The organism is Sphingobium cyanobacteriorum, assembly GCF_030580935.1.
GTDB classification, from domain to species: Bacteria; Pseudomonadota; Alphaproteobacteria; order Sphingomonadales; family Sphingomonadaceae; genus Sphingobium; species Sphingobium cyanobacteriorum.
This window is the reverse complement of the sequence record NZ_JAUQOM010000001.1, coordinates 1-57,671: the sequence shown is the minus strand read 5'-3', so window position 1 is coordinate 57,671 and position 57,671 is coordinate 1. Positions and strand designations below refer to the sequence as shown.

The window sequence follows — 57,671 nt, the reverse complement described above, 5'->3', positions numbered from 1 at the left end:
TGGCCTGATCGACGAGCGCCGGGCCAATCCGGGTGATGACCTTGTCAGCCTGCTGGCCAATACGGAGGCGGATGGCGAATATTTGCCCGAACTGGTCCTGATATCCTTTCTTCGCCAGTTGATGAATGCGGCCGGTGACACGACCTATCGCGGCACCAGCATCCTGCTGGCGGCTCTGCTCCAGAATCCCGACCAGCTCGAAGCGATCCGCAAGGACCGGAGCCTGATTCCCGCCGCGATCGAAGAAGCGCTGCGCTGGGACGGCCCTGTCCTGACGCAGCTTCGCGTCGCTATTCACGATACGACGCTGGGCGGCGTGCATATTCCGGCCGGTGCCTATGTCGACGTGGCGGCAGGCGCGGCGAACCGTGATCCGGCTTTTTACCCCGATCCCGACGCATTCAACATCTTCCGTGACCGTCGGGCTCATTTCTCGTTCGCGCGCGGGCCGCACATCTGTGTCGGGCAGCATCTGGCCCGTGTCGAAATGACCCGCGCCCTTGATGCGGTGCTGGACAATCTCCACAATCTGCGGCTCGACCCCGACAAGCCGGCACCGGAAATTCGCGGCATCATGATGCGCGTCCCCGCCCATATCCATGTGCGGTTCGACCAGTAAGCGTTTTTAGGGCCACCAGGCGGCGGATATCCAATGCCCGTCGTGCTTCATTCCGGGTGAAGCACGACGGGCAGGGCGATCGACTGTATCTACAGATCGGCTATGGCGATCCGGCGTCCGGTGTCACTGGACATTTCCAGTGCGGTGACGACCTTGTGCGCATGCAAGGCCTCCTCGAAGCTGGGGGAGGCAGGCGCCTTGCCCTTGATCGCTTCCAGCATGTTGTGGAACATCCAGCTCATAGCGACCATATAGGGCGGGGCGTTTTCCTTGCTCCATGGCAATCCGGGAATGGCGTAATGATGCGGGGCAATGTCAACCATGCCTCCGGTCAGTTCGCCATAGTCCTTCTGCCTGGCCAAGCCTGCATATAGCTTGGCGCTGGCGCCGTCGCCAAAGGTGGGATCGGTATAGAGCAGCCGGCCCCGGTCCCCCCAGATTTCGATCCGCATCACTTCTGAATCCGGCACGCACCAGCCGGTCTGGAGATTGCCGATCGCGCCATTTTCCATCTGGAGCGTCGCGCAACCAAGATCTGCGGTGTCGGGCTTGAGCACCGTCCCGTCGGGCAGCGGCCATTCCCGCACACCTGTGGTCTGCAAGCCCGATACGCTCGCGACAGGACCGATCAGGTGCGAAAGGAACAGGGTGCTGTGCGTCCCGAAATTGCGCCACCCGCTACCGCCGCTCGCCTTGTCGGCCAGCCAGAGATAGGGGGACATGCCCCCTTCAGGATAAGCGCAGGCCGGGTAATAGTTGCCGTCCCGTTCCCACAACGGCATCAGCAATTGCATGTTGAAGCCGAGGATGTTGCCGAGAAACCCCTCGTCGATCATTTGCTTCATCTGGAGCGCGGCCGGTCCCCATCGGAACTGGGCGTCGACCACGCCGGTCAGGCCCTTGTCCTTCGCCAGGGCGGTCTGGGCTTTGGCCTGATCCAGCGTGACGGCGAAGGGCAGCGCATTATAGACATGCTTGCCCGCATTGAGGGCCGCCATCACCATGTCCGGGCGATAGGCCGGGCGACTCCCGACATCGATGATGTCGATGTCGGGGTCGGCCACCAGGTCGGCGACGTTCCAGTACGCCTTGGGGATGTTGAACGCCGCTGCTGCTGCTTCGGCGGTGTCCTGATGGGCGGTGCATACCGCTGCGACTTCCACATCCGGCAGTTGCTGCCAGATCATCCCGTGAACCTTCAGGCTCCAGTTGGCGCCGATAATGCCGATTTTCGTGGCCATGGCCTTATTCTCCTGTGTCGCTACGCAGTCGTATCAGGGATAGACACCCTGCTTGCGGGCGGCATTTGCGGAAGCGGTGAATTCGTCATAGCCCGTCATCGGTTCGCTATAGTTGCCAAGTTCGCTGATCTTGTCGAAATGCGCCCCGATATCGCCAATGCTCGGCGGGACATTCCCCTTCGGCGCGACCCAGCCTTCCGCTACGCATATGCGAACCCTGGCATATCGACCGCTGTTCGATGAATAAACGCCATGGGTGGCGGTCGATTCTTCGCTGACGAGATAGAGCGCAAGCGGCGTGTTGAATTCCGGCCCCATGCGTCCTTCGGTGATCGAAAAATCGGCCGATTCAAACGATTTCGCGAACTGGGGAATTTCCATATAGCCGGACGTCATTTCGCCTTCCAGCCGCGAAGAGGCTGTCGGCATCATCACATTGGACTGAATGCCATAGGCTGAACCTTCCAGCGCGATGACGTTCGACAACCCCAGCATGGCGGCCTTGCCGGCCGCGTAATTGGCCTGCCATGCGTGGCCGAACATGGCCGAAGCCGATCCGGTGAAGAGCATCCGTCCATAGCCGGCCGCACGCATCGCGCGATAGGCGGGCTGGCCGACATAGAAGGCAGCTTTCAGGTGCACGTCGATGATCGGATCGATCTGTTCGTCGGTCAGGTCCTCGAAGCGGTTATTGCGCAGGAAGCCGGCGTTGCTGATCAGGATGTCCAGCTTGCCCCAGGTGTCGAGCGCGGCCTGAACGATCGCCGCGCCACCGGCGCGGGTCGCGACGGTATCGGCATTGGCGATGGCTTCGCCGCCATTGTCGCGAATTTCCTGAACCACACGTTCGGCGGCGCTGGTGGAAGCGCCGACACCGGCGCCGCTGCCGCCCAGATCGTTGACCACGACTTTGGCGCCGGCCTTTGCCAGTTCCAGTGCATAAGAGCGTCCAAGGCCGTTGCCCGCCCCGGTCACAACCGCGACGCGACCGTCAAAACGGATATCCGTCATTTCAATACCTCTCCAAGAAAATCCGCGCCAGACTATAGCTGGCCACTGCGCCGTAAAGGGCGGGCGGAAGAATGATCACAATTGAAATTTCACGCTGTCAGGACATCGTGAAAATGCTGCCCTCCACATTGGCGAACATCGCCCGTCCGCCTTCGTCCAGGCGGACATATTCAAGGTAATGGCCAAGCTGGGTGGAGGTGTCCACATAGAGAAAGTCGAGCGCGCCGGGCAGCGACCCTTCGGTGGCGACGGCGGTGCCCGCGCTGACATGCGCCGCTCGAATCGCTGCCAGTTCTTCCTTGCTGTCCACCAGCAGGCCAAGATGATGATGCCGTACCGCAAAGTCCGTGCCCGCCGGGATCCAATGTGCATAAAGGCCGGCGGGGTCGGTGAAAGGCTGGATCAGTTCGATCATGGTCCGTCCTGCAAAGGCCAGGCCGATCCGCATCACGCCTTCAAAATCAATGATCGTGAACGCTCCGGTGGCGAAGCGGTCCTTGAACAGCGCCGCAGCCTGTTCGACATCATTGGTCACATAGGCGTTCTGGAAAATAGTGTTGAGTTGCGGAACCATCATCGTCTCCGGTTGCGCCTGACTTCAATATCTGCCGGTCGGGCTTTGACGTCGGGCTTTGACGGAGCATAGTCGGCCTTGTGCCGGTTCGTCGTGCGAGAAGGTCCGGCGTCCCTTCACTTATCTATATAGTGATAGCTTCGACTGATGCCCCCGCCAGCACTGTCATACAGGTTGTGAGACAGCGCATCGCGGCCCATGGCGGATGCTGTATGAGATTTCGCACAGGGAATGCGAAAAAGGAGCACAGATGGACGACTTACTGGCTGAGGTGCGGGAAAGCATCACGACGGTCCTCGACGAACAGTGTTCGAGCCTTGCTGTACACAGCTTCATCGATGGCCGGGATGCGCTGGATACTCGCCTGCTGCAACTGGCGACCGAGTTGGGCTGGCTGGCGGTGGCGTTGCCGGAAGAGCAGGGCGGGATCGGCCTGGGTGCCGCTGGCCTTGCTATCCTGCATTTTGAACTGGGTCGCGCCGCTGCCCCTGGACCATTTCTCGCCACGAGCGTCGTGCTGGAAGTCCTGGCGCGCAGCGGCATGGCGGGCGAGGCGGCGGTTGCCGCCCTGATCGCGGACGTGCTGGGTGGCGCGGCGACATTGGCCGTCGCGGCAAAGGTCGAGCCGCCCCGCGGCGACGCGCCAGCCTGGCTGCTGGGTGAGGTGAATGCGCGCGCGGCCCTGGTCGCTGGCGAAGGGGACGATCTGGTGCTGATCGACCTGGCCGATGCCGCGCCAGAGCCTGTCACTATCTGGGATGAAACCCGCGCGATGGTGTCACTTTCGTTGTCACAATATAAGCCGCTGGTCACGCTGCCCGGTGCAAGGCCGATGTTCGAGGCGCTGTTCGCGATCGCGATCGCGGCCGACAGTGCCGGGGCCGCGCGCGGCACGCTCGACCGCACGATCAGCTATATGAAGGAACGTGAGCAGTTCGGCCGCCCGATCGGTTCCTTTCAGGCGCTCAAGCATCGTGCGGCCGATCATCAGGTGAATGCGATCGGCGCCGACCAGCTTGTCCGGCAGGCTGTCGATCATATCGATGCGGGCGGACCGGGGGCGGTCCTCTGGTCGGCGATGGCAAAGGCGAATGCGACGGAAGCGGCCGCGAAGATCGCCGGCGACTGCGTGCAACTCCATGGTGGGGTTGGCTACACCCGCGAATATGACCCCCATCTCTATCTCAAACGTGTGCGCCTGAATGAAATGTTGCTCGCGCCCAATGCGGTGTTGCGCGATCAGGCCGAACGCGCCTTTGGTGCAGCGCTGCGCGCCGGCCATGATGTCCTGGAGATCGCATGATGATTATTGATCTGAGGAATGATGTCCCCGCTTTCCGGTCCGCCATTCGCGACTGGATCGCCCAGACGCTGCCTCGCGATTGGGCGCTCGTCGCCGATCGCGGCACGGAGGATGAGAATGTCGCCTATCAGCGCTGGTGGTTCGGCGAACTGGCCAAGCAGGGCCTGTCCGTGCCGCACTGGCCAAGCGCCTATGGCGGCGTGGACCTTGACATCAGCGGGCAGATGATCGTCGCAGACGAAATGGCGCGGGCCGGATCGCCGATGCTGAACGTCTATATCGTCACGCTCAATCATCTGCCCGGCACGCTCATCCCGTGCGGGACCGATGAACAGCGCGCGCGCTATCTGCCCCCTGCTTCGCGCGGGGCGGTCTGGTGCCAGGGCTTTTCCGAACCTGGCGCGGGGTCCGATCTTGCGTCGCTGCGCTGCCGCGCGGTGCGGGACGGGGATCATTATGTCATCAACGGCCAGAAGATATGGTCGTCCATGTCGCGCTTTGCGGAACATTGCATCCTGCTGGTCCGCACGGATCCCGACTCCGTCAAACATGCAGGCATTTCCTTCCTGATCATGGACATGGATACACCCGGCCTGGAGGTGCGGCCGATTGAACAGATTGACGGCCAGGCCGACTTTTCCGAGCTGTTCCTGACCGATGTGCGCGTGCCCGTGGCCAATCTCGTCGGCGCTGAAAATGACGGCTGGAGAGTGGCGCAGGCGACGCTGGCGTCCGAACGCGGTGTTCTCGCTTTCGAGGCGGGCGAACGCCGGCGGCACCTGATGGAGGACTATTATCGCGAGGCATCCGCCAGCAAGGCGGCCTGGCTGGAGGATGACGAGTTGCGGCGTCAGTTCATGACGGTGCTGGCCGATATGCAGGCCAGCCGCCGTTTGATCCGCGATCTGTTGCATGATCACGAAAATGGCGAGCCGCACGCGACGACGGCGATGGCGTCCGCACGGATCAAGCTTTTCCAGACCACGCTGATCCAGAAACTGGGCGATCTTGTCGCCCGGATCGAAGGGCTGGAGGGGCATATTCGTCAGCCCTTCCATTCCCAGCGCCGCCTGGTCGGCATGTTCGATTACATCAACTCATTCTCCTGGACGATATCGGGCGGGACGAACGAGATCATGCGCAATCTGATTGCCGAGCGGGGCCTGGGTTTGCCCCGCGGCTGACGGCGGCGATAGGGGACATTGGCCTTGCATGACCAATGCTCCATGACCGGCTTCTGCATGATCGGCGGTCCCATGCAGATGACCGCTGGCATCATGGATAAGCCATGCTGCCGGTTGCAAAGCCATGCGGCCAGTGTCAGCATCGACTGGCGGGAAAGGATATTGTATGACAGCGTCAACCGGGAAACAGGGCCGATCGATCGATTTTTCCAAATATCCCGATACTCTGAAGCTGGATCTGCATGACAATGTCCTGACGATCACGCTGAACAATCCGACCATGGCCAACGCCTTTCTTCCAGAGATGGATGAAGCGATGACGCGCATCTTCTGGGATGCCGATGCCGACCCGGACGTGCGCGTGATCATATTGACCGGCGCAGGCAAAGCCTTTTGCGCGGGCGGCGATATCGACGCGATGCACGCGGGCATCGACGACATCAACCTGTTCATGCATGGTGTGAAGAACGGCAAGCGCTTCATGCAGGCGATGATCGATTGCGACAAGCCGATCGTCGCGCGTGTCCAGGGCGATGCGGTGGGCCTGGGCGCCACGCTCGCTTTATATGCGGACATCGTCGTCGCATCCGAAAATGCCCGTTTTGCTGATCCCCATGTCCGGGTCGGCCTGGTCGCGGGCGATGGCGGCGCGATTATCTGGCCCAAAAATGTGGGCTATGCCCATGCCAAATATTTCCTGATGACAGGCGACATGGTATCCGCCCGCGAAGCGCAGGCCATGGGCCTGATCGCCAAGGTCACGACCGAAGCGGACCTCGACGCGGAAGTCGCGCGCATCGTCGGCAAGCTCAACAACGGCGCGTTGCAGGCGATCACCTATACCAAACATGTGCTGAACATCGGTATCCGCCAGCTTTTTGCGTCGTCGGTCGATGCAGGCTTCGCCTTGGAAACGGTGACGGGCAGGCTGCCCGATCATCGCGAAGCGGTCGAGGCGTTCGCACAGAAGCGCAAGCCCGACTTCCGCAAGAAGAGGGAATGACGCCGGGCCGCCCGTTCGGACGGCCCGGCATATCTTCGTCCAATGGGCCCCCGCGCCTCAGGCCGTTCCTGTGGCCATCCTTGCAAGGCGGGCCGGATCGATTTCCAGTGGACGCATATAGGCCGGGTCGTTCCGGTCGCGGGTCGATGGCACAAAATAGCCGTCGCCCGCCTGCCCGTCGGGATCGAACGCGCCAAAGCCATTGATAACGCAAATGCGCCGGACAATCCCCCAGCGTCCATCGCGACGTTCCAGCCTGTCGATATAGCGCCCTGACGTGGTGGACTGGAAAGGCGCTTCCCTGTTGACGGAATGGAAGGTGAAATAGGTTTCGGCATGGGCGACATCGCCATCAATGTCGCACAGGTGATTGGCGATGCTGTGCAAGGTGCGGACCTGATGACGGGCATGATAATCGAACGCCCAGTCGATGAATCCTTCGACATCGCCCACATATTCGCCGTGATCGTCCAGGGCATCTGCATGATAGGCGGACCGGACGGCGTCGCGATCAAACCGATCCACGCCGCGGCAATATCGATGCAGGCAATCCAGAATGTCCTGACGGTCTTTCAGTTCCCCGATGATCGCTTCGACGTTTCTGTCCATCTCTCTCTCCTCGCTCGACAGGATATTGTCCGGTAGCGGGGCCTTATGGCGCAGAAACATCGGCTTGAGCGTTGCCCGTCCCACCCTTGCCAGCAATATCCCGCATGTGATCATATGGCCTTCATCTGCGGGGGCCGGGGGACATGCTTGGCTGGCACCGGCGGTTGTGCCAGACCTTGCGCCAACCTTGCAAGATGCGCCGCCATCTTCACGTCCGACAATGCCAGGAGTTGATGCGATGACTACCCAAACGCCCATTCGTTCGCAGAATGTGGACGACACAATCGCGCGGCTGATCGCCGACGGGCGGGAGATCGGGGTTCAGGTGACAGCCTATCTGGATGGGAAAAAGGTGGTCGACAGTTGGGGCGGTCTGGCCGATCCGGCGACCGGCCGCATGGTGGATGGCGACACCCTGTTCAACATGTTCTCCGTCACCAAGCCAATGGCTGCGACGGCGCTCCATATCCAGGTCGCGCGTGGTCTTGTCGATTATGATGCCAGGGTGGCGGACTATTGGCCCGAATATGCGGTCAATGGCAAGGAGGCGACGACCGTTCGCGACGTTCTGACCCACCGGGCCGGGATCCCGCAGATGCCGGAGGGCGTCACGCCTGAACTGATGTGCGACTGGGACTGGATGACCAGCGGGATAGCGAACCTCACCCCGCTCGCGCCTCCGGGCGAAAAGGCGCTGTATCTGTCGATGACATTCGGTTGGCTGGTCGGCGAAATCGTCCGGCGCACGGACCCTGCGCATCGCGACATCGGCACGTTCATCCGCGAAGAGATTGCCCTGCCGCTCGATGCGCCGGACATATGGGTGGGCTTGCCCGACGATCAGTTTCCGCGTGTGGCCAGGCTGACAAATGCGATGCCCCCGGTCCCCCCTGAATTTCTTCCGCCGCTCTATACCGCGTCGATGCCGCCGCAGGTGGATCTGGTTCCCGAAGTGTTCGAGCGGCCCGATGTGCGCCGTGCGCCGATCGCCGGAGTGGGGGGCATCTTCACGACCCGCAGTTGCGCGCGCTTCTGGTCCATGATCGCACAGGGCGGGGAACTGGACGGCGTCCGCATATTGCCGGCTGATCTGGTCGCCACCTTCAATACGCCACGGCCGTTCAGCGATGAGCCGGACCCTGTCATGTTCGGTATGCCGGTTCCGCTTGGAATAGCGGGCTTCTGGCTGGGCGGCGAAAATCCGCCCGTAGCCGCTGCGAAATATCCGCGGGCGCTGTGCCATCCGGGTGCTGGCAACTCGATCGGCTTTGCTGATCCTGAAACCAGGCTGGCTGTCGCCATCACGCATAATCGCATGCAGGCGCCGCGCGCGCGCGAGGACGACACGGCTCTGATCATCGCGGATGCGATCCGCGCCGATCTGGGCATGGACTGAGGGTAAAAGCGTTGCCGAGGCTGGTTTTCGTCGAACATGACGGCACGGTGCTGGAGGTGGACGCGCGCGAAGGGGAATCGGTGATGCGCGCGGCCCAGGCAGCGGGCGTGGCCGGCATTCTGGGCGAATGTGGCGGGTGCATGAGTTGCCTGACATGCCATTGCTATGTCGCCCCCGCTGACATGGACAAAATGCCCCCGCCCCAAGCGATGGAGCGTGAATTATTGAGCGCCATAGTGGACGTGCGGGAAAATAGTCGCCTCTCATGCCAGATTGTCGCGACAGCCGATCTGGAAGGGGCAAGGTTCGATCTGCCGGAGTGGCAAGGCTGAATCGATCCCGTTTCGAACGGATCAGGGCGACGCTTTCGCGATTGTGAAGTGAACGCTATATATCTATATTGACGGCAACGCATTTTTGCTGATGTTTGAATCGAGTGTTAGGAGCAGGAAGTTATGGCCACTCAGGCAAAGCGGGCACCCTATGCACCGCAGCTTCGGGCAGAAAATTATACGTCCCGTGAATTTGCGCGGGCCGAGAACGAGCATCTGTGGGGCAAGGTGTGGCTGGTCGCCGGGCGCGTGGAAGAGCTTAAGAATGTAGGCGATTTCCTGACCTTCAACGTTGCCACCGAATCCATCGTCGTGGCCCTGGGCAAGGATGGCCTGGTCGCCTATCATAATGTGTGTCCGCATCGTGGACGGCGGCTTGCGGACGGTTGCGGCCGCGCCAGCCAGTTCCGGTGCAAATATCATGGCTGGACCTTCAACCTCGACGGCAAGAATGTCCTGGTCCAGGATCGTGACGATTGGGAAGGCGCGCTTGACGACGAACGGATCGACCTGTGGCCGGTGCGTGTCGATACATGGGGTGGCTTCATCTGGATCAGCATGGACATGGAGGGCGAAAGCCTCACCGAATATCTGGAAACGATTCCTGAATATCTCGACCCGTTCGAACTGGAAGAGATGCGATTCCGCTGGAAGGTCGAACTGCATCTTCCCGTCAACTGGAAGGTCGCGCTTGAAGCCTTTATGGAAGGCTATCATGTCGCGGCGACGCATCCGCAACTGATCAAGGTGGCGGGCAATGACTACACGCAGAGCTTCGCACAGGGCAAGCACGCCAATTTCGGCTATTGGAAAGATGTGCAGCCGCTCGGAACAAGTTCGCCGCGCCTTGCCGGCAACGTCTATGCCGATGCGCGCGAGGGCGTGATCGAATTTTTCCGGCAGATCGAGGAAGATCTCAACGCGATCCAGACCGACCGGGATTTCGAAGCCGCCAAGAAGATCATGGACGTGCTGCCGCCCGATGCCGATGCGATGACGGCGATGGTCACAGCGATCGAGCTGGGTCGTCAGGCCGCGGCCGACGATGGCACCAGCTACCCGGAGAAGCTGACATTCGAGGCGATGGCGAAGGCTGGCAGCGACTGGCACATCTTCCCCAATTGCGTGACGCTGCCCTATTTCGACGGTGCGCTCTGGTATCGCGCGCGGCCGGACAGCCGTGACCCGGAAAATCCCGATAAATGCGTTTTCGAAATCTGGTCGCTCAAGCGCTATGGCCCCGGCAAGGAACCGCAGGTCGAAACGCGGGTGATTACCGATCCGGTCAATGAAAGCGTCGGCCTGATCCTGGACCAGGACATTGCGAACATGGCGCAGGTGCAGGCGGGCATGAAATCGAGCCGGTTCCAATATGCGCGGCCCAACCCCGTGCAGGAAGTGGAAGTGATCAATTTCCATCGGACGCTGGAACGCTATGTGCTGGGACAGGCGCGCGGCTGAGGCGCCTTCGGCATTGCCAGAATGTGGGGGAGGGGCCGGCAACGGCTGCCTCCCCTTCATTTTTGGGGCCGCCTTTAGGATCGGATTCTCCCTTGACCTTGGCATGGCTGCGTTCGGCAGGCAGCTATCCGTCATGTGATTATATGCCCCAGGCTGGAACCATCAGGGCAGCATGGCGAATGGCCTTGTCGTCTGGTTGCCATGATGGGCTTGCTGGCGATCGCCAGGACATTGCCATTCATGTGTCGACCAACGGAAGGGCGCGGATTTTCTTGTTTTTCTGTCTTTGCCAAACATGTCCCGGCGCGCGGATAGGGGCTGCATGTGTGTGGCTGAAGCTCCGTCAAAGTCGGGCAGGCCACGGATAAGGCGCCGATGGGAGCGCTTTGCTTTGCCCTAGCGATTGTTCGGTTTTGTTTGCCGGAAACAGCCGAATGGGGTATAGCAAATGTGTAAGCCGGTTTTCGTGCGATGCTGGAACCGGCAGGCAATCTCTAGACAGGATAAGGAACTGACCGTGGCCGGCACTCAATCAGCGTTGAAGTCCGTCGACACCCTGGCGCCGCACTATGATGGCCCGATTTTCGATGGCGACACCCATATTCAGGAGAAGGACTATTCCTTCTTCGAAAAATATCTGCCCGAAAAATATCATGCGGAATGGCTGCCGGCCCGCAAATATGGCCCGGACGGGTCGTTCGGCCTGTATATTGGCGATACCAAGGCGGAAAACGCCGAACTTCAGCCGGGCGGCCTGATCCCGCCTCCGGGCAAGCTCAAGGAATGGCTGCGCGCCATTTCCACTGGCGAAACCGTGGATTCGGGCTTTACCCCCACGCCGGACATGAGCGAAGTCGGCCCGCGCCTTGCCAAGCTGGAAGAGTTTGAAGTCGAAGGCTCGATCATGTTCGTCGGCGAATTTGTCGCGACGTTCGGCGTGCTGGGCCAACTGGTTGAGGAAAAGGGACCGGAAGGCGCAAATGCGCTGTTCCATGCCTGGAACGAATATCTGGTCAAGGAATGGACCCTCAACGTCCAGGACCGCATCTATCCGACCGCCATCCTCGCCCTTTTCGACCTCGACTGGGCTGTTCAGGAAGCCAAGTGGCTGGTCGAGAATGGCGTGCGCGTGGTCGTGATGCCGATGGGCCCCGTCGATGGGAAGTCGCCCGCGGACCCCTATTTCGACCCGCTGTGGCAGGTTCTGAATGATGCGGGCGTCGCCGTGACGTTCCACGTATCGGAAGCCAATTTCATGCACGGGCTGATCTACGAATGGGGTGAAAAGCCGTTGCAGTCGCGCAAGTCGGGTCAGTCGGCCTGGCAGTGGATGTTCGCCTACAGCGAAATCCCGGTCATGATGACCATGGCGAACTTCATCTACTGGAACTTCTTCGAACGCTTCCCCAACATCAAGATGGCAAGCGTGGAAAATGGCGCCGAATGGCTGCCGCGCTTCCTTTACAAGATGGACAAGATGCGCGGCATGGCGCGTAGCGGCTGGTGGCCGATGGGGCAGCTCAAGGAACGCCCGTCGACGATCTTCAAACGCAATTGCTTCGTGGTCGCCTACCCCGAAGACGACATCAAGGGGATCGTCGATCAGCTTGGCGGGGACGCGAGCTGCATCCTGATGGGGTCGGATTATCCCCATGCGGAGGGCGTGCCCACGCCGCGTGACTTTGTGGAAGAGGGCTGCAAGGGGCTGACCCCGGAACAGATCGAGCAGATCATGTATTCCAACGGTCGTCGCATGATGCCCAAGGGACGCACCGGCCTGAGCGGCTGATCGTTGGAGCATCGTGCGGAAAAGCGGGGCTCGCTTTTCCGCCAGAAACGATGTGAAAACAGAAAAGCGGAGCGCGCTGCGTCCGATTGAACGCAGCGCGCTCTATGTCGGGATGACGTCAGATTGCCCCGCTCCGTCATTGGGCGCGCAGCGGGCCGAACGCGGGCGACGCCCAGCCAATCCACCTCGTGCCATGGATTGCTTCGCTGCGGTCGCAATGACGGTGTCATCGGGCACTATGAGCGGACCTTTGAAAAAGGGCGCGTACCAGCCGGTATGCGCTCTTCTTGCTTGAAGTGTCGCGGTGCGTGGATGCGCCGGATTGCAGCACAAAGGCTGCATCGCGATGGGGGGAAGCATGGATCGCTCCCCCCATCGACGTGCCATGACGCGCAAGGCTATTGCGGCACGACGCCGCCGGCCATCAGTTCGGCAATCTCTACCGAGGTGGACAGATGGGCGGCAATGCCGCCATCGACCTGAAGGACTTGGCCTGTAACGAAACTGGCACGGTCGGAGGCGAGGAACGATACCACCTCCCCAATTTCCGAAGGCTTGGCATAGTCTCCGGTCAGCGTGTGCCTGCGGAAAATTTCGCGCAGGTCATCAGGCAATCCCTGTTTGAGCGACGATGTCAGCACGGGGCCGGGCGAAACCGCGTTGCAGCGGATTTTCTGAGGACCATATTGCGTGGCGATATAGCGGGTGAGGGTTTCGACGGCGCCTTTCGAACTGGCATAGGCGGTCGAGAAAAAATTGCCGCCGACGACCGTGCCTGAACTGATGTTGATGATCGACCCGCCACCGCCATGGATCATGACCGGAATGGCGTGCTTGCACATCAGCATCGTGCCGCGGGTATTGACCGCGAAGGTTTTGTCCCACCAGTCGACATCCATGTCGCAGACCAGCAGGTCCTGGTCGGCCGAGGTGCGCGCGGCATTATTGTCGATCACGTCGAGCCTGCCGAACGTTTCGACGGTGAACGCAATCAGCGCCTTTACCGCATCCTCGCTCGAAATGTCGGTTACGCAGGATGCGACGCGATAGCCCTTGTCGGCAAGGGCACGGGTGGTTTCGACCAGAGCATCCCCGGCAACGTCGGTCAGAACGACGCTGGCGCCTTCGCGCGCCAGAACCTCGGCCGTTTCCGAGCCGATATTGCCGGGCAGCCCGGCCCCGGTCACGATCGCAACCTTGCCTGCCAGCTCTCCGTGCTGAGCGCTCATTCGCTTTCTCCTTTCATGCGGGCATCGGCCCTGTTGTCCTGGGGGATTTCGATCATGCTGCTGGCGCGCGGAATGACCGAAGGCGCAGAAAATGCAGGCCGATATACTAGGCGGATGATGGTGCGTCGTGCGCTCCATCATGCACGGGCGCGTATATTACATCTGTAACGGATCGAGCCGGGGCAAGAAGGATCGCGCTTTGGCACTTGGTTCGTCAGGCGAATATCGGCCAACCTGTTCACCACACGCATCATGAGTGCGCGTCGCCCGGATAGCCTATGCGCCGTCCGGGCGAAGATGCGGTCAATAGAGGAGGACAGGATGGAACTGGAACTTAAAGGCAAGCGGGCGCTGGTGACTGGCAGCAGTTCCGGCATCGGTGCGGCGATTGCGCGGTTGCTGTCGGCGGAAGGCGCCAAAGTGATCATTCATGGTCGCGACGCGGCAAAGACCAGGGCGGTCGCGCAAAAGTTGATCGATGCAGGCGCGGAAGCGGGATTCGTCACCGGCGAACTCAGCCGCGAAGAGGACTGCGCGGAAGTCGCGAAACGGGCCGTAGAGTTTTTCGGCGGCGTCGACATCCTTGTCAACAATGCGGGCGGGATGGCGGCCGCCAACCGGCCCGATACTACGGCGGAAAGTTTCAACCGGCCCTGGCTGCAAACCCCCTGGGATGACTGGCGCTGGACCTATGAGCAGAATGTCGGTTCCTCCGTCCGCCTGATCCAGGCGCTCGCGCCAGCGATGATCGAGCGTGGCTGGGGACGGATCATCAACATCTCCAGCGCTTCGGCGACGCAGACAGAAGCGGATCTGGCCGATTATCAGCCGGCCAAGGCCGCGATCACGAACATGACGACGGGCCTTGCGAAATCGCTGGCGGGAACTGGCGTGACCGTGAACACGGTGACACCGGGCACGATCGCCACCGAAGGCGTCCGCAACGGTTTCGTCGAATGGGCCAGGCAGCTTGGCTGGGAAACGCAGGACTGGTCGGAGATTGAGCGCCGCTTCACCAGCGAAGTCATCCCGCAGCCGACCAAGCATTTCGGACGGCCAGAAGATATCGCGCGCATGGTGGCATTCATTGCCAGCCCGCAGGCCAGCTACATGACCGGCAGCAATTATCGCGTAGACGGGGGGCAGTGCCGGTCGATCAACTAGGCACGCCGGCTGAACGATGGCTGACGACAGGGGCGTCATTGCCGATGCGGGCAGGGATCGCAATCGGGCCGTGACGCGCCGCTAAAAGTGACAACGAAGTGTACAGCTATTGCAGATGGCGTGTTTGCCATGCGCTCCACTGCGTTTCGCTTTTGCAGGGCGTTCCGTGACCCGGCCGGATCAAATGTGGAATATAACTATCTGATTTAAAAAGATTTTTATTTTCATGCGCGATTCCGTCCGGGGCGGGAACGCCCTGTCGTGCCCTGGCTGGCGATGGGCATGGTGCGTGCCGTTCTGCATGGTTTTGGCAGAGCAGGCGCACGCGGCCATGATGTGCCGTCATCGCCTTTCCAATCCCGCATCAGGGCGCGGTCGCTGTTCCCGGCGGACAGGCATGATGGCCTGTCGCGCCGGGAACAGGTTTCAGGCCGTCTTGTTATGGGCCTTGGCGACCGCATCCTTCGCGGCGATGTAACCGAATGCGAAGGCCGGCGAGATGCTGGCGCCGGGGCCGGGATAGGACCGACCCATGACCGACGATGTGCAGTTGCCGGTGGCGTACAGACCCTCGATGATCGATCCGTCCGCCCGCAAGACCCGCGCGCGCTCGTCCGTCACGACACCGCCGAACGTGCCGACATCGCCTGGGAAAATGCGGGTGGCGTAGAAGGGCGCCCTGGCGATCGCGCCGACGCACGGGTTGGGTTTGTTCGTCGGGTCGCCACGGAAGCGATCATATTGACGTTCGCCCTTGTGGAATTCTTCATCCACGCCGGTTTCCGCAAAGCGATTGTACCGCGCGACCTGCGCCGCCAGGCCGGCCGGATCGATACCCGCCTTCTGCGCCAGTTCCTCGATCGTATCCGCCTTGACAAGAAAGCCCGATTCAAGCCACTTTTTCACCGGCTTGGTCCCCGGCATCAACGATCCATAGGCATAGTTGCGCATGGCATCATCATCGAACACGGCGAAGGCGGGAACGGCATCATTGCGATACATGGCTTCGCCCAGTTCCATATAGGAACTGGCTTCATTGACGAAGCGATTGCCCCGTTTGTCGACCCACATATAATGGGGCACGGCGATTTCGCCGACATGCATGAAGGGATAGGGGGTGCCGTCCTTGCCCGTCGCACCGGCAGGCAACGACCCGTCCGGGTTCAGGGATGTCGGCACCCAGACCGCCATGTCGAGATTTTCGGTATCGGCCCCGTGACGGATCATTTCCTCGATCATCTCGCCCGTGTCGCCGGGATTGGCGTTGGTCCATGATGCGCTGATGGGATGGCGCTGATATTTTTGCCGCATGGCATCGTTGCGGGAAAAGCCGCCCACATTCAGCAGCAGGCCGAAACGGCTGCGCACCGTCACGCGATCACCACCGAACATGCCACTGACGCCCACGACCCGGCCATCTTCCTCGATCAGTTGATCAGCCGCGAAACCGGCGAAGATGGGGATGCCGCGTTTCAGCGTCATTTCCAGCATTCGCCCCTGGATCGCGCCGCCATGGGCGACGATCCTGCGCCCCAGCAGCTTGTTCTTCGCCATGGCGAAGGCAAGGCGGGCCATGATTTTCTTGGCATAGAAGGTCCGCTTGAACATCAGCATCCTGATGAGCGGCAGGGAAGGGAAGGGGATTCCATTGAATGGCGCATAGCGCGACAGCCGATCCTGCCACGGGCCAAGATTGCGGATGTCATAGGGGAGCGCGGTCAGCGAGCGACCGCGAGGCTGGCCACCGTCGCGATCGTCATAATAATCGGACCAGCCATCGGGATATTCGAACTTCATCCCCTGTTCTTCGAGGAAGCGGATCATTTCCGGCGCTTCGTCCAGAAAGGCGTCGCGGCGTGCGGGCGTGGTCCCTTTGCCGACGAAATCGACGGTCGCGGCGAGGTAGCGCTCGGCCAGTTCCCGCGAATCCTCGACACCGTGCCGTTTGATGACATGATTGTTCGGCACCCACCAGACGCCGCCCGAAAAGCCCGTCGATCCACCGATCGTGTCGCGCTTTTCAAGGATGACCGGATTGAGCCCGGCCAGCCTGGCAAAGAGCGCGGCGACCATCGATCCACCGCCGCTTCCGACGATCACGAAATCATATTCTGCCTGTAATTCAAAGGATTCTGGGGTCGGGAGAGCCACGGGCCAACTTTCCTTGTGGACGGGCGTGCAGGTTAAGCATCCTTATCAAGCAGGTGCAACATGTGCTGCGCCGGTTCCGCCCTTCCATCATCGGCGTGATTGCGCCTGCCTGGCCATTGGGAACGCGCCGCAAGACGCGGCGGCGTGGGTCATGCCCCTTGTTCGCGTTCCTCCACGACACGCAAGACATTGTTGCGCGTGACCTTGCCCACGGCGTTCACCGGCATGGCGGACAGGATATGAATCGCCTTGGGCGCCCGGACCGAACCCAATTCAGCCTTTGCGAAATTGACCAGATCGCTGGCCGAAGCCGTGGCATCCCCCGACAGCACGACGGCCGCCTCGACCCGCTGGCCCCAATAATCATCCGGGCGCGCGATCACGGTCACGTCGACGACATCGGGATGGGCGCCAAGAACAGCCTCCACATCCGCAGGATAGACGTTGAAGCCGCCTGAAATGATGACATCGCGCAGCCGGTCCTTGAGGAAGAGATAGCCACGATCATCGAATGCGCCAAGGTCGCCGGTATGCAGCCAGCCGTCGACGATCGTTTCTTTGGTCAGGTCGGGCCGGTTGAGATAGCCGCGCATGACGAGATCGCCACGGACGACGACTTCGCCCGTCTCGCCGGGTGGCAGGATGCTGCCGTCAGGGGCCATGATCTGCACGTCGTTGAAGGGGCAGGGGCGGCCGACGGACTCCAGATTGGCTTCATCGGCCAGTTCGCGCGCGGTGATGGCCGTGATCATGGTCGGCGCTTCGGTCTGGCCGTAGATCGCCGCGAGATGCGGTCCGAATATCTCATGGGCCTGGCGCACGCGCGCGCGCGCCATCGGCGCCGCGCCATAGATAAGATGCCTGATGCCCGAATAGCGGGTGTTGGTCGCCTGGGCATGATCGATCAGGGAATAGATCAGCGTGGGCGGCATGAAGCTCGCCGTGATCCGTTCCTGGACGATGGTTTCCGATATGGCCGGCGCCTTGGCGCCATCCATCAGGATATTGCATCCGCCAGCAGCCATGACCGGCAGCAGGAAGGTGCCGGCGCCATGGGTCAGCGGCGCGACGAGCAGCATGCGTTCCTCTTCGTCGAAACCGAAGGTGGTCAGCATGCTGGCAATGCAGCTCATGAACGCACGATAGGGTTGCAGGACGCCCTTGGGACTGCCGGTGGTCCCGCCGGTAAATTTGATGGCGGAAATTTCGCCGGCCAGATGGGCTATGTCGGTGGGGCGCCTGCCGCCGTGGCTCTGGCCGATCTTCTCGATCGACATATGCGCGTCCGACGTGCCCGACATCATCACCAGCGGCCGGCCCGTTTCGCTGAACAGGGGGATGAAATCCTCGTCCGCGATGATGAGTGACAGATCGGCCGCTTCGGCGATGCCCGCAAGTTCGGCGCTCGAATTGCGCGGGTTGAGCGGAACCCAGATATGGCCAGAGGCAAAAATGCCGAGCATCGCGATCACATGCTGCCAATTATTATGGCCACATGCGCCGACGCGGGATTGCGGTTCCGGCAGGCGTTCCTGGAGATAGCTCGCCACGGCTTCGACATGGTGAGCCATCTCGCGATAGCTCATCCTGACCGGGCCATCCACCAGAGCCTCGCCATGCGGATTAAGCCGCAACCCCCGGTACAACATATGAATTGGCAACATCAGTTCAGCAAACCCCAATGGCTATCCCGGCGAAGCGGTCACATGACCGGCTTCGACCAACCACAGCCCCCAGCCCCTATAGATCGCCTCCGGGTTGTGACCCCGGAATGCATGTCAGCCGGCAGCCGCCAGGCCGCGCGGCGTCCATTTCATGCCTTCCGCCATGCCCAGCAGATCGCGTCCGCAATCCCGCAGGGACTTGTCCGAAACCACCAGATGCTGGGTCGCCGCCAGGGTGTCGCGCAGCGACCGCTGAAGCGCGCCTGCGCGCAGCCCGACGCCGCCGCTGACGCGATGCGCGAACAATGAATTTTCCATCATGACCGTCGTTGCGTGACAGAGGGCCAAGCGCGCCAGCGTGAACTGCCGCGTCGCAACCGGCTCGCTGCGGCTGGTCGTTTCGGTGATGTCGTTCCAGGCTTCATAGGCCAGGGCGCGCGCCGCCCGCAGCTTGGCTTCGGCGACCGCGAATTCCTGCTTGAATGCGTCCGAACCCGCCAGTTCCGACAGGGTGGACGGCCGCCCGTCCGATGGCGCCGTGACAAGGCTGGCCAGTTGATCAAGGACGCGCCGGCCATGACCCAGCGCAAAGCCGGTATGGCCGATCGCGCTGAACCCGACGACGCCGATCCGGTAGCTGTCGCCGCCACGCTTGCCAACGATTTCAGACGCAGAGTGGGTGAAGTCGGCAGGCACATAGAGATCGGTTGCGGCATAATCGACGCTGCCGGTTGCGCGCAGGCCGATCACGTCCCAGTTGCCCAGCATCTGTGCATCTTTGGTGGGGAAGATGAAGATCCGCGATTCCGGTATGCTGGTCCCCGGAATCAGGCGAGGCGCGCCATTTTCATAGATCATGGCGCCTGCATGGATATAGTCGCTGTTCAGGCAACCGCTGCCATAGGCCCAGCGCCCCGTCAGCCTGAACCCGCCCCCTTCGACTTCGGCCTTGCCCGTCGGGGCACCGGCTCCGGCGATGATCGGCCGCGCGCCTTTGAACAGGGCTTCATAGGTGGTATCGGGCAGGAAGGCGGCCGCCGATGTGGTGGCGACGTTCGCCGCCATCATCACCCAGCCGGTTGCCGCGTCGATGTTGCACACGGCTTCGACCACGGACAGCAGTTCCACCGGATTGGCTTCCATGCCGCCGGCCGACTTTTGCACCATCAGGCTGAAGAAGCCGGCATCGCGCATCGCGGCGATGGATTCATCGCTCACCTTGCCAGCCGCTTCATTGCTTTCCGCCTTGCTCGCCAGCAGGGGCGCCAGGCGCCTGGCTTCGGACAGCAAGGGGAATTCCCCGCGACTGCCATGCAAATCCTTATTGTGGATCATCTCTCAATATCCTCGAAAAAGGGATCGGTTTGAGCAGAAAGGAAAGGGGCAGGCTTTTCCATCAACATGCGGTCCATCCGCCGTCCTGGGTGATGACCTGTCCGGTAAGATAGGCGGACGCAGGCGAAGCAAGATAAAGGGCGAGGCCCAGTATCTCGCTTGCATCGCCACGACGCTTCATCGGAATGCGCCTGTTCATTTCGGTATAGAAACGTTCTTCCTCTTCCGGCGTCCGTTTCTTGCGACGGCCATCGCCAAGCCGGGTGCCGCCGTGCCAGCCCGGCGCGATGACGTTGGCGCGCACCTTTTCCGCCGCATATTCAACCGCGACCTGGCGCGTGAAACCGATGACGCCCGCCTTGCCGGCGGCATAATCCGCGCTGGACGCTGGAAAATCGGGGAAATAGCCGCCAAGGCCAAGGATGGACGCCACGTTGATGATCGATCCGCCGGCGCCGCGCATCCTGGGCAGCATGGCCCGCGTCATGAAGAAGGTGCCGGTCAGGCTGATGCCGACGCCGCGCATCCAGTCATCGGTCGAAAGATCATGGGTCAGGATCGGCGGTGTAGCGACGCCCGCGAAGTTGACCAGAATATCCAGGCTGGAATCGCCCAGTCCAGCAGCCGCGGCGGCAACGGATTCTTCATTCCAGACATCGAGCTGGCAGGCGTCGGCCTTTCCGCCGGCCGCCACGATCGCCTCGGCAACCTCTTCGGCGCGGCTACGTTCAATGTCGGCGCAGATCACGCGCGCGCCAGCGGCGGCGTAGCCTTCCGCAATGACCCGGCCAAGGCCGCTGCCACCACCTGTAACAAAGGCGACCATGTCGTTCAGGCCAAAAAGTCTGTCGAGCAACTCCATGCTGTAATTCCGTCCCTATATTGCTTTGCAGGTCGCCACGCCTGGAGGGTTTACGTCGCAGGCTGACATTTGAAGATATGTTAGAAATCCTGCCACCATGGTTGTCAACGCGACCCTTCGACCATTACATGGAGGATAGTTTGGCGCCGCGCCGATGCTGTTCAGGCCGGTCCAGGGCAAGTTGGCGGATGATTTCGACGCCGTTGTCGCGCAGTTTCCAGCTCATGGTCCGGGCCGTTCCGGGCGTGGCGACGGCATGGTAATTGCGCACGGCGAGCCACCCGACAGCATGGCGTCGGATCATGCAGTGCGATCCCGCCAGCCTGATCGTCTTGGCTGGCGGGGAGGTGCGAAAATCCGGCCGATTTTACGGTTGCTGCCGGATATGTCCCGCAAAGCCGGGTGGGGCGGTCGCCGCAATATCCTCTTTCAGTTCGAACTTGCGCTCGGTGTAATCTTCGGCCTGGGGGCGATACGGGATCGGGGCGGTTGTAAAGAGGGTGCGCATCCTGTCGCGCACATCCTGGGCCGCGGCCTTGAAACCCTCTTCATCCAGGCGGTCGGTCTTGTGCAGGACATAGGATGGCAGAACATCATATCCCGGATAGTAAAGGCAGCCATGGTTGATCGGGAAAAGCAGGTCATCGATCGGCCCGTTGACGCCCCTGTCGCTGAAATAGGATTCTCCGCCACCGACCATGACCATCAGCATGGCGCGCTTGCCTGCCATCCGTCCCGCGCCATAGCGATTGCCGCTGATCTGATAGCCGACCCCTGCGGTCCAGACCCGGTCGATCCAGCCTTTGAGGATGGCGGGCATGGAAAACCACCAGAGCGGGAATGCCAGGATGAGCGCGTCGGCCCACAGGGCCTTGTCCTGCTCCGCGATAATGTCGTCGGAAAAGGCGCGCGTGTCGGCTGCGCGCATGGACGCGAATGGAAAGCTCAGCGGTTCATCGGGGGAAAGGGCGGTGAAGTCGTCGCAGTCATGCGCGGCCTTCCAGTTCATCGCGTAGAGATCGCTGATGCGGACTTCATGCCCGTCGGCGCGCAATTGTTCCACTGCCACATCGCGTAATGCGTTCGTCAATGAAGCCGGGCCAGGATGGGCCGACACGATCAAAACGTTCATGGAGGAGGCTTTCACATCTGAATGGAAAAATGTGGGCGATAAATGTTCGTCCGCTTGCGAAAGGATTGGGAGCGCAGGGGGAAATTGTCAACCAGCCGCCCATGCGCCGCAAGGGGTTTTCCGGGATAGTCATGGGCGGTTTTCCTGTGATGAGACAGGCGGCCAGCCGGTTGCGATCCATCCGTAATGATTTGGAATATCAATGAAATTCAGGCGCAATGATGCCTGTGGCCATCGCCGGCATGCAAGCGCGTCGCGTTGCGCGCAGGGGGATGGCGATGCCCGGCTTCCAGCCGATATCAACAATGTAATGGTTCAGCATGGATCGCGCATATTGGCGTAGCGTTCGCGCGCGGCATCAAAGCGGCATCAAAGATGTGATGGAAAAGCGGCAGGGCGCCCTGGCTATGGCCGCGCAATCATCCTTTGGCTAGGCATCGGCCCGTTGCGGTTCGGTCAAGGGCGGGCCGGACATCAGAGGGCAAGCGGTGCGAGACTTTGGAGCAGGGATTGATAGGAGGCGCGACGTCGCCATCATGACGGCGTCGTGCCTGGTTGTGACGCGCCATCGCGATGCCGCCCATATGGGCATGGCGTCCGGTGGCCCGGCCAGCATGATCGCCTGACCCATGGACGATAGCATGTCCGCGCCTGCCCTGGCGACGTATCTGGATGCGCAGGGGCGACCGCGTGATGGCGCGCCGCTGGGCATGTTGCTGTCGGCTTATGCGCAGCGATGCGGTTCCGCGCCGGCTTTGGTCATCGGCGACCGGACGCTCAGCTTCGCTGAACTGGATGCGGGGGCCAACCGGCTGGCGCGCCACCTGAAGGCGTGCGGGGTGGGGCAGGGCGACCGGGGCGTCATCTGCATGCCGAACCGCGCCGAATTTATCCAGGCCATGTACGCCTTGTGGAAACTGGGCGCGGCGCCGTGCCCGATTTCCTACCGGCTTGTGGAGGGCGAGTTCGCCACGATCGTGGCGCTGGTGGACCCGCGCTGTGTCATTGGCGACGGGGCGACCCATGCGACGACACGCCTGTTCATCAACGTGGATCAGCCCCTGCCCGATGGTCTGTCGGACGCGCCGCTGCCCCCCGCAGTCGCGCAGCCCGGCAAGATATTGGCAAGCGGTGGCAGCACCGGGCGGCCCAAGCTGATCATTGATCCGGTGCCGGCGACATGGGGGGCGGACAAGGCATCGGTCTTTCGCCCGGCCGGGATCACGACGCTCAATGCCGGGCCATTATATCACACCATGCCCTATAATTACTGCATCCTGCCCTTGGCGGAGGGCAGCAAGACCGTGTGCATGACGCAGTTCGATCCGGTCAGATGGTTGCAGCTTGTCGAGGTGCACCGGCCGCATTCGGTCAACCTGGTCCCGACCATGATGAGCCGCATCGCCAAATTGCCCGCCCATGTCACGCAGGCAGCCGATCTGTCGTCCATCCAGATCCTCTTCCACGCGGCCGCGCCCTGTCCGCCCGACATCAAGCGATGGTGGATCGAGCGGATCGGGGCCGAAAAGGTGCTGGAGGTATATGGCGGCACGGAGCGGATCGGTTCCACGCTGATCTATGGCCATGAATGGCTGGCGCATCCCGGTTCCGTCGGCAGGCCTGCGCGCGGCGACGAAATCGTCATACTGGACGAGGACGGACAGGCGCTGCCGTCCGGGCAGGTCGGCGAAATCCATTTCCGACGCCCGGCGACCGGGCCGGGGACGAAATATGGCTATATCGGTGCTGACACCCGGATCAGGGGCGACCTGGACAGTTTTGGCGATATCGGCTGGGTGGATGCCGACGGCTTTCTCTACATCGCCGACCGGCGCGACGACATGGTCGTGGTCGGCGGGATGAACGTCTATCCCGCCGAGATCGAGGCGGCGATCGAAACGCATCGCGACGTGCTGTGCTGCGCCGTGATCGGCCTGCCCGACGATGATCTGGGCAGTCGTCTCCATGCGATCGTCGAACTGGCCGGGACTGTGCCGCCGCCGGGCGACGGGCTTGCGTTCCTGGCATCGCAATTGCGCCTACTTTCCCCCTACAAGCGTCCACGTTCGATCGAGTTCACGCATGGCCGCATACGCGATGACGCTGGCAAGGTGCGGCGCACATCGTTGCGGGCGGATCGTGTGCGCGAACATGGCGGCGCGCGCCCCGACTGAACGGTCCGCAAGGCCGGGCAGGCAGTCATGGCGTTAAACCATGCATGTAATTTCGCCGAATGCGCGCCGATTCCGGTGTTCGATCGCGCGGCGATAGGATTAATCATATCCAACCAGTTCAGGAGGATGGAATGCAGGATTATTCGGGCAAATGGTTGAAGCAGCCGCAATGTTTGCTGTTCGAGGTCGTAGGTGCGGTAGCGCAGATCACGCTGAACCGTCCTGAAAAGCGCAACGCGCTGTCGCACCAGCTCATATTCGAGCTGAGGGACGCGCTGCTGGAGGCGGACGACAGGCAGGATGTGAATGCGGTGCTGTTGCAGGGCGCTGGCAAGGATTTCTGCGCAGGTTACGACCTGACATCTTCCTATGAACAGACATTGGGCGAGGATAGCGGCGCCAGCAATTTCGACTATCGCCCAAGCTATGGCACGTTCGACAATGATTGCTGGGGGATGGAGCGTTTTCAGGCGATTCCCGACATCATCCTTTCCATGCACAAGCCCGTGATCGCCAAGGTCCATGGCAATTGCCTGGCAGGGGGCACCGACCTGGCGCTGCGCTGCGACATGATCGTCGCGGCCGAGGATGCCAAGTTCGGTTTCCCGGCGATCCGCGCCAATGGTTCGCCGCCCTCCCACATGTGGACCTATCATGTCGGGCCGCAATGGGCCAAGCGCCTGCTCCTGACCGGCGACGTGATCCTGGGCCGGGACGCCGCCAAGATCGGCCTGGTGCTCGACGCCGTTCCCGCCGAGGAAATCGACGTATTTGCGATGGATCTGGCCAAGCGCGTCGCGTTGGTCGACCCGGAATTGGCGGCCGCCCAGAAGCGGATCGTGAACATCGCTATGGACCAGATGGGCATGTCCGACGTGCAGCGTTTCGCACGGGAAATGGACGCTCGCGCGCATCTTGGCACTGGTCCGGCGCGCATGCGGTTCAAGTCCGACATGCGGGAAGGCGGTCTCAAGCAGGCGCTGACCAATCGCGACGGGCCGTTCGGCGACAGCGTGATCAAGCTGCGCGTCGATCGTTAGGGCCTGAAGCTCGCAGCGTTGGCGGCGGAACGCCAACGCTGCACTTGAGCCGGGGGGCAATTCCCCTTGTCTGCTATGCTGTGTCGATCGCGATTCCGCGGATCAGTGCGTCGACCCATTTGTCCATGATGTCGTTGGTGGTGACGTTCATCCCGCTGAGATGCATTTCGCTGATGCCGCGCAATGTTCCGATCATGATGAAGCGGCAGTGGCGGGGCGTCAGTTCCGGGTTGAGTTCGCCGCGTTCGGCGGCTCCCTTGAACATGCGGTCCATATCGGCGCGGAACTGGGCGGTCAGATCCCGAATCCGGTTTTGGGCCGGTTCGCTCAGATGATCCCGTTCGCGGATGGAAACGGTGACATATTCCGCATGCTGGATGAGATCTTCGCGCTGACAGACGAAGAAATGGCGTATCTGTTCGGAAACTGTCGCTTTGCGCGCCGCTTCGTGGAGATAGCCCAGCGAGCGTTCCATACCCAGCAGGCAGATTTCGGCGAGCGCATCCTCTTTCGATCCGATGTGGAAATACAGGCTGGCCACCTTGATGCCCAGCGCATCGGCGATTGCGCGCGTGCTCGCGCCATGATAGCCGACCCGCGCGAAGATGGCGGCGGCCGCATCGATGGCCTGTTGCCGGCGGGCGCTGTGCTTTCCCGTCTTTTCCCGGCGTGACTGATAGCTTTCGGACTCCTCGCTCGCGATGGTTGCAGTGTCCCCATCCATGGTGCTGAGCGATCGGGGCGTCACGAGATATCCTTCTGTTAGGCGGCGCCACGGATCGGCGGGCAATCGATCCGGGAAGCGCGCTTCATTCTAGCCGGATTCTTCCGCCGGGCCAATGTCGTTCGCGATATCGTTGCTGACGCGCGGGCGACACATGACGGCATGGTCGGCCTTCGCCCCCCTGTCCAGGACAGGGAATAGCTGTTTTCCGCCGTTTCGTGACAGGAATGCGGGCGGCACGGGTTGCGTAACCCGGCCCGGTGGCGGTGTCGGGGCAAGAGGCAGCATGGATGTGATCTTTGCCGGCTTTGATCCGGGCAAGATGACAAGCTTCTTCACGCTGGCATACCAGTGCCCTGACCGCGCCGGGCGGGGGCAACCTCGCCGGTGGCGCAGGCAGGCGTTGGGAGAGTGAGATAATGCGAAAGCTTGGCCTTGAATTTCTGGGTGTGTTCGGACTGCCGCCGGTGGACCTTGTGCACCTGGCCGCCGATCTTGATTGCCAATTCATCGGCACGGTTCTGGCCCCGATCGACTATAACCCGGAAAATTTTCCCAAATGGTCGTTGAGTGAGGACGCAGCCTTGCGCCGTGATCTCAAGGCGGCCTTGGCGGATCGCGGGATAGAATTGACGCTGGGCGACGGACATGCGCTGCTGGCGGACATAGATGTTCGCGAAACCTATTCGGCGGGCCTCGACATCTATCAGGAACTTGGCGTCCGGCGTGTCAATTGCATCAGCTTCGATCCCAGCCTGGAACGGACATATGACCAGTTTGCGGTGTTCGTCGAAATGGCGGTCGCGCGCGGCCTGGAGCCGACGATCGAATTTTGCCCGATTTCGGTCGTCAAGGATCTGGATGCGGCGATCGGCGCCGTGCGCCATGCTGGCCCTTCGGCAAAGCTGCTGATCGACACGATGCACTTTTTCCGGTCCGGATCGAGCATCGAGACGCTGGCGGCCGTTTCCGGCATGGTCGGCCATATTCAGATGTGCGACGCGCCGCAGGTGCCGTCGATCCCCGACTATATGGAAGAGGCGATGTATGAGCGCATGATCCCCGGCGATGGCGATGCGCCGCTGTCCCGGATCGTCGCCACCCTGCCCGATGTCCAGTCGATCGGCATGGAAATTCCCCTGCGGTCCCTGGCCGAGCAAGGGGTCGGCGCACGCGAGCGCATGGCCCGGTGCATTGCCGGCGCGCGCAAGGTCGTTGCCGAAGCGGACGGCGTATAGGCGGCTTTTTCCGGTGCCGGGCAGAGAAGCATGACAGGATTCTCTGCCCGGCACAGGGCCGGAGCGCCGATGATCGTCAGTTGTTCGGGAACAGCAGCTTCAGCGCTTCGCCCAGGGGGGCGGGGCAATAGCCGCCACCGGGCCAGTTGATGAAGCCCATGGCCGCAGACGTGCCGCCATCGACATGGATGTTCACGCCGGTGATGGCGCGCGAGAGATCCGACGCCAGGAACACGACGGTATCGGCCAGATCGTCCGGTGTGGCCGATACGCCACGCGGGATATACATCGCCATCGCCGCTTCCAGGACATGCGGCGGCGTGTCCACCATGGTCGCGGCCAGTTCAGGCAACAGCGCGTTCGCATTGCCCTGGCTTGGGGTCGTGTCCGGCGTCACTTCGTTGATGCGGATCCTGCGCCTGCCAAATTCGACGGCCAGCGCCCGCCGCAGATTGGCGTTCGCGGCCTTCGCGCCGGCATAGACCGAGAAGCTGGCCGCGCCGCGATAAGCCTCGATCGTGGTGAAATTGATGATGCTGCCGCCGCGACCATGGCCGCCACGTTCGATCAAGGGCACCGCAAGGCGGATCGACTGGATCACATAGCCGAAGTTCCGGCGGATATCTTCGGCATCCTGTTCATCGGTGCCGGTCAGGAAGTCGCGCTGGTTCACGCCCCCCGCCACGTTGACGACGATGTCCAGGCGGTCGAATTCGGTGCCGATGGCCGCATAGAAATCACGCACATCGTCGGTCGACAGCACATCGCCTTCGAACGCGAAGCAGCGCCGGCCCATGGCTTCCACTTCGGCCTTCGTGGCCTGGAGCGCCGCCCCGTCCTTGTCGAGGACCGCGATATCCACGCCCATGCGTGCAAGGCCGAGCGTCGCCGCCGCCCCGATGCCGCCGCCGCCGCCCAGCAGCGCGGCGACCTTGCCGCCCAGATTTGCCTTTTCGTCCAACATCATCAGCTCCCAATGTAAAGCAGTGCGCATAGTCATCATTCATGCCGTGCCGCGGAAGGCGCATACTGTAATTATTGTGATTTTCAGTCAGTTGCAGCGGGGTTCCGCAGCATGAGACGCCGGTTTGCCGCTCTGCCAGTCGCTGGTCAATGAAGGGGCGATCGATGGCCGTGCGACTATTTCATCTGTAATTTCTGGCCCTGTCATGACAGGGTAAAAAGCTGGCGCATCCACGATATTCAGGCAATTTTTCGGGCATCCTGTCCTTTGGCTAAGGCAGGCGTGGCGTTGACTGTCCAAATGCTGCCTGACTATGCCCGCCGCATCCTTTTCCCCTTGTCCCGAATTTCCCCTTATCCCGAAAGTGTGCAGGATCATCCCCCCATGCAGAAAAGTCCCGGCGTTCCGTTCAGACTGGTTTCCGACGCCGCCATGATCGCTGACGTGCGGGCAAGGGTGCAGGCGGCCCGCTTTCCCGCGCAACAGGCCGGTCCCGACTGGGAAACCGGCACCCCGGTCGGCTATATGCGGCGACTGCGGGACTATTGGCTGGAATCGTTCGACTGGAACCAATGGGTGGAGCGCATCAATGCGTTCGAACAACGGATGGTCGAGGTGAAGGGAGAGCGCATTCACGTCATCGTCGAGGTCGGGTCCGGCACCGATCCGCTGCCGCTGGTCATGACGCATGGCTGGCCGGGCAGTTTCCTGGAATTTCTGGACATTATCGATCGCCTGGCGCACCCAGAACGGCATGGCGGCGCAATCGAGGACGCCTTTACCGTCATCGTGCCCAGCCTGCCGGGCTATGGCCTGTCGCCCGCGCCGAGCAGGCCGCTGGCCGCATCGGACATCGGGGCATTATGGTCCTCGCTGATGACCGATTGTTTCCAGGTGGATCATTATGTCGCCTATGGCAGCGACTGGGGCAGCATCGTCACCGCCGCCATGGCGTTCGATCACCCCGAACGGCTGGACGGGGTGATGATGACAATGTCGGGCGCCACGCCCGATTTCGCAGCCGGTCCGCCCATGCAGCCCGACGAGCAGCAATGGGCGGGCGCGTTGCAAGCGGTGTTGAAGCGGGAAGGGGCCTATCAGGCCATCCAGGCGACCAAGCCGCAGACGCTGTCCTATGCCCAGACCGATTCACCCATCGGCCTGGCGGCCTGGATCATCGAGAAATTTCAGGGCTGGTCGGTGCCGGGTACGCGCGAAGATCCGCCATTCCCGATGGACCTGCTGCTGGCCAATATCATGCTCTACTGGATCGGCGGATCACTGGCGCCGTCCTGGATCTACATGTTCATGGGCGAGATCATGGTGCCCCGGACCGAAAAGGCGAAGGTGCCCGCGACCTTCATGGTTCCGACCCAGGATTTGTTTCCGGCGGCGCCCCGGTCCTTGCTGGAGCGGTTGTATAATGTGATCGATTACAAGGCGATGGGCGGCGGGCATTTTCCCGGACTGGACAGCCCCGATACGCTGGTCGCGGAAATCCAGCGCATGTTGCTGCCCCTCGGCCGCCGGGCGCGCTGAGAGGCGCGCTGCCGCTTGATCATGGCGCGAGGCATTGCGTCAAAATGTAGAACATATGATTGTCGATTGTCAGGGAGATTGCGATGACTGCTCACATGATTGCCCTCATCTATGCGGATGATTTCAGTTGGATTCCCGAATATTCCGCCCATGTCCCCCAAATCGTGAGGAAATATGGCGGAGATTATAATTTCACGTCGGGCGGCCCGGTCGAGGTGGTGGAAGGCGACCTGCCTGTTCCATCGGGCGTGGGGACATTCGATTTCCCGTCGCGCGAAGCCATCATGAATTTCCTCAATGCGGAGGAATATCAGCCCTTTATCGAGCTTCGTAACCGGCATTCAAAGACGCAGATCCTCATCTTTGACGGCAAATCCGCGTGACAAGACGGCCGGGCGTCGCGCCAACATGACAGGCTGACGGCGCCATCCCCTCGATGGGCATCCAGCGCCTGCATCATCCATGAGATGGAATGCGCGGGCGGTTGATGTTGCTTGCGGCAGTGTCATTCCTGTCTGATGAATGAGGACGGCCGGAGTGAGAAGCGTCGATCATGAAGCTAGGCATTGAGGGTAAGCGCGCCCTGGTAACAGGCAGCGACAGTGGCGTGGGCAAGGCCATCGCCCGCACTTTGGCGGCGGAGGGCGTCCGCCTGATCGTGCAGGGGGCGGACAGGGCAGGTGTCCAGCGGACCGCAGCCGCGATTATCGGCGACGGGGGCTGTGCGGAAACCGTCGTGGGCGACCTGTCGACGGCCGAGGGGGCGGCCGGGGTGATCGCGGCGGTCTTTGCCAAGGGCGGCACGGACATATTGGTGAACAACGCGCGGGGATCGCCGTCCGAACTGTCGGAATGGCTTTCCATTCCTGACGAGGATTGGGAGAATAAGTTCGCATTCCATGTGATGAGCGCGGTGCGGACAACCCGTGCCTTCGTTCCCGCCATGCGCCGGAAGGGATGGGGACGGATCATCAATATCAGCAGCGCGAGCGTCACGGCGCCAATGGCGGCGATCGCCGATTATCAGGCCAGTGCCGCGGCGCTGGTCAATCTGACCTTCAGCCTCGCCCGTTCGCTGGCCGGAACCGGCGTTACCGCCAATGTCGTGAGTTATGGGCCGGGACGCGCGCCGGGGGCGGCGATCTGTGCGGGCCGCATGAACGACCATGGGCCAGCCGGCCTGGCGCGGGGGCGCCATCAACGCGGCACGATGATCGATCGATGCTGCGGAACCGAGGAAATCAGCGCGGCAGCGGCTCTGCTGGTCAGCACATTGTCGGATTCGACGACTGGCACGAATTTGCATGTCGGCGGTGGCGAGGCGTCGATTTTTCATACGGAAACCGTGCGATAGCCGGACGTGCAATCCTGTTGAGGAGAAAGTAATGGAAACGCAAATGGTTGATATTCCTTCACATGTTCCTCCAGAACTTGTGGCAGATGTCGATATCTATGACATTCAATCCATTGATCCGGATATTCATGTCGCCTGGAAAAAGCTTCAGGACAACAGCGCCTCGCTCATCTATTCGCCCCGGAACGGCGGGCATTGGATTCCGATGCGGGCGCATGTCATTGAGCGCGTATTGAGCGACAACAAGGCGTTCATCAGCGGCGGGGCATGGGTTCCCCCCAATCCGCCGGGTGCGTTGCCGTTGATCCCGATCCAGTCGGACGGAGATCTGCATCGCGCCTATCGATCCCTGATCATGCCTTATGTGATCGGCAAGCCGTTGAAGAGCGCGATCGACAGCGCGCGCAAATTGGCGGTCGAACTGATCGAAGGCTTTCAAGGCAGGGGCCATTGCGATTTCGCGACCGATTTCGCGCAGCATCTGCCGATCCAGATATTCCTGGATATTGTCGAACTGCCCGCCGGAGACAGGATTTTCCTGTCCGAACTGGCGGAAGTCGTGCGTATGCCTGATCCAGAGGTGCGGATGGAAGCCTATGGCAAAATGAACGCCTATATCGCAGAGCATGTCGACCGGCGCATCGCCAATCCCGGCGATGACATGATCAGCCGCATCGCCAATGGCCAGGTGCTGGGCCGTCCCATGACCCGCGACGAAATCATCGGCGAATGCGCCCAGGTTCTGGTTGGTGGCCTTGATACGGTGGCGTCCATGATGGGGTTCATCGCCGCGCATCTGGCGGTCAACGTCCCCTTGCGTCAGCGCCTGTGCGCGGAGCCGGAACTGATCGAGAAGCGCGTTGATGAAATCATTCGCCGTTTCGGCGTGGCCGGTCCGGCCCGGCAGGCGGCGATGGACGTGGAACTGGACGGCATTCAGGTGAAGGCGGGCGATCCTGTATTCGTGGCGACCGCCTTGCACGGGCTGGATGACCAGCGCTGGACCAATTCCATGGTGGTCGATCTCGATCGGTCCGCGACCGGCACCGATTTTCAGACGTTCGGCAGCGGTCCCCATCGCTGTCCCGGCGCTGCGCTGGCCCGGAGCGAGATCATCCTGTTCCTGGAAGAATGGCTGAAACGGATTCCCGACTTTTCCCTTGTCCCCGAAAAGCCGATGGTCGCGGCGTCAGGCAGCGTTACCGGCGTCCTTTCACTGCCCTTGCAATGGACAGTCTGATTTTGCCCTGACGATCCTGCCGAATGGGATGGTCGCCGGCGGCGACGTGCGCGCCGCCAGCGACCATCAGGCTGGAACTGTCCAATGGAAGCCTGTCTGGACGCAGGGACGCCGTTTCACGCCGGGCGGTTCACGAAACGATGTCCGCGATCGGATGGCCGATGATGCTGGTCAGTCGCCAGCCCGCGCCGTCATTATGCGCGATATAGGTGCCGCCGGTCACTTCCGCCGCGCGATCGCCGGCGAAATGGCGGACCACTTCGACACCGGCCAGGGCGGCATCGGGACCGAGCATCCTGACGGTACAGGAGACAAGCTCGCTGCGTTCAAAGCCCTGTTCCGCCAGCCCCGACCGCATGGCCGTCATCCTGGTGATGAAATCATCGGGCGTGAAGGCCGTGGCGACGATGGGGCCGACCAGCCATGAAAATGGCAGATGATAGGACGCCAGAGCCGTTTCGAAATCAGCCGCATTGAACAGGTCTATATAGTGGTGCAGCAGCGAAGATATTTCCGTGACGGATTGATTTTCAGCCATTGCCGATCTCCTGTTTTCCATGTTCCTGCGTCTCTGACGCCATTTGCATCGTGTCCATATGCAAATGTCGGCGGCGGGGAACAAATCACGCTTGAGATTCCGTCCCGCCAGGGCCGTGCAAGGCGCGTGGGCAATTTGCGTGGACCGTCTTTTTCTTGCAAGCGATCCTGAGATTGTGGACGAAAGCGGTGATCTCATGGACGACCCTTCACTTTATCATCGGTTCCAGCAGGCGGTTGCGCTCCATGGCGCGCGCATCGCGATTACGCAGGGCGATGCGAACATCAGCTTCAGCGCGCTTGAGGCGGCAAGCCGGGATGTCGCCGCGGCCCTGATGGGTCTTGGCATCCAGCGCGGCGATCGTATCGCGATCTGGGGCGTCAACAGCATGAACTGGGTGATCGCGGCGCTTGGCATCCAGGCGGTGGGCGGCGTCCTGATCCCCATCGGCACCCGTCTTCGCGGTCGCGAGGCGGCAGGGATTTTGAGCGATGCCCAGGTGCGGCTGGTATTTTGCGATCGTGGCTTTGGTGGTTTCAGCTATGTCGATGCGCTGCGCGAGCAGGACCTGCCCGCGATGGAACGCATTGTCGTGTTCGGTGAAACCGGCGGTTCGGTGTCCGGCCCCGTCATGACGCTGGGAGCGCTGCGCGCTTCGCCCGACCGGGTGGATGACGGGGCGCTCGATGCGCGGATTGCTGCCGGTTCGGGCGATGACCTTTCCGACATCATCTTCACGTCGGGCACCACGGGCCGTCCCAAGGGGGTTCTGACCACCCATCGCAAAAGCCTGTTGGCGTGCGATATCCAGGCGGCTGAAATCAATCGCTTCACCCCGGACGACGTGTTTGCCGTGACATTCCCGTTCGCGCATAATGCCGGTTATCGCGCAGGCTGGCTGGTGTCGCTGTTTTACGGTGTGCGCGTCATCCCCATCAGCACGTTCGATGCCGGAGAATTGCTGCGGCTGATCGAGCGCGAAGGCGTGACGATGCTGCCCACCGCGCCGCCGGTGGCACAGGGGTTGATCGATCACCCCGACCGGGAACGCACCGATCTGTCCAGCCTCAAGCTGATGGGCGTTGGCGGGACGACGATCCCGGTGAAGCTGATCCGGGACATGCAGACACATCTGGGGTCGGGCACCGTGGTGCAGACGGGATATGGCCTGACCGAAGCCGCCGGTTCGCTGACCATCACCTATGATGACGATCCGCCGGAGGTGATCGCCACGACGGTCGGCCATCCGCTCAGCAACATCGAGATGAAGATACTGGGGCCGGACGGCGCGGCGCTTGCGCATGGAGAAACCGGGGAAGTGGCCGTCCGCGGACCGCAGATCACGCCTGGCTATCTCGACAATCCCGAAGCGACCGCTGCGGCATTCACCGCCGATGGCTTCCTGTTGACCGGGGATGCCGGCTGGCTTGACGAGGCGGGCAACCTGCACCTGACCGATCGGATCAAGGACATGTATCTGGTCGGCGGGTTCAATTGCTATCCTGCGGAGATCGAACGCATGATGGCGATGATGCCCGGAATTGCCACGGTTGCGGTGATCGGGATGGATGATGAGCGGCTCGGCCAGGTCGGCCTGGCATTTGTCGTGAAGGAAAAAGGCGCTGAACTGACCGAGGCCGATGTCATCGCCTGGTGCCGCGCCGAAATGGCCAATTACAAGGTGCCCCGCGCGGTGCGTTTCCTCGATGCGCTGCCGCTCAACGCGACGGGCAAGGTTGCCAAGATGGAACTGCGCGCGATGGCGTGAATGCCGGGATGGCACAAGGCCGCAAGGCCCGGTGCGGTTGATCCTGGCGCTGCATTGAAAGAAGGACACCGGCTATGAACGCGGAACCGTGCCGGCACGCCGCATCTGACATACTGGGCACCGATGCCACCAGGATCATGGAGCTTGAGCAAAGCGGTCCTGATATTTTCCGCACCTGCTTTGTCGAGCAGCGCGCCGGCGACCACCTGTTCGGCGGGCAGATCGTCGCGCAGGCGCTGGCCGCGGCGAACAGGACGGTGGAAGGGCGCGTGTGCCATTCCATGCACGCCTATTTTCTCCGGGCGGGCGTGGCATCGCGCCCGGTGACACTGACTGTCGAACGCATTCGTGACGGGGCACGTTTCTCCACGCGCCGCATCGTGGCGACACAGAATGATCGCGCGATTTTCGACATGGAATGTTCCTTCCATGCCGGGGGGGCAGGTCCGCAGCATCAGGTCGCCCAATTGCCCGATGTGCCGCCTCCTGAAGCATTGCCCAATCTCGTCAGCCTTGAAACGCTGGGCGAGGGGATGGCAGGCGAGGTCGCAATCGCCCGGCGCTTCCCGCTGCTGGAATTGCGGCTGGTCGATCATGAACGATTCGAGCAGCCCGATCCTTCCGGCCGGCGACAGATATGGATACGGATGCCAACGGCCGCCAATAGCGATGACCCGGCGGTGCACCAGCAGTTGCTTGCCTATCTGTCCGATTTCATGTTTTCCGGGGTGGTGAAACTGCCGCATCCGATTGCGTTCCGGTTGCCGCGTTTCGCCGCGACAAGCCTGGACCATGCGATCTGGTTTCACCGGGCCCATCGGTGCGAGGAGTGGCTGCTCTATGATTGCGACAGCCACCATGCTGCCGATGGCCGGGCCATGGCGCGGGGCCTGTTGCTGGATCGTGCCGGCCGACTGGTCGCAACCGTCATGCAGGAAGCATTGTTCCGTGCACTCCAGGATCGCTGAGCCGCGCCACGGACGATCTTGCAACATCGGCGCGCTGACGTCCGGGAAACGGCCGTGATCCATGCATGTCGCGGTCATTCCAGCATCCATGCGATGATTGTTCCCGGCGGGGGTGTCGGGACTTGTTTCAACGCCTGCCCGTTATAAAGCAGAAGCGATTATTCCATCCGAAAGACAAGAGGACGAAGCGCCCATGACCGTTGCAGACGATGAAGGCCTGAAGATCGAAATCGACAATGGCGTGGCGACGCTCACACTCCACATGCCATCGATGCGCAATGCATTCGGCGCCGATGTCGCAGGCGATTTCACGCAATTCTTCCGTGACGCGAATGTGCGGCAGGATGTGCGGTCCATCCTGATCAGGAGCACGGGCGACCGGGACTTCTGCCTGGGCGGCGGGCAATCAAAGATACCCACCCCGATGCCGCGCAACCCCATCGACTATCGTTTCGTATCGACCCCGCATATCGAGATGTTCAAGGCGATGTGGGAACTGGAACGCCCTGTCGTCAGCGCGGTGCAGGGCACCGTCGCGGGGGTCGGCTGGCTGCTGGCGCTGCTGGCCGACATGGTGGTTGCGGCAAAGGGGAGCCGCTGGACCCATGTGTTCGTGAAGCGGGGCATGATCCCCCATGCGGGCGATTCCTTTTACCTGCCCCGGATCATTCCCTTTCACCGGCTCAATGAAATCGCGCTGCTGGGGGACATGGTGACGGCCGACACGCTGAGCGAATGGGGCCTGATCAATCGTCTGGTGGACAAGGAACTGGTGCAGGACACGGCGCTGGACCTGGCCCGCAGGCTGGCTGATCAGCCGACACGCGGCATCGGCCTGGCCAAGCGCCATTATCGCCGGTCGCTGGAAACCGACTGGAACACGATGCTGCGCGAGGAAATGGCCGGTCAGGCGCTTTACACGACCACGGCCGACCGCAACGAAATCCTGGCGGCGGGGCGCGAAGGGCGCAAGCCTGAACTGACCGGGGATTGATGGCGCAGGCCATGCCGTGCGCTGTCGGGAATGGATTGTCGCCCCCGGCAGCGCCCGGCCCGCCGGGTATCAGAGCATGACCATGCCGCCATCCACATTGATGGTCTGGCCGGTCACATAGCGGCTGTCCTGCGACGCCAGGAACAGCGCGACCGGGCCGATGTCCGTTTCCGCGTCGCCCCAGCGTTGCAGCGACACTTCCGACAGGTTCCTTGCGGCCTCTTCGGGAAAATCGGCCAGCCATTTCTGGGCAACAGGCGTGATGGCGGAGGGGTTGATGACGTTCACCCGGATATTGTCCGGTCCCCATTCCCGCGCGGCTGTGCGGCTCAGCCCGCGAATAGCCTCCTTGGTGGCGCCGTAAATGGCATAGCCCGGCGGTGCGACGATCCCCTGCCGCGAACCGAAATTGATGATGGACCCGCCACCGCGTGCCGCCATATGGGGCCTGACCGCCTGCATGTGGTAGATCGAGCCATAAAGCCCCGATTCCACGGTTTCGGCAATCAGATCATCATCAGAATCGCTGAGCATCACGCCGGCAGTCGAGGACTGGGCGTTGTTGACCAGTATGTCCACGCCGCCGAACGTGCTGACTGCAAAAGCCACCACTTTGTCCGCATCGGCGCGGGATCGGGCATCGGCCGCAATGACCGCAACCTGAGCGCCGCGCGCTTCAAGGTCGGGAATGACATTTTCCAGCTTCCCGATCGTCCGTCCGCTCAGCACCAGTGAAGCGCCTTCAGCGGCAAATGCCTGCGCAATGCCCAGACCGACACCCTGGCCGCCGCCCGTGATGATGGCGACCTTTCCGTGCAACCTTCCCATGTCCTTCTCCCCATTTTCCCGGCCTGTCATGGCGGCAATGATCTGTGTCAGCAAATGGCGTTCATGCCGCCGTCGACCGGCACCACCAGCCCGCTGATCATCGCGGTGTCCGGTGAGCAGAGGAACATCACGGTGGCGGCGATCTCCTCCGGCGCGATCAGGCGTTTGAAGACATGATCGCCCGCCATCGCCGTCTGCTGCGCGCCCTCATCCGGTCGCGCCACGCAGGGCTTGGGTCGCCCGATGCCGATCAGGTCAGGACGGAAACGGAGGCTGGATCGAATGCAGGCAGTGGTTCGCCATTGCGGGCCTTGCGTACCCATTGCGGGTCCTGAAGGATCGCGCGGCCAACGGACGCCACATCGAATTCGCCCGCTTCGAACCGGCGAAGCAGCAGGCCCAGATTGTTCGATGCTTCCGAAATGGCGTTATCGGTGTCATATTTGCCCTTGATCAGGCCGATGCCGCCGACCGCCCCGGTCAGTTTGCCGGTCAGTTTCTTTGCCCATCCCGCGAGCGAAAGATCGCCATGCTCAGGAAAGGCGGGGGTGTTGAAATAGCGCACACTGGCATCGAACAGGTCAACGCCGGCGTCGGCAATGGGGCCGAGTATGGCCTCCAGCTCAGCCGGCGTCTCGGCCAGCTTCGCGCGGAAATCCTGTTGTTTCCATTGGGAAAACCGGAAAATCAGCGGCCGGTCCTCGCCAATGGCCGCACGGCAGGCCTTGACCACTTCGACGGCGAAGCGCGTGCGGGCGACCGCGTCACCGCCCCAGGGGGCCGGGCGGCGATTGGTTTCACCCCACAGGAAGGCGTCGATCAGATAGCCGTGCGCGCCATGCAGGGCGAGGCCGTCAAAGCCCGCCGCCACCGCGTCCCGCGCGGCCCGGCCGAAGCCGGCGACGACATCGGCAATCTCCTCGTCCGTCGGGACAGGCATGGGCGCGGACGATATGATCTGCGCCTTGTCGATATAATATTCGGCCGCTTTGGACGGGTCGCCATACAGCCCGGATGGGGAGAAGGCAGGCGCCTTGCCATCGGGCATCCGCATCGGACCCTGATGCCAGAGCTGGGGGACGATATGCCCGCCGCGCGCATGAACGGCATCGACGACCTTCGCCCATGCATCGATGGTGCGTTGACCGTCGAACAGCGGCAGATTTTCCTCTCCAAGGCCCGTATCGCCCACCGATGCCGGATGATCGGTGCCGATCGCCTCGGTTATCAGCAGGCCGGTCCCGCCTTCCACCCTTCGCTCATAATAGCCGACCACGTCCGGTCCCGGCACATTGTCGGGGCAGAAACTGCGCGTCATCGGCGCCATGATCAGCCGATTGGGGATGGTGAGGCCGCGAATGGAGAGCGGCTCGAACAGCGGCGCCAGGTCTGACGGCGTTGGATGGGAAAGGGAAATGCTCAAGCCTGTCTCTCCTTGGCATGGCCGTTGGGACAGGAGTGAGCATATTCACACGCCCGTCGCACATGCCTTTATGCGTGGCGCGCCCATGGGCGCGCCACATGTCACAACATCGCGTCTGGCGACGCATCATCCTGGATGCCGATCGGTATCGGCATGCGTATTTGACCCCAGGATCGACCCGGAATCAATATTGGGATTCGGGAATATGCACTTGCGCCCCTGCGAAATCGCTTCCCAGCTTGATCTGGCAGCTCAGCCGGCTGGTCGCGTGCCGATCGCTGGAAACGATGTCCAGCATATCCATTTCGCTTTCCGATGGCGCGTCGATACGGGCGAAGGAGGCTTCGTCGAGAAAGACGTGGCAGGTGCCGCACGACATGGACCCACCGCATTCGGCGGCGACCCCTTCGATGCCATTGTCATAGGCGACCTGCATGACGGTTTCGCCGGTCAGCCCTTCGACTTCCTGGCTTTCACCGTTGGCGGATATGAACTGAAATGTGATCTTTTGCTTGTCCATGACGATTCCACATTGTTTCAAGACGGGTTCAAATTCTTGCCTGTCGCCCGCGGCCATGCCGACGACCCGTGAATCAGGGGATCAACCGCACCGGCAGCCGGGTCGGCCCCCTGAAGGTGAGCACACCCGCGATCTCGATGGCTTCATCGGTGATGAGCGCCATGTCAGGGAAGGCCGATGTCAGTTCCTCGATCATCATGCGGATCTGCATCCGCGCGATGGGGGCGCCCATGCAGAAATGGATGCCATTGCCAAAAGCGACATGCGAACGGGCGTTCTTGCGCCTGATGTCGAATATATCGCCATTTTCATAAGTGCTTTCATCGCGGCTCGCCGACGCCAGTGACAGCAGAAGTTTGGTGCCCTTGGGGAAATGTTCGCCGCCCAGTTCGAAATCTTCCTTCGCCACCCGTCGCCAGGCCACGACCGAGGACACATAGCGCAGCCCTTCCTCGACGGCATTGGGTATCAGCGAAGGATCGTTGACCAGCGCGTTCCAGTCATCGGGCCGCCGCATCAGTTCCAGCAGGACGTTTGCCGAAGCGTTCGACGTGGTTTCATGCGCCGCCAGCAGCAAGGCGAAGGTCAGGCTCTTGATTTCATTTTCCGTCAGCCTGCTGTCGTCGCCAGCGCGCGATGCCAGCAGCCAGCTTGGATAATCGTCGCCCGGATTGACCTTGCGCTGTTCGACGAGGTCGCAGGAGAAACGCCAGAAATCCAGCAGGTCATCCGCAGCGGCCATCTGTTCTTCGCGGGTCGGGTGGCCATGCATCAACTTGACGCGCAACTCGGTCCATTTTTTGATCCTGCGGGGATCGATGTCCTTGACGCCCAGGAGAAGGAAAGCGGTCCGTGCCGGCAATTCGTAGGTCAGCGCGTCGACCAGGTCGATGCTTTCCTGGCCCTTCATGGCGGCGATATAGCCCTGCACCAGCGCCCGGACCTCCGCTTCGAACGACTGAAGCTTCTTGGGGTTGAGGAAGCCCTGCACATGGCTTCTGATGCGCGTGTGCCGCGGCGGATCGCAGGCGACCTGCACGCTTTCATTGGTGAAGCCCTGATCGACCATATATTGCAGCATTTCAGGCGGCCATGGCACCACCGCCTGCGTCGCGACGGCGGCGGAGAAGCGTTCATGATCCCGCAGCACGGCGATCACATCCTCGCGCCGCGTCACGACCCAGTAATCGATCTCCGGCGCATAGAATACCGGCACGGTCTGCCGGATTTCCGCGAACAGCGCATACATGCCTTCATGCTCGAACGGGCGAAACCGTTCTCCGGCATCGTGCATGGGGCATCCCGCCGGAATGGTGCTCGGTTGAAGCTGAGGCTGCATCATGATCTCCACATTTCACGCATTCGGCGATCAGTTGACCCTGACCACCCCTATATTCCGTCGCTATCCCGCCCAAATGCGCTGAACGCAATAAGGGCAGGCTGCAATGGCGCGCCAGGGGCATCGCAATGACCGGGCCTGCGTGTCGAAGCTGGATCGCACCGGATATTGGGAGGCATTATTTCCCGATATTTATCAATGGATTGCCATGAATGGAGCAAGAGGCGGGGCGGGGGTATCAGCGATATGATAATCAAGGGGCTGGCGTCCATGGCGGGAACTGCCGCGCTTCCTTTCCTTCAGGGCCTGTCGCGCCCCATAAGCCTGCGGGGCGGGTTTGTCCCGCGCAGGCATGACGGGAAATGCCTGTTCCGGCCCGTCGTCATCACAGTCTTGATTGCGGGTCGTCTCCGGGGTGGCAATTCTTGCTCTTGGCAAGCGCGATATGTAGGCCGTTGGGGGTCTGAGACATAGGCGATGTTCCAGAAGGGTGGCGACTTCTGCTTCGATGTGCGCCCGACCATGGCGCCTGAGGCAAGTTTAAGGCATTTGATGTGCGGTCGAACATAGACGTATATATTGTTGGTTCGGGAATGACGTCGCTTGGCAAATTTCCCGACCGTCCGCTGCGCGCGATGACGGCGATGGCCGTTGAAAAGGCGCTGGCGGATTCGGGGCTGGACAATCCTTCCTCGATCGAGGCTGCCTGGTTCAGCAATACGCGCCAGGCGCTGCTGGAAGGGCAGAACGGCATTCGGGGGGAAGTCGCGCTGCGGTCGAGCGGCATATCGGGCATACCGATCACGAATGTCGAAAATGCATGCGCCAGCGGCAGCACCGGCTTTGCCAACGCGCTGGCCTATCTCAAGGCCGGTTTCGGCGAAGTCGCGCTGGTGGTCGGCGCGGAAAAGATGTTCTTCCCGGATAATCGGGATGGCATGTTCCGGGCCTTCAAGGGCAGCACCGACGTATTGGAGTTCGACAGCCAGATCGACGCGCTTTTGTCCCTGGCAAAGGGCATGCCGATCCCCGACGGGGTGGAGCCGGCGGCGGAACGCAGCGTGTTCATGGATATCTATGCGGCCTTTGCGCGCTATCACATGGCGCGGTACGGCACGACCCAGCGGCAGATTGCGGCGGTGGCTTCAAAGAACCATCATCATTCGACGATGAACCCGGACGCCCAATATCAATTCGACCTGACGATCGAGGAAGTGCTGGCGGACAAGCCTGTTTCCTGGCCTTTCACCCGCGCCATGTGCGCGCCGATCAGCGATGGCGCGGCGGCGATGCTGTTGTGCACGGGATCGGCGCTCAAGCGCTTCAACGCCGATCGTGCGGTCCGGGTGGCGTCTTGCGCGCTTGTTTCGTCAACCGATCGCGACCCGGACGATCTTGACAATCATGTCGGTCGCCGGGCTGCGCTCCGGGCCTATGAGCAGGCTGGTGTCGGGCCTGAGGCGATGTCGGTCGCGGAAGTGCATGACGCCACGGCTTTCGCGGAAATCATCCAGATCGAAAATCTCGGCTTCTGCCCGCGGGGCGAGGGCGGGGCGATGACGGACTCCGGCGCCACCGCGCTTGGTGGCCGGATACCCGTCAACCCGTCTGGCGGCCTGCTGTCCAAGGGGCATCCGGTGGGGGCGACAGGCATTATCCAGTTGCATGAACTCACCACGCAGTTGCGGGGAGAGGCCGGCGCGCGACAGGTGGACAATGCGCGCTGGGCGATAGCGGAAAATGGCGGGGGCTTCCTTGGCTATGAGGAAGCGGCAACCACCGTCACCATTCTGGGCGGCGAATAGACATTATCAACATCCAACGGAACAAGAAGGTCGGACCAATGAAATTGACCAGTTATGTCGGCCCTGATGGACGCGAAAGCTTTGGGATCGTAACGGGCAGCATCGACAAGCCGGAAGGGATTATCGATCTGGGCGCGCGCTATGCGTCGCTGCGCGATTTGCTTGCCGACGCGGAGGGCATGGCCTTCGCGCGATCGCAGCAGGATGCGACCCCGACCTCTTCCTTTGCGGATGCAAAGCTTCTGCCGGTCGTGACCAAGCCCGACAAGATCCTCTGCGTGGGCGTCAACTTCGCCAGCCATGTCAAGGAAACCGGCCGCGAAACGCCGACCAAGCCGATGATCTTCATGCGTTATGCGGAGAGCCAGGTCGGCGCCAACCAGGATTTGCTGTGCCCCAAGGTGTCCGAAAAGTTCGACTATGAAGGCGAACTGGCGGTCATCATCGGCAAGCGGTGCCGCTATGTGCCCGAAGACAAGGCGCTGGATTATGTGGCGGGCTATGCCTGCTATAATGACGGCAGCGTGCGCGACTGGCAGAAGCATTCGCAGCAGTTCGGCCCCGGCAAGAATTTCCCGCAGACCGGCGCCCTGGGACCATGGATGGTCACCAGCGACGAATTGACCGACATTAGCGCACAGTCGCTCAAGACGCGCCTCAATGGCCAGGAAGTGCAGACCGCGACGCTCGACGACCTGATCTTCGACGTGCCTGCACTGGTCGCCTATTGTTCGTCGTTCATCACGCTCGAACCGGGCGACGTGATCATTTGCGGCACGACGGGTGGCGTCGGCGCCTTCCATCAGCCGCCTTTGTGGATGAAGGCAGGCGATACGGTCGAGGTGGAAATTTCCGGCATCGGCATCCTGCGCAATGGCGTCGTCAAGGAAGCGGACGATTTCGCCATTTTGTGACGGTGCGGGCAGCACCCGCCCCCTATGATCGACGAGATGTTTCAGGAGAATTCCATGGAAAAACGCCATGCAGGCAAGGTTGCGGTCATCACCGGCGCCGCAGCGGGCATCGGTCGCGCCTTTGCGGTGCGCCTTGCATCGGAAGGTGCCGAGATCGCGGTCGTTGACCTCAATGCCGCCGACCAGACGCTGGAAGAAGTCAAGGCGGCCGGCGGTCGCGCCGTCGCGTTTCAGTGCGACGTTGCCGATCCCGCCGCGATCGCCAGGCTTGGCGACGATGTCGAGAAGGCATTTGGCCGTTGCGACATTCTCGTCAACAATGCGGGCATCTTTCCGAGCCGCAAGTTCGAGGATATCGAACTGGAGCATTGGCGGCACATGATTGCGGTCAATCTGGATTCGGTATTCCTGATGTCGAAGCGTTTCGTGCCGGGTATGCGGGACCGCAAATGGGGCCGGGTCGTCAACATGGCGTCCAACAGCTTTGGCCAGGTCGCGCCGGGGCTGACCCACTATATCGCCAGCAAGGGCGGCGTGATCGGCTTCACGCGCGCGCTCGCCAGCGAACTGGGCGCCGAAGGGATCACCGTCAACGCCATCGCGCCCGGCTTCACCCGTACGGAGGGGACGCTTGCGCGCGAACCCAATTTCCGCGGCCACACGTCCGAGCAGCTTTACGGCATCCTGGCGGAGCGTCAGGCCATTCCGCGCGCGCCGACGCCGGAGGATATGGCCGGGACATTGTCCTATCTGGTCAGTGGAGATGCCGACCTTATCACGGCGCAGACTTTCTACGTCGACGGCGGGCTGGTCCGCGCGTCGTGATGCCGGATGGCCGTCCTTCGCGACGATCGGGTGTGCCGATGTCGCAGGGGCGGCCCCGATACCTGAAGAAGGGATAATGAACGCATGACACTGGCGCCGCCAAACGCCCAATTCCGCCATGTCGGCCTCTATGTGCGTGACATTGACGCCATGGCGGGCTTTTACCAGCGCGTCCTGGGCATGGTCGTGACGGACAGCGGGCCGACCGAACGCGGCGGCCGGATCATGTTCCTGAGCCGCAGCCCGCTCGAACATCATCAACTCGTGCTGGTCGAGGGGCGGAATGACGCCATGGGCGTGGGGCTGATCAACCAGCTCTCGTTCCGGCTGGATTCGCTCAAGGATCTTCAGCGCTTCAACGCGATCATCAAGGCCGAAGGCGTCCGCGTCGATCGCACCATGAACCACGGCAATGCCTGGAGCATCTACTGCTTCGACCCGGAAGATAACCGTATCGAACTTTATGCCGGATCGCCCTGGTATATCGCCCAGCCATGCGCCGAACCGCTGGACCTGGAAGAAGCGGAAGAGACGATCCTGGCAAAGACGGACGCGCTGGTCCGTGCTGATCCCACCTTCATGCCGAAGGAAGAATGGGCGCGGCGCCAGGCGGAGGCTGTCGGGATCACTCCAGCCGAATGAATGGCCGACAGCGGCGCGGGTGAAAGGGATGGCCCGGTGGTCGCGGCGGGCCGGCGATCGTCAGGGGCGTGCTTTACTGGCCGCCATGTTGGGAAAGTGATGGGCGTGATGACGGTGGACCGGGATTTTCAGGCGATCCTTGATGTGATCAACGCGATGCCGCCCACCGACTTTTCGCGCCCGCCCGCCGATCTGGCGCAGGAAATGCGGTCCGCGCCGGTCATGATCCCGCCATTGCGCAATCCGGTATCGGTCGAGGTGCGCAAGGTTCCGGCCGGGGACGGCCATGCTGTTCCCGTGCGCATCTATCGTCCGTCCTCGCCGCGTCCCCATGCGGTGCTGATCAGCATGCACGGGGGCGGCTGGGTGCGGGGATCGCTCGACGCCGATGAGTTCAGATGTCATCTGATCGCCCATGACAGCGGGTGCGCCGTGGTGTCGGTCGATTATCGGCTCGCGCCGGAATATCCATTTCCGGTGCCGCTGGAAGATTGTCTGGCGGTGACGGAATGGGTGGCCGCGCAGGCAGCGGCCCTGGGCTTCGATCCCGACCGGATCGGCATTGCCGGCGACAGCGCGGGCGGCAATCTGGCCACGGCCGTCGCGATGATCGCGCGCGATCGCGGTGGACCGGACCTTCAATGCCAGATCCTGCTATATCCGGTGTGCGATCATGATTTTGATCGCCCTTCCTATCTTGAAAATGCCCAGGGCAAGCTGCTGACGCGCGCGCATATGATGTGGTTCTGGGATCAATATGCGGGGCAGGCGGACCGCAACCAGGCGCATCTCAGCCCCTTGCGTGCGGACGATCTGCGCGGCTTGCCGCCGACCCTGCTGATCACGGTGGAGCATGACCCGTTGCGGGACGAGGGCGAATTATATGCCAGCAGGCTGCGCGAGGCTGGCAATCAGGTCGAATCCCTGAGGATGGATGGCCTTATCCATGCATTCCAGTCCGTTGCCGTCCAGCATCCCAGGAGCATCGAGTCCTTGAAAATCGTGACGGACTTCGCGAAGCGGCATCTTGGCCATCCTGCCTGATATCGCCTTTTGCCCCTGTTGCGGCTGACCATCGGCAAGGGGCGCGATGGCCCCGCCGGCAAGCCGATCGAACCAGGCGGCTATGCTGGATTTATATAAATATATGGAATAACAGGAAAATATCTGGAATCGGGCAGCGTCCCGGTCCGCACGGACCTGCGCGCCTGCCCTCCGGCATGCCCGTTGGAAACCGGCCTGCCGGCCCCGGATCGGTGGTCCGTTGATTCCGGCTGCAAAGACATGCAGTGCATATTGCCCGATAACCGAACATATGTTAGGTTTCTTCAAAAGCCGATTGGAGAGGACATATGGAACTTTCAAGACTTGGTCGGGCATTGGGTGAATGCTGGGTTGCCGGGCATGAGCAGGACGAAACCGATCATATCGTGAAGTCCGCAGGCCGCGTGCTTCGCATTCTCGAACTGTTCGATGTTCTCAAGCGTGAGGCGCTTGTTTCCGAAGTGTCGGAACTGCTTGACCTGCCGCAGTCGAGCACCTCGGTCCTGCTGCGCAGCCTCGTCGTGATGGGCTATCTGTCCTATAATGCGCCGACACGCGCCTTTGCGCCGACAACGCGCGTCGCCCTGCTGGGAAGCTGGGTCAATGGTCCGCTCCTGAGCGATGGTCCGCTGATCCGGCTGATGCATCGCCTGAATGTACGGACCGGCCAGGCTGTGGTGCTGGCGGTGCGCAATCATGTCTGGTCCCAATATATCCATGTCGTCCAGGCGACCAGCCCGGTCAGGCTGTATGTCGTCAAGGGGTCGCGGCGCCCGCTTGCCTGTTCCGCGACGGGACTGACCCTGATTTCGGACCTGCCGGACAGCGAGATCAAGCGTATCGGCATCCGGTACAATGCCGAGCCGCAAGAGGTGGATCTGAAGGTTCCCGTCTCGCAACTGATTGAAAGGGTGCAGGCGGTGCGCAGTAATGGATATGCATTCCAGCATGACACCGTGACCCCCGGCGCCGGTGTGGTCGCGATGCGGCTGCCCCAGTTTGAAATGACCGAGGAGCAGCTTTCCATCGGCCTTGCCGCGCCTACCGACATATTGCGCGAGAACAAGGATGCGTTCGTTCTCGCACTGCATGAAGAAATTGCCGCGCACCTGACAGGTCCGGTTGTCGAACCATCCCTGCGTCTGGATACGGCAATGGCGTCGTCCTTTACAGACTCCACCCGCCGGGATTGCGCGCTGGCAGCCCTGTAAACTTGGCGTTCTTTTGTCCGGGCGCTTTTCAGGCGTGCATGGATGATCATGACGGTGTCGGCCGGGAGTGATCCTGGCCGGCCTCGCTTTATTGCCGAAAATGAGGCGAAGCTATTTCATTCCTGATTGCTAGGCGCTCACAGTAAAATACAGTCGAGGAATCCTTCCGGCTTTTGTAGATTGCTCCCAACTGGCGGTTCAAAGCCAGGGAGCCGTTTACTCCGGGGAGGAAACCACATGAAATTCAAAGTCAATCGCGCTGCCGCAGTCTCGTGGGCAGCGATTTCCGCAGCATTTCTCGCTATGCCAGCCGCTGCGCAGGATCAGGCTCCGGCGAGCGACAGCGCTGCGGCGACGGGCGCCGGCAACGAGCTGGGCGATATCGTCGTGACCGCGCGGAAAGTGGGTGAAAATGCCCAGTCGCTTCCCATTACCGTGGCGGCGTTCAGCGGACAGCAGATTCAGGAGCGGGTTGTCCTGACGGCCCAGGATTTGCAGACCGTGACCCCCGGCCTGACGGTTTCCAACAACTCCACAGGCGGCGTGCCGATCTTCGCGATCCGCGGTACGGCGACCGAACTGGGCGTCGACGGTGGCGTGGCGCTTTACCTGAACGACGTTCCGCTGATGTCCACCGTGGGTATCATGAACGCCTTCTATGATGTTTCCACGGTGGAAGTGCTCAAGGGGCCGCAGGGGACGCAGTTCGGCACCAATACCACGGGCGGCACGATTACCGTGCGCACGAACCTGCCGACCGACAAGTTCGAAGGCTATGTCAAGGCCGGTTATGGCAATTACAACCGCCACGAATTTGAAGGCATGATCAATATTCCGGTCAATGACGTGCTGGGTTTCCGTTTCGCGGGCAATTATGTGAAGCGCGACGGATATGTGAAGAACCTGATTGCCGCAGGTGGCGCGCCTAAGGATTTCTCGGACGAAAATCATTACTCCCTGCGCGGCACGATGTCTTTGAACAGTGGCCCGATCGACAGTGTTCTGATTCTCGATTATTATGATCGCGATGAATCGCCGACGGGCGGCATTCCGCTCGCATTCCGTCCCGATGCCGGTTTCGGGATTGATCTGGCGACGCTGGGCGCGCGCCTGGGGACGCGCAAGACCATCTATGTGGGCGCCGATCCGTCCGGCATGACCAAGGATCTGTATGGCCGGGCAAAGCTGTTCGGGCTGGAGCACAGGGTCAACATCGAACTGGCCGACAATCTGACCCTGCGCAACGTCGTTGGTTTCCGGCGTGATCATACCACCACGTCGGAAGATACGGCCGGCGTTTCCCTCGCGCTGGTGAATGTCCTCAAGGATACCAAGACCAATCAGTGGACCGACGATATCACGCTGCGTCACACCGCGCTTGACGGGCGGCTGCGGACCAGCCTGGGCGGCTACTTCCTGCTGAATGACAAGACCGAAGGCATCAACGCGAATGTCGGGCAGAGCCTCTTCCTTTCGGGAGCGTTCGGCTTCAGCTTGCCGCTGGTCATCGACATTTATAATTTCGAGAAGAAGAAGTTCAATTCGAAGTCAGTCTATCTGAACTCTGAATTCGATATCACCGATAGCCTTGGTATTTCCGGTGGTGTCCGTTACAACTGGGACCGGGTTTCATCGCGTGTTTCGGTTTCTCAGGCCACGGGTGTTCTGCCGAACTACGGCTTCAATTTCCTGCCGGATGCCCAGACGCCCTGCAACGCTGCGGCACTGCTGTTCTACACCGACAAGGATCTGACTTCCTGTATCGGCCAGCGCGGCAAGAGCTTCCGGGCGCCAAGCTGGAACTTCGTTGTGACCAACAAGTTCAGTTCAAAGGTTCTGGCCTATGCGAAGATCAGCCATGGCTATCTTGCCGGGGGCACGAATTTCACGATCCGCGAAGTGCCTTTCTTCGACCCGGAAAAGACGACGATGATCGAGGCCGGCCTGAAGGCGGACTGGTCGATCGGCGATCGGCCGGTACGGACCAATATCGCGCTCTATCGCGGCCGGACCACCAACAAGCAGGTCAATGTCAACGTCAATTATGACGATGGCTTCTCCGGTTACGGCGTCTTGAATGCGGCGAAGCAGAATGTGTATGGCCTCGACTTCGAAATGCGTGTTTCGCCGGTCGAGAACCTGACGCTGGATGCGAGCTACAATTACATCAAGTCGAAGTTCAAGGAGTTCGTCCTGCCTGGTCTGGGTGGAAATGCGGATGGTCTGACTGGCGCCACGCTCGTACCTCCTACGGACCTGAGCGGCGCCACGCCCGCACAGACCCCCAAGCATCAGCTCAACCTGGCGGCGACCTATGAATGGCCGATCGATCCTGCGTCCGGCAAGGTGACGACGACGATTTCGGGTTACTATACGAGCAAGATCACGCAGACGAACATCTTCCCGGACTATAATGCCTCGTTCGGGCAGCAGTTCAATCAACTGGACAGCTACTTCATCGCCAGTGCGTCGATGAACTGGGAAAATGTCATGGGTTCGCCGATCAGCGCCCAGTTCTGGATCAGGAATATGTTCGACAAGGAATATATCACTGCTCGCAACACCCAGTTCCAGGCCTTTGGCTATGCAACGGCCGTATTCGGTGCGCCCAGGACCTTCGGGGCAAGTGCCACCGTCCGGTTCTGATCCATCAGGCCTTCGTGCAGGGGCGTGATTGTTGACGAGGATAAGGCCGGGGCTTGGGTTCTACCTGGGTTCCGGCCTTGTCATTTTGCGCAATGGTGCGGTTGCGTGTGGCAATGGTTTGATATGGCGCCCGCAATCTGGGAGAATCCATGACGGAACTGGCAGACCTCATCCGCCGGATCGAACGCACGGAAGCGCGGCAGGCGATCGGCGAACTGCCCGCCCGCTATGCCCTGGCGGTGGATGCGCGGGATATCGATGCCTGGGTCAGGCTGTTCGTCGAAGATGTGAATTGCGGCCGGCGCGGCAAGGGGCGGGAGGCTTTGCGCAGCTTTATCGAACCCAATCTGCGCAGCTTTTATCGCTCCATCCACCAGATTTGTGGCCATATCGTCGATTTTGTCGATGACGACAGGGCGACCGGCACGGTCTATTGCCGGGCCGAGCATGAGGATGGCGACCAATGGATCGTCATGGCTATCATCTATTTCGATCACTATGTGCGCCGGGATGGCCGCTGGTATTTCGAACGGCGGCGTGAAAAGCACTGGTACGCGGTCGATGCGCTGGACCGTCCTCGCCCGCCATTTCAGCTTTGGGCGCGATCTCTGGATCACCACCCGACCTTGCCGGGCGACTTTGCGACCTGGCGCCCTTTCTGGGACGACCTTGATGAAGGCGACCTGTCGGCGCTGACGGGGCAGCCCTGATATGATCGTGCCCGAAAACCGATCCAACCGGATGGAAAGTCAGTCATGAACGACATAACGGAACGTGGCCTGACGCTTTTTGCCGAAATCATGGGCGATCAACCCGCCGGCCAGTTGCGCGCCAGCCTGGATGGCGACGATTTCGGTGCGGCGATCGGCAAGCTGGCGACCGACTTCGCATTTGGCAGCGTCTGGGCGCGGGAAGGGCTGGAACGCAAGCAGCGCAGCCTGGTCGTGATCGGCGTCCTGATCGCCCTTCGCCAGATGCAGGAATTGAAGAATCATATCAGGATCGGCCTGACCAACGGATTGACCGTGGGCGAGATTGAGGAAGCGTTGATCCAGACGATCCCTTATGTCGGGTTTCCAGCCGCAGCGAGCGCAACGAGCGCGATCATCGAAGTGCTGCGTGAACGGAATCTCGCCACCGGATCCCGTACGGCCGAAGAACGGGGGCTGCTGTAATGCGCCCGCTGGCATGGAAGCGGCCTGCTGCATTTTTCGGATGGGGAAGGGCATGAAGATTTCAACGGGTCAGGTCGCCGTCGTGACCGGCGCGGCAAGCGGGATCGGGCGTGGTCTGGCGACCCGCTTTGCCGAACTGGGGTTGCGACTGGTGCTGGCCGACCTTGACGAGGATCGTCTGGCCGATGCCGCCGCCGATTGCGCACGGGACGGCGTGGATGTCGTCGCGCAACGCACGAACGTGGCCGATGCGGGAGAGGTCGAACGGCTGCGTGACGTGGCGCTGGCGCGCTTTGGCCAGGTCGATATCCTGTGCAACAATGCCGGCATCGTGTCCCCCTTTCGCCCGATGTGGGACAATCCGCTGGTCGACTGGCAACGGGTGATCGATGTCAATCTGTGGGGAGTCATCCACGGCATCCGTTCGTTCGTGCCGGCAATGGTGGCAGCCGGGCGGGGGCATGTGGTCAACACCGCTTCGATGGCTGGCCTGATCGTCGTGCCATCGAACGGGATCTACAACGCCACCAAGCATGCGGTCGTGTCGCTGTCGGAAACGCTGGAGGCGGATCTGAAGGCGGCGGGACATGATGTGGGCGTGACCGTGCTGTGCCCAGGGCTGGTGGATACGGCCATGAACGGCGATCCATCCATGGCCGTTCCCGTGCCCTCTGGCGCGCTGTTCCTGAAGCCAGCCGATGTCGCGCGCCAACTCGTGTCGGCCATCGAGCGTAACCAGCTTTACCTTGCGACCAATCCGGGATCGGACATGTTGATCCGGGCGCGGCAGGAACGGGTGTCGCAGGAAGCCGGGCAGCCATTGTGAGCCGGCGCTGGACCTGATCTGTAGAAGAGGAACCATTGATGCGTGCACTGCTGTTCAAGGCGCCGGGCGAACCGCTGGCGCTTGAAACCATCCCCGATCCAGAACCGGGCGAAGGCGAAGTCGTTATCCGCGTGGCCCGTTGCGGCGTGTGCGGGACGGATGTTCACGCCACCAGCGGACATGGATTTCCGATGGCGCCCGACAGCCAGTTGGGTCATGAATATGGCGGAGAAGTCGTTGCGGTCGGCAAGGGTGTGGATCGTTTCGCGGTGGGAGATCGCCTGGCCGCGATGACGGTCGTGGGGTGCGGTCACTGCGATGGCTGCAAGACCGGCATCGACCTGCTGTGCACCAATCAGTTTGTCGGCTATGCCCATGGCCTTGCCGAATATGCGCGGGTCAACGCTCGCGGCGCGACCAAGCTGCCTGCCACGATGAGCCTCGCCGACAGCGCGCTGGTCGAACCGATGTCCGTGGGCGGGCGTGCCGTGCGCCTTGCCAATCCTGACAAGGACAGCAAGGTGGTGATCATCGGTCCCGGACCGATCGGGCTGTCCGTCCTGTTCTGGCTGCAACAGCGCGGTGTCAGCAATATTGTCATGCTCGCATCGAGCGGACGCCGCAAGCCGCTGTCCGACAAGATGGGCGGCAACCAGTTCGTGATCGAAAGCGACACTGCCAAGGAGGAAATCCATGCCATCCTGGGCGGCGCACCGGACATCGTGTTCGAGGCCGCGGGCGTGCCGGGCGTGCTCGGTCGGGCCATCGACCTGGTGCGGGGCCAGGGGCTGATCGTCGGCCTTGGCTTTTGCCTCGTGCCCGACCAGATCGTGCCTGGCATGGCAATGATCAAGGATGTGACGATCCGTTGGTCGACGATCTTCACGCGCGACGATTTCGCGGCCAGTGCCGACGCCATCGATCGTGACAGCGTGCTGGCGCAGGCCATGGTGACGGATATCGTCGGCATGGATCAGGGCGTCACGGCGTTTGAGGAATTTCGCAAAGGGCAGGGGAGCAGCGGCAAGCTCCAGATCGATCCGTGGGGCTGATGATGACACAGACATGGCAATCGCGTTTCGATGCGCTGCACCAGCGTGCGGCGGAGCAGGCCGGACTGCATGATTTTGGTGACACCGGCTATCATAAGGGGCTGCGCGTCCTGCTCGAATCCCTGGATGAAGAAGGGGTGAAGGGCGGAAAAGCCGCCGTTGCAGAGAGCGCGATCCTCGCGGCCTTCGCCGCACGGCTGCAAGCCGAGGCGCAGTGGAAAGCCCATCCTGAGTATCGGACGCGGGAAATTCCCGCGCCCTTGATCGTCATCGGGGTGCCGCGGACAGGGACGACGGCGCTGCACAACCTGCTGAGCCAGGATGCGCAATTCCAGGGGATCGAAAGATGGATATGCGACGCGCCGCTTGTCCGGCCGGCGCGCGAAAGCTGGGAAAGCCATCCGCAATATAAAGCGAGCGTCGCTTTGTACGAACAGTTCATGGCGGTCGCGCCGCAGGCGATGGTTGCCCATGGCGTAAAGCCCGACGATGTGGACGAATGCCTCCTGCCGATGGCGCAGAGCTTCTGTTCCAATAATTTCCCGTCGCAACTGGACCTTGCGGGCTATGACAATTGGCTCATGACGGCTGACGAAACTCCGTCCTACAGCCGTTACAAGGATGTGCTGCGACTGGTCGGGTTGCATGATGACCGGCGCTGGCTGTTGAAAAACCCCAGTCATGTCTTTGGAATTGACGCATTGCTGGCGGTATTCCCGGACGCCTGCATCGTGCAGACGCATCGGCACCCTGCGGACTCGATCGCGTCCGTGACCAGTTTGCTGGATAATTTCATGTCCCCGCTGTTCGGCGAACCGATCGACCGGCAACGCCGGTTGAAGCGCGAAGCCGATTTCTGGTCAGAGGGCGTCCGGCGCACCATGGCGGCGCAGGATCGCGCCCCTGATCGTTTCGTGAACGTCCTGCAAAAGGATATTCGCGTCGATCCGCTGGGCGTCGTGCGCAAAATCTATGCGCAATTCGGGCTTGCGCTGTCGGCTGAGGCCGAAGCTGCGATGCGGGCATGGGCGGAAAGAAACGCGCAAGCGGGCGGGGAGGGCCATAGCTACGAGAAGATCGGTCGCGATGATCCTCTGATCGATCCGTTCGCGCCCTATATTGAACGCTATGGCCTATGACCATGGTGGGCGGTTCATGATGAAGGTCGAGATTGTGAACCGGGCCGGATTTGCTGGTGGTTCCAGATTCTGATCAAGTGGACGGGGCTGAGCCAGGTCACGCAATGGCTTGCACCCGATGTGCGCGCGCGGGCGGGATGGATGATGCGGGACGGACGAAGCCGATCATCCGTCCCGCCATTGTTTCCATCCCGGCGTACATGGCCATGTGGTGATCGGGTGAAGAAGGCCGATGCCATCGACCGCTATGGGGGCGTGACGATCCTTTGGGATCACCGGAGCATGTCCGACAGGCGCATCGCCGGCTTTCTGAGCAAATCCGTTTCCGTTTCGTGCCCGCTTTGCTAAGCCAGCCGGGATGACTGATTTTCGCGACCCGTTCGACGCCATCAAGGATCACCCGTTCGACGATGCGCTCTCGCAGCGCTACCTCGTCTATGCGCTATCGACCATCACGGCACGGTCGCTGCCCGACCTGCGCGATGGGTTGAAGCCGGTGCATCGCCGCCTGCTCTGGGCGATGCGTCTGCTCAAGATGGAGCCGGGCGGCGCGTCACCTGACGTGCTGGTCGCCAATCCGGCGCGCAACACCACCAGTTACAAGAAATGTGCCCGCGTCGTCGGCGACGTTATCGGCAAATATCATCCGCATGGCGACTCTTCGGTCTATGACGCCATGGTGCGCCTGGCGCAGGACTTCTCGCTGCGCACGCCGCTGGTCGACGGGCAGGGCAATTTCGGCAATATCGACGGCGATAATGCGGCGGCGATGCGCTATACCGAAGCGCGCCTGACCCAGGCGGCCGCCGATCTCATGTCCGGGCTGGACGAAGGCACGGTCGATTTTCGTCCCACCTATAATGGTGAGGATGAGGAGCCGGAGATATTCCCCGGCCTGTTCCCCAACCTGCTCGCCAATGGCGCCAGCGGTATCGCGGTCGGCATGGCGACCAGCATTCCGCCGCATAATGTGAGCGAACTGATCGACGCCGCCAACCTGCTGATCGACGATCCCGACGCCGATCATGCCGCGCTGATGCAGATCGTGAAGGGACCCGATTTCCCGACCGGCGGCGTGCTGGTCGACAGTCCTGCCATCATCTCCGAAGCCTATGCCACCGGGCGCGGCGCGTTCCGCACGCGCGCGCGCTGGCACAAGGAGGATGGCGGGCGCGGCACCTGGGTCGCGGTGGTCACGCAAATCCCCTATCAAGTCCAGAAATCCAAGCTGATCGAACAGATCGCGGCGCTGATCAACGACAGGAAGCTGCCGATCCTGGCCGATGTCCGCGATGAATCGGATGCCGAAATCCGTATCGTCATCGAACCGCGCGCCCGCACCGTGGACGAACAGGTGCTGATGGACAGCTTGTTCCGCCTCACTGACCTGGAAAACCGTTTTCCATTGAACCTCAACGTGCTGGACGCCACCCGCACGCCGCGCGTGCTGGGATTGAAGCCACTGCTGATCGAATGGCTCAAGCACCAGATCGACGTGCTGGTGCGCCGTGCCCAGCATCGGCTGGAGAAGATCGCCGGCCGGCTGGAACTGCTCGACGGCTATATCATCGCCTATCTCAACCTCGACCGGGTGATCGAGATCATCCGCACGGAGGATGAGCCCAAAGAGGTCATGATGGCCGAATTCGCCCTGAATGACCGGCAGGTGGAGGCGATCCTGAACATGCGGCTGCGCAGCTTGCGCAAGCTGGAGGAGATGGAACTGCGCCGCGAACATGCCGAACTGGTCAAGGAAAAGGAGGAACTGGAGAAGCTGGTCGAAAGCCCGGCCCGCCAGCGCAGCCGCCTGAAGAAGGATCTCGCCGCGCTGCGCAAGCGCTATGGCCCCGAAACCGATTTGGGCCGCCGCCGATCGCTGGTGGAGGAGGCCGCGCCCGCACGCGAAATTCCGCTGGAGGCGATGATCGAACGCGAGCCGATCACCGTCATCCTGTCCGAACGTGGCTGGATCAGGGCGATGAGCGGCCATCGCGACCTGGCGGCCGCCGACACGCTGAAATTCAAGGAAGGCGACGGGCCGCAATTCGCCTTCCACGCCTACACCACCGACAAGCTGCTGCTGGCGACCGCGACCGGGCGCATCTATACGCTGGCGTCGGACAAGCTGCCGGGCGGGCGCGGCTTTGGCGATCCGGTGCGATCGCTGATCGACATGGACAATGAAGGGGCGATCGTCGCGCTGATGCCTGCGCGCACGGGAACCGACCTGCTGCTGGCATCGTCCGATGGCCGCGGTTTCCTGGCCGCCACGGCGGATCTGATGGCCGAAACCCGCAAGGGCAAGCAGGTGGTGAATATCCGCCCCGGCGCGAAGCTCAGCGTCATTCGGCCCGTTCCGGCGGAGGCGGACAGCGTGGCGGTGATCGGGGAAAATCGCAAATTACTGGTCTTTGCGCTCAACGAAATGCCAAAGATGGCGCGCGGGCAAGGGGTGCAGATGCAGCGTTATCGCGATGGCGGCCTGTCCGATGCGATAGCCTTCAAACTGTCCGACGGGCTGAGCTGGACGATGGGCGGCGAGTCCGGGCGCACCCGGACGGAGAGCGACATGCTGCCCTGGAAAGTCGCGCGGGGCGCCGCCGGACGGATGCCACCCAATGGCTTCCCCCGCGACAATCGGTTCTAATGTGGTGGATTTGAAATTCGCCACATTTCTCGGCAAGGTTGGGCGCGAATTTCAAATCCTTGAACCACACTGGAATCAGATATTTGCTCGTGCCCCTTATGAATCTGAAGTTCGTTCAACGTCTGCCAAATAAGGTGACGAACTTCAGATTCGGGTCACTGGGGCGGAATGACGTCGGATTGACCACTGCGTCCTTGCGGGCGCAGCGCAGCAATCCATCCCGCGCCATGGATTGCTGCGCTGCGCTTTTCTGTCGACGCCCGAAACATAAGCGGTCGATATTTCCCGAAAATTTACTCCTGCCCGATACAGCCGGGGTATGGAATCCATCTCGGTGCGCAACTTTCCGGTCGACAAGACCCGCGCCACCCCCTTGACCGGGGAGGATGACGCGCATCTCAATCACACCATCGCGATGACTGAATGGTTGGCCGCACTGCCTCAGCTTGCGGCCATATTTTCATTTGAAAACAGTGAAATAAGCTTCGTCCATGGGAATGATCGCTTCGTTGCGGCATTCCGTTCCCCTGCTCCACGCAATCCGTTGACGGCCAGGGTCGCCAATGAATGGCGCGAACGGATCAAGGCCTTCATCCTGTCCGGTCGCGATTCGGAAAGTTTCGAATTGCGGCGCGACGGCAAGCTGGGGCCGGAATATTTCATGTGCACCATCGGTCGCCTGCCTGCGGTCGATGGCCGTCAGGAACATTATCTGTTTACCGCGATCGACCGCACCAGTGAGCGGACGATCGAGAAGAATTTGCGGCGCGAATTGCTGTCCGACGGTTTGACAGCGCTGCCCAACCGCACCGGCTTTGGCGAAGAGATTGACGATCGGCTGGCCAATTCGGGCTGGCCCAGCAATGCCCAGTTCGGCATCATCGCGATCGACCTCAGCCGCTTCAGCCGGGTGTGAGAACGGCGGAGCAATATTCGACCACGGTAGCGGCGGGATAGTCCTGCTGCGGGCGGCGTAAAAGTCGTCCACCTTGAAGCCTTTCTGCCGAGTCAGGGAGGTGTGGGGATCTACAGCGT

At 61.6% G+C, this 57,671-nt stretch carries 53 protein-coding genes (1 of these 53 running past the window's edge); 33 read left to right on the top strand and 20 right to left on the bottom strand.

Annotated features, from left to right (window positions below; genetic code table 11):
* Positions 1-619, top strand: the end of a protein-coding gene (locus Q4610_RS00265; RefSeq protein WP_304534027.1) for a cytochrome P450. 620 nt of this gene lie to the left of the window's left edge; the window shows 619 of its 1,239 coding nt (coding positions 621-1,239); its start codon lies off the left edge, out of view; the stop codon is at positions 617-619.
* Between the two features lie 89 nt (positions 620-708).
* Here the strand turns inward: Q4610_RS00265 and Q4610_RS00260 are convergent, their stop codons facing one another.
* The 3 genes from Q4610_RS00260 to Q4610_RS00250 form a co-directional block, all read right to left on the bottom strand.
* Positions 709-1,860: a Gfo/Idh/MocA family protein gene (locus Q4610_RS00260; protein WP_304534026.1), complete on the bottom strand. Its 1,152-nt coding sequence runs from the start codon at positions 1,858-1,860 to the stop codon at positions 709-711.
* A 33-nt stretch (positions 1,861-1,893) separates the two neighbouring features.
* The gene (locus Q4610_RS00255) at positions 1,894-2,871 is read right to left on the bottom strand and encodes an SDR family NAD(P)-dependent oxidoreductase (RefSeq protein ID WP_304534025.1); all 978 of its coding nucleotides are present in this window, start codon (positions 2,869-2,871) and stop codon (positions 1,894-1,896) included.
* Between the two features lie 97 nt (positions 2,872-2,968).
* The gene (locus Q4610_RS00250) at positions 2,969-3,448 is read right to left on the bottom strand and encodes a VOC family protein (RefSeq protein ID WP_304534024.1); all 480 of its coding nucleotides are present in this window, start codon (positions 3,446-3,448) and stop codon (positions 2,969-2,971) included.
* Between the two features lie 247 nt (positions 3,449-3,695).
* Here Q4610_RS00250 and Q4610_RS00245 point away from each other — a divergent pair, with 247 nt between their 5' ends.
* The 3 genes from Q4610_RS00245 (at position 3,696) to Q4610_RS00235 (ending at position 6,935) form a co-directional block, all read left to right on the top strand.
* Positions 3,696-4,748, top strand: a complete 1,053-nt coding sequence (locus Q4610_RS00245) for an acyl-CoA dehydrogenase family protein (protein WP_304534023.1) — start codon at positions 3,696-3,698, stop codon at positions 4,746-4,748.
* A complete protein-coding gene (locus Q4610_RS00240; protein WP_304534022.1) occupies positions 4,745-5,932 on the top strand; it encodes an acyl-CoA dehydrogenase family protein in 1,188 nt (395 codons plus the stop codon). The genes Q4610_RS00245 and Q4610_RS00240 overlap by 4 nt, the downstream gene beginning before the upstream one ends.
* A gap of 166 nt (positions 5,933-6,098) precedes the next feature.
* Positions 6,099-6,935: an enoyl-CoA hydratase/isomerase family protein gene (locus Q4610_RS00235; RefSeq protein WP_304534021.1), complete on the top strand. Its 837-nt coding sequence runs from the start codon at positions 6,099-6,101 to the stop codon at positions 6,933-6,935.
* Positions 6,936-6,992: 57 nt separating this feature from the next.
* Here the strand turns inward: Q4610_RS00235 and Q4610_RS00230 are convergent, their stop codons facing one another.
* The gene (locus Q4610_RS00230; RefSeq protein ID WP_304534020.1) at positions 6,993-7,544 is read right to left on the bottom strand and encodes a nuclear transport factor 2 family protein; all 552 of its coding nucleotides are present in this window, start codon (positions 7,542-7,544) and stop codon (positions 6,993-6,995) included.
* Positions 7,545-7,782: 238 nt separating this feature from the next.
* Here Q4610_RS00230 and Q4610_RS00225 point away from each other — a divergent pair, with 238 nt between their 5' ends.
* From Q4610_RS00225 to Q4610_RS00210, 4 genes are all read left to right on the top strand, one after another.
* The gene (locus tag Q4610_RS00225) at positions 7,783-8,940 is read left to right on the top strand and encodes a serine hydrolase domain-containing protein (protein WP_304534019.1); all 1,158 of its coding nucleotides are present in this window, start codon (positions 7,783-7,785) and stop codon (positions 8,938-8,940) included.
* An 11-nt stretch (positions 8,941-8,951) separates the two neighbouring features.
* The gene (locus Q4610_RS00220; protein WP_304534018.1) at positions 8,952-9,272 is read left to right on the top strand and encodes a 2Fe-2S iron-sulfur cluster-binding family protein; all 321 of its coding nucleotides are present in this window, start codon (positions 8,952-8,954) and stop codon (positions 9,270-9,272) included.
* 123 nt (positions 9,273-9,395) lie between these two features.
* Complete coding sequence (locus Q4610_RS00215; protein WP_304534017.1) at positions 9,396-10,733, top strand: aromatic ring-hydroxylating oxygenase subunit alpha; 1,338 nt, start codon at positions 9,396-9,398, stop codon at positions 10,731-10,733.
* 517 nt (positions 10,734-11,250) lie between these two features.
* A complete protein-coding gene (locus tag Q4610_RS00210; RefSeq protein WP_304534016.1) occupies positions 11,251-12,522 on the top strand; it encodes an amidohydrolase family protein in 1,272 nt (423 codons plus the stop codon).
* A 398-nt stretch (positions 12,523-12,920) separates the two neighbouring features.
* Here Q4610_RS00210 and Q4610_RS00205 read toward each other — a convergent pair whose 3' ends face one another.
* Positions 12,921-13,751: an SDR family NAD(P)-dependent oxidoreductase gene (locus Q4610_RS00205; protein ID WP_304534015.1), complete on the bottom strand. Its 831-nt coding sequence runs from the start codon at positions 13,749-13,751 to the stop codon at positions 12,921-12,923.
* 321 nt (positions 13,752-14,072) lie between these two features.
* On the opposite strand from Q4610_RS00205, the gene Q4610_RS00200 reads away from it, so the two are divergent.
* Positions 14,073-14,915: an SDR family NAD(P)-dependent oxidoreductase gene (locus Q4610_RS00200; protein WP_336622849.1), complete on the top strand. Its 843-nt coding sequence runs from the start codon at positions 14,073-14,075 to the stop codon at positions 14,913-14,915.
* A gap of 426 nt (positions 14,916-15,341) precedes the next feature.
* On the opposite strand, the gene Q4610_RS00195 is transcribed toward Q4610_RS00200, so the two are convergent.
* The 7 genes from Q4610_RS00195 to Q4610_RS00165 all read right to left on the bottom strand — a co-directional run bounded on the left by Q4610_RS00195 (position 15,342) and on the right by Q4610_RS00165 (position 22,381).
* Entirely contained in the window at positions 15,342-17,066 is a 1,725-nt protein-coding gene (locus Q4610_RS00195; protein WP_304534013.1) for an FAD-binding protein, read from the bottom strand.
* A gap of 149 nt (positions 17,067-17,215) precedes the next feature.
* Complete coding sequence (locus Q4610_RS00190) at positions 17,216-18,730, bottom strand: class I adenylate-forming enzyme family protein (protein ID WP_304534012.1); 1,515 nt, start codon at positions 18,728-18,730, stop codon at positions 17,216-17,218.
* A 114-nt stretch (positions 18,731-18,844) separates the two neighbouring features.
* The gene (locus Q4610_RS00185) at positions 18,845-20,065 is read right to left on the bottom strand and encodes an acyl-CoA dehydrogenase family protein (protein WP_304534011.1); all 1,221 of its coding nucleotides are present in this window, start codon (positions 20,063-20,065) and stop codon (positions 18,845-18,847) included.
* A 61-nt stretch (positions 20,066-20,126) separates the two neighbouring features.
* Entirely contained in the window at positions 20,127-20,927 is an 801-nt protein-coding gene (locus tag Q4610_RS00180) for an SDR family NAD(P)-dependent oxidoreductase (protein WP_304534010.1), read from the bottom strand.
* Between the two features lie 124 nt (positions 20,928-21,051).
* Positions 21,052-21,231, bottom strand: coding sequence for a hypothetical protein (locus Q4610_RS00175; protein ID WP_304534009.1), 180 nt, complete (start codon positions 21,229-21,231; stop codon positions 21,052-21,054).
* 63 nt (positions 21,232-21,294) lie between these two features.
* Positions 21,295-22,059, bottom strand: a complete 765-nt coding sequence (locus tag Q4610_RS00170; RefSeq protein WP_304534008.1) for an NAD(P)H-dependent oxidoreductase — start codon at positions 22,057-22,059, stop codon at positions 21,295-21,297.
* Positions 22,060-22,258: 199 nt separating this feature from the next.
* Positions 22,259-22,381, bottom strand: coding sequence for a hypothetical protein (locus Q4610_RS00165; RefSeq protein WP_304534007.1), 123 nt, complete (start codon positions 22,379-22,381; stop codon positions 22,259-22,261).
* Between the two features lie 319 nt (positions 22,382-22,700).
* Between Q4610_RS00165 and Q4610_RS00160 the strand changes: the two genes are divergently transcribed.
* Together Q4610_RS00160 and Q4610_RS00155 are read left to right on the top strand one after the other, a co-directional pair.
* A complete protein-coding gene (locus Q4610_RS00160) occupies positions 22,701-24,233 on the top strand; it encodes an AMP-binding protein (protein ID WP_304534006.1) in 1,533 nt (510 codons plus the stop codon).
* A gap of 131 nt (positions 24,234-24,364) precedes the next feature.
* A complete protein-coding gene (locus tag Q4610_RS00155) occupies positions 24,365-25,273 on the top strand; it encodes a crotonase/enoyl-CoA hydratase family protein (RefSeq protein ID WP_304534005.1) in 909 nt (302 codons plus the stop codon).
* Positions 25,274-25,346: 73 nt separating this feature from the next.
* Here Q4610_RS00155 and Q4610_RS00150 read toward each other — a convergent pair whose 3' ends face one another.
* Entirely contained in the window at positions 25,347-26,021 is a 675-nt protein-coding gene (locus tag Q4610_RS00150) for a TetR/AcrR family transcriptional regulator (protein ID WP_304534004.1), read from the bottom strand.
* A gap of 395 nt (positions 26,022-26,416) precedes the next feature.
* On the opposite strand from Q4610_RS00150, the gene Q4610_RS00145 reads away from it, so the two are divergent.
* The gene (locus Q4610_RS00145) at positions 26,417-27,235 is read left to right on the top strand and encodes a sugar phosphate isomerase/epimerase family protein (protein ID WP_304534003.1); all 819 of its coding nucleotides are present in this window, start codon (positions 26,417-26,419) and stop codon (positions 27,233-27,235) included.
* 76 nt (positions 27,236-27,311) lie between these two features.
* On the opposite strand, the gene Q4610_RS00140 is transcribed toward Q4610_RS00145, so the two are convergent.
* Positions 27,312-28,202, bottom strand: coding sequence for an SDR family NAD(P)-dependent oxidoreductase (locus Q4610_RS00140; RefSeq protein WP_304534002.1), 891 nt, complete (start codon positions 28,200-28,202; stop codon positions 27,312-27,314).
* A gap of 381 nt (positions 28,203-28,583) precedes the next feature.
* Here Q4610_RS00140 and Q4610_RS00135 point away from each other — a divergent pair, with 381 nt between their 5' ends.
* The 4 genes from Q4610_RS00135 (at position 28,584) to Q4610_RS00120 (ending at position 32,332) form a co-directional block, all read left to right on the top strand.
* Positions 28,584-29,738: an epoxide hydrolase family protein gene (locus tag Q4610_RS00135; protein ID WP_304534001.1), complete on the top strand. Its 1,155-nt coding sequence runs from the start codon at positions 28,584-28,586 to the stop codon at positions 29,736-29,738.
* An 83-nt stretch (positions 29,739-29,821) separates the two neighbouring features.
* Positions 29,822-30,121 (top strand): DUF1330 domain-containing protein, encoded by a 300-nt coding sequence (locus Q4610_RS00130; RefSeq protein ID WP_304534000.1) that lies wholly within the window; start codon positions 29,822-29,824, stop codon positions 30,119-30,121.
* 170 nt (positions 30,122-30,291) lie between these two features.
* Entirely contained in the window at positions 30,292-31,092 is an 801-nt protein-coding gene (locus Q4610_RS00125; protein WP_304533999.1) for an SDR family NAD(P)-dependent oxidoreductase, read from the top strand.
* Positions 31,093-31,324: 232 nt separating this feature from the next.
* On the top strand, positions 31,325-32,332 hold the full coding sequence (locus Q4610_RS00120; protein WP_304533998.1) for a cytochrome P450: 1,008 nt from the start codon (positions 31,325-31,327) through the stop codon (positions 32,330-32,332).
* A 130-nt stretch (positions 32,333-32,462) separates the two neighbouring features.
* Here Q4610_RS00120 and Q4610_RS00115 read toward each other — a convergent pair whose 3' ends face one another.
* Positions 32,463-32,870: a DUF6841 family protein gene (locus Q4610_RS00115; protein WP_304533997.1), complete on the bottom strand. Its 408-nt coding sequence runs from the start codon at positions 32,868-32,870 to the stop codon at positions 32,463-32,465.
* 196 nt (positions 32,871-33,066) lie between these two features.
* On the opposite strand from Q4610_RS00115, the gene Q4610_RS00110 reads away from it, so the two are divergent.
* The 3 genes from Q4610_RS00110 (at position 33,067) to Q4610_RS00100 (ending at position 36,600) form a co-directional block, all read left to right on the top strand.
* Complete coding sequence (locus Q4610_RS00110; RefSeq protein WP_304533996.1) at positions 33,067-34,638, top strand: AMP-binding protein; 1,572 nt, start codon at positions 33,067-33,069, stop codon at positions 34,636-34,638.
* A 74-nt stretch (positions 34,639-34,712) separates the two neighbouring features.
* Positions 34,713-35,606, top strand: coding sequence for an acyl-CoA thioesterase (locus tag Q4610_RS00105; protein WP_304533995.1), 894 nt, complete (start codon positions 34,713-34,715; stop codon positions 35,604-35,606).
* A 193-nt stretch (positions 35,607-35,799) separates the two neighbouring features.
* Positions 35,800-36,600, top strand: a complete 801-nt coding sequence (locus tag Q4610_RS00100) for an enoyl-CoA hydratase/isomerase family protein (RefSeq protein WP_304533994.1) — start codon at positions 35,800-35,802, stop codon at positions 36,598-36,600.
* A 69-nt stretch (positions 36,601-36,669) separates the two neighbouring features.
* On the opposite strand, the gene Q4610_RS00095 is transcribed toward Q4610_RS00100, so the two are convergent.
* The 5 genes from Q4610_RS00095 to Q4610_RS00075 all read right to left on the bottom strand — a co-directional run bounded on the left by Q4610_RS00095 (position 36,670) and on the right by Q4610_RS00075 (position 40,665).
* Positions 36,670-37,428 carry an SDR family NAD(P)-dependent oxidoreductase gene (locus tag Q4610_RS00095; protein ID WP_304533993.1) on the bottom strand — a complete coding sequence of 253 codons (759 nt, stop codon included), beginning with the start codon at positions 37,426-37,428 and terminating at the stop codon, positions 36,670-36,672.
* Between the two features lie 47 nt (positions 37,429-37,475).
* On the bottom strand, positions 37,476-37,751 hold the full coding sequence (locus Q4610_RS00090; RefSeq protein ID WP_304533992.1) for an SDR family oxidoreductase: 276 nt from the start codon (positions 37,749-37,751) through the stop codon (positions 37,476-37,478).
* The gene (locus tag Q4610_RS00085) at positions 37,679-38,851 is read right to left on the bottom strand and encodes an oxidoreductase (RefSeq protein WP_304533991.1); all 1,173 of its coding nucleotides are present in this window, start codon (positions 38,849-38,851) and stop codon (positions 37,679-37,681) included. Before Q4610_RS00085 ends, Q4610_RS00090 begins: the two co-directional genes overlap by 73 nt.
* A gap of 184 nt (positions 38,852-39,035) precedes the next feature.
* Positions 39,036-39,371, bottom strand: a complete 336-nt coding sequence (locus tag Q4610_RS00080) for a 2Fe-2S iron-sulfur cluster-binding protein (RefSeq protein WP_304533990.1) — start codon at positions 39,369-39,371, stop codon at positions 39,036-39,038.
* Between the two features lie 73 nt (positions 39,372-39,444).
* Positions 39,445-40,665, bottom strand: a complete 1,221-nt coding sequence (locus tag Q4610_RS00075) for a cytochrome P450 (RefSeq protein WP_304533989.1) — start codon at positions 40,663-40,665, stop codon at positions 39,445-39,447.
* 599 nt (positions 40,666-41,264) lie between these two features.
* Here Q4610_RS00075 and Q4610_RS00070 point away from each other — a divergent pair.
* The 14 genes from Q4610_RS00070 (at position 41,265) to Q4610_RS00005 (ending at position 57,552) form a co-directional block, all read left to right on the top strand.
* Positions 41,265-42,515, top strand: a complete 1,251-nt coding sequence (locus Q4610_RS00070; RefSeq protein ID WP_336622848.1) for a thiolase family protein — start codon at positions 41,265-41,267, stop codon at positions 42,513-42,515.
* Positions 42,516-42,553: 38 nt separating this feature from the next.
* Complete coding sequence (locus Q4610_RS00065; RefSeq protein WP_304533988.1) at positions 42,554-43,429, top strand: fumarylacetoacetate hydrolase family protein; 876 nt, start codon at positions 42,554-42,556, stop codon at positions 43,427-43,429.
* A gap of 54 nt (positions 43,430-43,483) precedes the next feature.
* Positions 43,484-44,254, top strand: coding sequence for an SDR family NAD(P)-dependent oxidoreductase (locus Q4610_RS00060; protein WP_304533987.1), 771 nt, complete (start codon positions 43,484-43,486; stop codon positions 44,252-44,254).
* A gap of 84 nt (positions 44,255-44,338) precedes the next feature.
* Entirely contained in the window at positions 44,339-44,896 is a 558-nt protein-coding gene (locus Q4610_RS00055) for a VOC family protein (RefSeq protein WP_304533986.1), read from the top strand.
* The gene (locus tag Q4610_RS00050) at positions 44,897-45,940 is read left to right on the top strand and encodes an alpha/beta hydrolase (protein WP_304533985.1); all 1,044 of its coding nucleotides are present in this window, start codon (positions 44,897-44,899) and stop codon (positions 45,938-45,940) included.
* A gap of 308 nt (positions 45,941-46,248) precedes the next feature.
* Positions 46,249-47,151 (top strand): IclR family transcriptional regulator, encoded by a 903-nt coding sequence (locus tag Q4610_RS00045; RefSeq protein ID WP_304533984.1) that lies wholly within the window; start codon positions 46,249-46,251, stop codon positions 47,149-47,151.
* Between the two features lie 237 nt (positions 47,152-47,388).
* Positions 47,389-49,797 carry a TonB-dependent receptor gene (locus Q4610_RS00040; protein WP_304533983.1) on the top strand — a complete coding sequence of 803 codons (2,409 nt, stop codon included), beginning with the start codon at positions 47,389-47,391 and terminating at the stop codon, positions 49,795-49,797.
* A gap of 149 nt (positions 49,798-49,946) precedes the next feature.
* Entirely contained in the window at positions 49,947-50,507 is a 561-nt protein-coding gene (locus Q4610_RS00035; RefSeq protein WP_304533982.1) for a nuclear transport factor 2 family protein, read from the top strand.
* Between the two features lie 45 nt (positions 50,508-50,552).
* Positions 50,553-50,972: a carboxymuconolactone decarboxylase family protein gene (locus Q4610_RS00030; protein WP_304533981.1), complete on the top strand. Its 420-nt coding sequence runs from the start codon at positions 50,553-50,555 to the stop codon at positions 50,970-50,972.
* 52 nt (positions 50,973-51,024) lie between these two features.
* On the top strand, positions 51,025-51,798 hold the full coding sequence (locus Q4610_RS00025) for an SDR family NAD(P)-dependent oxidoreductase (RefSeq protein ID WP_304533980.1): 774 nt from the start codon (positions 51,025-51,027) through the stop codon (positions 51,796-51,798).
* Positions 51,799-51,836: 38 nt separating this feature from the next.
* Positions 51,837-52,850 (top strand): zinc-dependent alcohol dehydrogenase, encoded by a 1,014-nt coding sequence (locus Q4610_RS00020; protein ID WP_304533979.1) that lies wholly within the window; start codon positions 51,837-51,839, stop codon positions 52,848-52,850.
* The gene (locus Q4610_RS00015) at positions 52,850-53,989 is read left to right on the top strand and encodes a sulfotransferase family protein (protein WP_304533978.1); all 1,140 of its coding nucleotides are present in this window, start codon (positions 52,850-52,852) and stop codon (positions 53,987-53,989) included. Before Q4610_RS00020 ends, Q4610_RS00015 begins: the two co-directional genes overlap by 1 nt.
* A gap of 358 nt (positions 53,990-54,347) precedes the next feature.
* A complete protein-coding gene (gene parC / locus Q4610_RS00010; protein WP_304533977.1) occupies positions 54,348-56,636 on the top strand; it encodes a DNA topoisomerase IV subunit A in 2,289 nt (762 codons plus the stop codon).
* Positions 56,637-56,955: 319 nt separating this feature from the next.
* Positions 56,956-57,552 (top strand): hypothetical protein, encoded by a 597-nt coding sequence (locus Q4610_RS00005; protein WP_425262509.1) that lies wholly within the window; start codon positions 56,956-56,958, stop codon positions 57,550-57,552.
* Positions 57,553-57,671 lie beyond the last annotated feature (119 nt).

Coding starts and splice junctions, on each gene's coding strand:
- Q4610_RS00260 (WP_304534026.1), bottom strand. CDS start 1,860: ATGGCCACGAAAATCGGCATTATCGGCGCCAACTGGAGCCTGAAGGTT.
- Q4610_RS00255 (WP_304534025.1), bottom strand. CDS start 2,871: ATGACGGATATCCGTTTTGACGGTCGCGTCGCGGTTGTGACCGGGGCG.
- Q4610_RS00250 (WP_304534024.1), bottom strand. CDS start 3,448: ATGATGGTTCCGCAACTCAACACTATTTTCCAGAACGCCTATGTGACC.
- Q4610_RS00245 (WP_304534023.1), top strand. CDS start 3,696: ATGGACGACTTACTGGCTGAGGTGCGGGAAAGCATCACGACGGTCCTC.
- Q4610_RS00240 (WP_304534022.1), top strand. CDS start 4,745: ATGATGATTATTGATCTGAGGAATGATGTCCCCGCTTTCCGGTCCGCC.
- Q4610_RS00235 (WP_304534021.1), top strand. CDS start 6,099: ATGACAGCGTCAACCGGGAAACAGGGCCGATCGATCGATTTTTCCAAA.
- Q4610_RS00230 (WP_304534020.1), bottom strand. CDS start 7,544: ATGGACAGAAACGTCGAAGCGATCATCGGGGAACTGAAAGACCGTCAG.
- Q4610_RS00225 (WP_304534019.1), top strand. CDS start 7,783: ATGACTACCCAAACGCCCATTCGTTCGCAGAATGTGGACGACACAATC.
- Q4610_RS00215 (WP_304534017.1), top strand. CDS start 9,396: ATGGCCACTCAGGCAAAGCGGGCACCCTATGCACCGCAGCTTCGGGCA.
- Q4610_RS00205 (WP_304534015.1), bottom strand. CDS start 13,751: ATGAGCGCTCAGCACGGAGAGCTGGCAGGCAAGGTTGCGATCGTGACC.
- Q4610_RS00200 (WP_336622849.1), top strand. CDS start 14,073: ATGGAACTGGAACTTAAAGGCAAGCGGGCGCTGGTGACTGGCAGCAGT.
- Q4610_RS00190 (WP_304534012.1), bottom strand. CDS start 18,730: ATGTTGCCAATTCATATGTTGTACCGGGGGTTGCGGCTTAATCCGCAT.
- Q4610_RS00185 (WP_304534011.1), bottom strand. CDS start 20,065: ATGATCCACAATAAGGATTTGCATGGCAGTCGCGGGGAATTCCCCTTG.
- Q4610_RS00180 (WP_304534010.1), bottom strand. CDS start 20,927: ATGGAGTTGCTCGACAGACTTTTTGGCCTGAACGACATGGTCGCCTTT.
- Q4610_RS00175 (WP_304534009.1), bottom strand. CDS start 21,231: ATGATCCGACGCCATGCTGTCGGGTGGCTCGCCGTGCGCAATTACCAT.
- Q4610_RS00170 (WP_304534008.1), bottom strand. CDS start 22,059: ATGAACGTTTTGATCGTGTCGGCCCATCCTGGCCCGGCTTCATTGACG.
- Q4610_RS00165 (WP_304534007.1), bottom strand. CDS start 22,381: ATGCTGAACCATTACATTGTTGATATCGGCTGGAAGCCGGGCATCGCC.
- Q4610_RS00160 (WP_304534006.1), top strand. CDS start 22,701: ATGTCCGCGCCTGCCCTGGCGACGTATCTGGATGCGCAGGGGCGACCG.
- Q4610_RS00155 (WP_304534005.1), top strand. CDS start 24,365: ATGCAGGATTATTCGGGCAAATGGTTGAAGCAGCCGCAATGTTTGCTG.
- Q4610_RS00145 (WP_304534003.1), top strand. CDS start 26,417: ATGCGAAAGCTTGGCCTTGAATTTCTGGGTGTGTTCGGACTGCCGCCG.
- Q4610_RS00140 (WP_304534002.1), bottom strand. CDS start 28,202: ATGATGTTGGACGAAAAGGCAAATCTGGGCGGCAAGGTCGCCGCGCTG.
- Q4610_RS00135 (WP_304534001.1), top strand. CDS start 28,584: ATGCAGAAAAGTCCCGGCGTTCCGTTCAGACTGGTTTCCGACGCCGCC.
- Q4610_RS00130 (WP_304534000.1), top strand. CDS start 29,822: ATGACTGCTCACATGATTGCCCTCATCTATGCGGATGATTTCAGTTGG.
- Q4610_RS00125 (WP_304533999.1), top strand. CDS start 30,292: ATGAAGCTAGGCATTGAGGGTAAGCGCGCCCTGGTAACAGGCAGCGAC.
- Q4610_RS00115 (WP_304533997.1), bottom strand. CDS start 32,870: ATGGCTGAAAATCAATCCGTCACGGAAATATCTTCGCTGCTGCACCAC.
- Q4610_RS00110 (WP_304533996.1), top strand. CDS start 33,067: ATGGACGACCCTTCACTTTATCATCGGTTCCAGCAGGCGGTTGCGCTC.
- Q4610_RS00105 (WP_304533995.1), top strand. CDS start 34,713: ATGAACGCGGAACCGTGCCGGCACGCCGCATCTGACATACTGGGCACC.
- Q4610_RS00100 (WP_304533994.1), top strand. CDS start 35,800: ATGACCGTTGCAGACGATGAAGGCCTGAAGATCGAAATCGACAATGGC.
- Q4610_RS00095 (WP_304533993.1), bottom strand. CDS start 37,428: ATGGGAAGGTTGCACGGAAAGGTCGCCATCATCACGGGCGGCGGCCAG.
- Q4610_RS00090 (WP_304533992.1), bottom strand. CDS start 37,751: ATGGGTACGCAAGGCCCGCAATGGCGAACCACTGCCTGCATTCGATCC.
- Q4610_RS00080 (WP_304533990.1), bottom strand. CDS start 39,371: ATGGACAAGCAAAAGATCACATTTCAGTTCATATCCGCCAACGGTGAA.
- Q4610_RS00075 (WP_304533989.1), bottom strand. CDS start 40,665: ATGCACGATGCCGGAGAACGGTTTCGCCCGTTCGAGCATGAAGGCATG.
- Q4610_RS00065 (WP_304533988.1), top strand. CDS start 42,554: ATGAAATTGACCAGTTATGTCGGCCCTGATGGACGCGAAAGCTTTGGG.
- Q4610_RS00060 (WP_304533987.1), top strand. CDS start 43,484: ATGGAAAAACGCCATGCAGGCAAGGTTGCGGTCATCACCGGCGCCGCA.
- Q4610_RS00055 (WP_304533986.1), top strand. CDS start 44,339: ATGACACTGGCGCCGCCAAACGCCCAATTCCGCCATGTCGGCCTCTAT.
- Q4610_RS00050 (WP_304533985.1), top strand. CDS start 44,897: ATGGCCGACAGCGGCGCGGGTGAAAGGGATGGCCCGGTGGTCGCGGCG.
- Q4610_RS00045 (WP_304533984.1), top strand. CDS start 46,249: ATGGAACTTTCAAGACTTGGTCGGGCATTGGGTGAATGCTGGGTTGCC.
- Q4610_RS00040 (WP_304533983.1), top strand. CDS start 47,389: ATGAAATTCAAAGTCAATCGCGCTGCCGCAGTCTCGTGGGCAGCGATT.
- Q4610_RS00035 (WP_304533982.1), top strand. CDS start 49,947: ATGACGGAACTGGCAGACCTCATCCGCCGGATCGAACGCACGGAAGCG.
- Q4610_RS00030 (WP_304533981.1), top strand. CDS start 50,553: ATGAACGACATAACGGAACGTGGCCTGACGCTTTTTGCCGAAATCATG.
- Q4610_RS00025 (WP_304533980.1), top strand. CDS start 51,025: ATGAAGATTTCAACGGGTCAGGTCGCCGTCGTGACCGGCGCGGCAAGC.
- Q4610_RS00020 (WP_304533979.1), top strand. CDS start 51,837: ATGCGTGCACTGCTGTTCAAGGCGCCGGGCGAACCGCTGGCGCTTGAA.
- Q4610_RS00015 (WP_304533978.1), top strand. CDS start 52,850: ATGATGACACAGACATGGCAATCGCGTTTCGATGCGCTGCACCAGCGT.
- parC (WP_304533977.1), top strand. CDS start 54,348: ATGACTGATTTTCGCGACCCGTTCGACGCCATCAAGGATCACCCGTTC.
- Q4610_RS00005 (WP_425262509.1), top strand. CDS start 56,956: ATGGAATCCATCTCGGTGCGCAACTTTCCGGTCGACAAGACCCGCGCC.